The 57,671-nt window shown below is 48.5% G+C and carries 55 protein-coding genes (2 of these 55 cut by a window edge); 30 read left to right on the top strand and 25 right to left on the bottom strand.

The features are described 5' to 3' along the window. Positions 1-119, bottom strand: partial view of a transposase gene (locus RT52_RS17040; protein WP_260577615.1) — the start only. It extends 220 nt beyond the left edge of the window; 119 of the gene's 339 nt are visible here — the first part of the coding sequence; it begins with the start codon at positions 117-119; its stop codon lies beyond the left edge, outside the window. A 360-nt stretch (positions 120-479) separates the two neighbouring features. Here RT52_RS17040 and RT52_RS07770 point away from each other — a divergent pair, with 360 nt between their 5' ends. Together RT52_RS07770 and RT52_RS07765 are read left to right on the top strand one after the other, a co-directional pair. Next, entirely contained in the window at positions 480-2,390 is a 1,911-nt protein-coding gene (locus tag RT52_RS07770; RefSeq protein WP_051690305.1) for an LTA synthase family protein, read from the top strand. Between the two features lie 101 nt (positions 2,391-2,491). Further along, complete coding sequence (locus RT52_RS07765; protein WP_034816498.1) at positions 2,492-3,100, top strand: class I SAM-dependent methyltransferase; 609 nt, start codon at positions 2,492-2,494, stop codon at positions 3,098-3,100. A 25-nt stretch (positions 3,101-3,125) separates the two neighbouring features. Here the strand turns inward: RT52_RS07765 and RT52_RS07760 are convergent, their stop codons facing one another. The 4 genes from RT52_RS07760 to RT52_RS07745 form a co-directional block, all read right to left on the bottom strand. Continuing rightward, positions 3,126-3,320 carry a hypothetical protein gene (locus RT52_RS07760; protein ID WP_034816495.1) on the bottom strand — a complete coding sequence of 65 codons (195 nt, stop codon included), beginning with the start codon at positions 3,318-3,320 and terminating at the stop codon, positions 3,126-3,128. Positions 3,321-3,426: 106 nt separating this feature from the next. Beyond that, a complete protein-coding gene (locus RT52_RS07755) occupies positions 3,427-3,975 on the bottom strand; it encodes a cysteine hydrolase family protein (RefSeq protein WP_034816492.1) in 549 nt (182 codons plus the stop codon). A gap of 65 nt (positions 3,976-4,040) precedes the next feature. Beyond that, complete coding sequence (locus RT52_RS07750) at positions 4,041-4,769, bottom strand: ABC transporter permease (RefSeq protein ID WP_034816521.1); 729 nt, start codon at positions 4,767-4,769, stop codon at positions 4,041-4,043. Next, positions 4,747-5,685, bottom strand: a complete 939-nt coding sequence (locus tag RT52_RS07745) for an ABC transporter ATP-binding protein (RefSeq protein ID WP_034804367.1) — start codon at positions 5,683-5,685, stop codon at positions 4,747-4,749. The genes RT52_RS07750 and RT52_RS07745 overlap by 23 nt, the downstream gene beginning before the upstream one ends. Before the next feature lie 337 nt (positions 5,686-6,022). Here RT52_RS07745 and RT52_RS07740 point away from each other — a divergent pair, with 337 nt between their 5' ends. The 7 genes from RT52_RS07740 to RT52_RS07710 all read left to right on the top strand — a co-directional run bounded on the left by RT52_RS07740 (position 6,023) and on the right by RT52_RS07710 (position 13,853). Next, the gene (locus tag RT52_RS07740; protein WP_034816489.1) at positions 6,023-8,869 is read left to right on the top strand and encodes a 2-oxoglutarate dehydrogenase E1 component; all 2,847 of its coding nucleotides are present in this window, start codon (positions 6,023-6,025) and stop codon (positions 8,867-8,869) included. Between the two features lie 18 nt (positions 8,870-8,887). Then, on the top strand, positions 8,888-10,165 hold the full coding sequence (gene odhB, locus RT52_RS07735; protein WP_034816487.1) for a 2-oxoglutarate dehydrogenase complex dihydrolipoyllysine-residue succinyltransferase: 1,278 nt from the start codon (positions 8,888-8,890) through the stop codon (positions 10,163-10,165). A 142-nt stretch (positions 10,166-10,307) separates the two neighbouring features. Beyond that, complete coding sequence (locus tag RT52_RS07730) at positions 10,308-10,970, top strand: DsbA family protein (RefSeq protein WP_034816484.1); 663 nt, start codon at positions 10,308-10,310, stop codon at positions 10,968-10,970. Next, a complete protein-coding gene (locus tag RT52_RS07725) occupies positions 10,967-11,383 on the top strand; it encodes a disulfide oxidoreductase (RefSeq protein ID WP_034816481.1) in 417 nt (138 codons plus the stop codon). Before RT52_RS07730 ends, RT52_RS07725 begins: the two co-directional genes overlap by 4 nt. A 40-nt stretch (positions 11,384-11,423) precedes the next feature. Then, positions 11,424-11,975 carry an SCO family protein gene (locus RT52_RS07720; protein ID WP_156028799.1) on the top strand — a complete coding sequence of 184 codons (552 nt, stop codon included), beginning with the start codon at positions 11,424-11,426 and terminating at the stop codon, positions 11,973-11,975. Positions 11,976-12,099: 124 nt separating this feature from the next. Then, a complete protein-coding gene (locus tag RT52_RS07715; protein ID WP_034816475.1) occupies positions 12,100-12,660 on the top strand; it encodes a VanZ family protein in 561 nt (186 codons plus the stop codon). A 98-nt stretch (positions 12,661-12,758) separates the two neighbouring features. Continuing rightward, the gene (locus RT52_RS07710; protein WP_245175495.1) at positions 12,759-13,853 is read left to right on the top strand and encodes an MBL fold metallo-hydrolase; all 1,095 of its coding nucleotides are present in this window, start codon (positions 12,759-12,761) and stop codon (positions 13,851-13,853) included. 21 nt (positions 13,854-13,874) lie between these two features. Here the strand turns inward: RT52_RS07710 and RT52_RS07705 are convergent, their stop codons facing one another. The 3 genes from RT52_RS07705 to trhA form a co-directional block, all read right to left on the bottom strand. Further along, entirely contained in the window at positions 13,875-15,089 is a 1,215-nt protein-coding gene (locus RT52_RS07705; RefSeq protein WP_034816473.1) for an MFS transporter, read from the bottom strand. Between the two features lie 98 nt (positions 15,090-15,187). Further along, the gene (locus RT52_RS07700; protein WP_034816471.1) at positions 15,188-15,883 is read right to left on the bottom strand and encodes a DsbA family oxidoreductase; all 696 of its coding nucleotides are present in this window, start codon (positions 15,881-15,883) and stop codon (positions 15,188-15,190) included. 86 nt (positions 15,884-15,969) lie between these two features. After that, positions 15,970-16,614: a PAQR family membrane homeostasis protein TrhA gene (gene trhA, locus RT52_RS07695; RefSeq protein ID WP_034804348.1), complete on the bottom strand. Its 645-nt coding sequence runs from the start codon at positions 16,612-16,614 to the stop codon at positions 15,970-15,972. Between the two features lie 125 nt (positions 16,615-16,739). Here trhA and RT52_RS07690 point away from each other — a divergent pair, with 125 nt between their 5' ends. Then, the gene (locus tag RT52_RS07690) at positions 16,740-17,261 is read left to right on the top strand and encodes a DUF1836 domain-containing protein (RefSeq protein WP_034816469.1); all 522 of its coding nucleotides are present in this window, start codon (positions 16,740-16,742) and stop codon (positions 17,259-17,261) included. Positions 17,262-17,303: 42 nt separating this feature from the next. On the opposite strand, the gene RT52_RS07685 is transcribed toward RT52_RS07690, so the two are convergent. The 4 genes from RT52_RS07685 to RT52_RS07670 form a co-directional block, all read right to left on the bottom strand. Then, entirely contained in the window at positions 17,304-17,582 is a 279-nt protein-coding gene (locus tag RT52_RS07685; protein WP_034816467.1) for a hypothetical protein, read from the bottom strand. A 13-nt stretch (positions 17,583-17,595) separates the two neighbouring features. Continuing rightward, a complete protein-coding gene (locus RT52_RS07680; RefSeq protein WP_034816465.1) occupies positions 17,596-18,210 on the bottom strand; it encodes a PH domain-containing protein in 615 nt (204 codons plus the stop codon). 13 nt (positions 18,211-18,223) lie between these two features. Then, positions 18,224-19,057, bottom strand: coding sequence for an aldo/keto reductase (locus RT52_RS07675; RefSeq protein WP_034816463.1), 834 nt, complete (start codon positions 19,055-19,057; stop codon positions 18,224-18,226). A 61-nt stretch (positions 19,058-19,118) separates the two neighbouring features. Next, positions 19,119-20,030, bottom strand: a complete 912-nt coding sequence (locus RT52_RS07670; RefSeq protein ID WP_034816461.1) for an MBL fold metallo-hydrolase — start codon at positions 20,028-20,030, stop codon at positions 19,119-19,121. 358 nt (positions 20,031-20,388) lie between these two features. Between RT52_RS07670 and abc-f the strand changes: the two genes are divergently transcribed. From abc-f to RT52_RS07655, 3 genes are all read left to right on the top strand, one after another. After that, a complete protein-coding gene (abc-f, locus tag RT52_RS07665) occupies positions 20,389-22,080 on the top strand; it encodes a ribosomal protection-like ABC-F family protein (RefSeq protein WP_034816459.1) in 1,692 nt (563 codons plus the stop codon). A gap of 11 nt (positions 22,081-22,091) precedes the next feature. Further along, positions 22,092-22,856 carry a hypothetical protein gene (locus tag RT52_RS07660; RefSeq protein ID WP_245175494.1) on the top strand — a complete coding sequence of 255 codons (765 nt, stop codon included), beginning with the start codon at positions 22,092-22,094 and terminating at the stop codon, positions 22,854-22,856. A 111-nt stretch (positions 22,857-22,967) separates the two neighbouring features. Beyond that, on the top strand, positions 22,968-23,876 hold the full coding sequence (locus RT52_RS07655) for a cation diffusion facilitator family transporter (RefSeq protein ID WP_034816456.1): 909 nt from the start codon (positions 22,968-22,970) through the stop codon (positions 23,874-23,876). A 36-nt stretch (positions 23,877-23,912) separates the two neighbouring features. On the opposite strand, the gene RT52_RS07650 is transcribed toward RT52_RS07655, so the two are convergent. The 3 genes from RT52_RS07650 to RT52_RS07640 all read right to left on the bottom strand — a co-directional run bounded on the left by RT52_RS07650 (position 23,913) and on the right by RT52_RS07640 (position 26,563). Further along, a complete protein-coding gene (locus tag RT52_RS07650; RefSeq protein WP_034816454.1) occupies positions 23,913-25,052 on the bottom strand; it encodes a zinc-dependent alcohol dehydrogenase in 1,140 nt (379 codons plus the stop codon). Positions 25,053-25,157: 105 nt separating this feature from the next. After that, positions 25,158-26,015: a metallophosphoesterase gene (locus RT52_RS07645; RefSeq protein ID WP_034816451.1), complete on the bottom strand. Its 858-nt coding sequence runs from the start codon at positions 26,013-26,015 to the stop codon at positions 25,158-25,160. 131 nt (positions 26,016-26,146) lie between these two features. Beyond that, a complete protein-coding gene (locus RT52_RS07640; RefSeq protein ID WP_034816448.1) occupies positions 26,147-26,563 on the bottom strand; it encodes an organic hydroperoxide resistance protein in 417 nt (138 codons plus the stop codon). A 117-nt stretch (positions 26,564-26,680) separates the two neighbouring features. On the opposite strand from RT52_RS07640, the gene RT52_RS07635 reads away from it, so the two are divergent. Together RT52_RS07635 and RT52_RS07630 are read left to right on the top strand one after the other, a co-directional pair. Beyond that, positions 26,681-27,127 (top strand): MarR family winged helix-turn-helix transcriptional regulator, encoded by a 447-nt coding sequence (locus RT52_RS07635; RefSeq protein ID WP_034816446.1) that lies wholly within the window; start codon positions 26,681-26,683, stop codon positions 27,125-27,127. 22 nt (positions 27,128-27,149) lie between these two features. Then, on the top strand, positions 27,150-28,091 hold the full coding sequence (locus tag RT52_RS07630; RefSeq protein WP_034816445.1) for a CAP domain-containing protein: 942 nt from the start codon (positions 27,150-27,152) through the stop codon (positions 28,089-28,091). An 11-nt stretch (positions 28,092-28,102) separates the two neighbouring features. Here RT52_RS07630 and RT52_RS07625 read toward each other — a convergent pair whose 3' ends face one another. Continuing rightward, positions 28,103-28,555 carry a hypothetical protein gene (locus RT52_RS07625; protein WP_034816443.1) on the bottom strand — a complete coding sequence of 151 codons (453 nt, stop codon included), beginning with the start codon at positions 28,553-28,555 and terminating at the stop codon, positions 28,103-28,105. A gap of 53 nt (positions 28,556-28,608) precedes the next feature. Further along, complete coding sequence (locus tag RT52_RS07620; RefSeq protein WP_034816514.1) at positions 28,609-29,085, bottom strand: glutathione peroxidase; 477 nt, start codon at positions 29,083-29,085, stop codon at positions 28,609-28,611. 158 nt (positions 29,086-29,243) lie between these two features. Here RT52_RS07620 and RT52_RS07615 point away from each other — a divergent pair, with 158 nt between their 5' ends. Together RT52_RS07615 and RT52_RS07610 are read left to right on the top strand one after the other, a co-directional pair. Then, a complete protein-coding gene (locus RT52_RS07615; RefSeq protein WP_034809856.1) occupies positions 29,244-29,759 on the top strand; it encodes a VanZ family protein in 516 nt (171 codons plus the stop codon). A gap of 292 nt (positions 29,760-30,051) precedes the next feature. Then, complete coding sequence (locus RT52_RS07610; protein WP_034816442.1) at positions 30,052-31,362, top strand: murein hydrolase activator EnvC family protein; 1,311 nt, start codon at positions 30,052-30,054, stop codon at positions 31,360-31,362. A gap of 34 nt (positions 31,363-31,396) precedes the next feature. On the opposite strand, the gene RT52_RS07605 is transcribed toward RT52_RS07610, so the two are convergent. The 3 genes from RT52_RS07605 to RT52_RS07595 all read right to left on the bottom strand — a co-directional run bounded on the left by RT52_RS07605 (position 31,397) and on the right by RT52_RS07595 (position 33,759). Next, entirely contained in the window at positions 31,397-31,594 is a 198-nt protein-coding gene (locus RT52_RS07605; protein ID WP_245175493.1) for a hypothetical protein, read from the bottom strand. 42 nt (positions 31,595-31,636) lie between these two features. After that, positions 31,637-32,482, bottom strand: a complete 846-nt coding sequence (locus RT52_RS07600) for a GNAT family N-acetyltransferase (protein WP_034816438.1) — start codon at positions 32,480-32,482, stop codon at positions 31,637-31,639. Positions 32,483-32,544: 62 nt separating this feature from the next. Next, the gene (locus RT52_RS07595) at positions 32,545-33,759 is read right to left on the bottom strand and encodes a dicarboxylate/amino acid:cation symporter (RefSeq protein ID WP_034816437.1); all 1,215 of its coding nucleotides are present in this window, start codon (positions 33,757-33,759) and stop codon (positions 32,545-32,547) included. Positions 33,760-33,969: 210 nt separating this feature from the next. Between RT52_RS07595 and zapA the strand changes: the two genes are divergently transcribed. The 8 genes from zapA to RT52_RS07555 all read left to right on the top strand — a co-directional run bounded on the left by zapA (position 33,970) and on the right by RT52_RS07555 (position 40,512). Continuing rightward, positions 33,970-34,191, top strand: coding sequence for a cell division protein ZapA (zapA, locus tag RT52_RS07590; RefSeq protein WP_024369779.1), 222 nt, complete (start codon positions 33,970-33,972; stop codon positions 34,189-34,191). 8 nt (positions 34,192-34,199) lie between these two features. Then, positions 34,200-34,736 (top strand): CvpA family protein, encoded by a 537-nt coding sequence (locus RT52_RS07585; protein WP_024369780.1) that lies wholly within the window; start codon positions 34,200-34,202, stop codon positions 34,734-34,736. A gap of 69 nt (positions 34,737-34,805) precedes the next feature. Beyond that, positions 34,806-36,515 (top strand): DNA polymerase/3'-5' exonuclease PolX, encoded by a 1,710-nt coding sequence (gene polX / locus RT52_RS07580; RefSeq protein ID WP_034816434.1) that lies wholly within the window; start codon positions 34,806-34,808, stop codon positions 36,513-36,515. After that, the gene (locus RT52_RS07575; RefSeq protein WP_034816431.1) at positions 36,516-38,870 is read left to right on the top strand and encodes an endonuclease MutS2; all 2,355 of its coding nucleotides are present in this window, start codon (positions 36,516-36,518) and stop codon (positions 38,868-38,870) included. It begins immediately after the preceding gene. Between the two features lie 7 nt (positions 38,871-38,877). Continuing rightward, entirely contained in the window at positions 38,878-39,294 is a 417-nt protein-coding gene (locus RT52_RS07570; protein WP_034816429.1) for a DUF350 domain-containing protein, read from the top strand. A gap of 140 nt (positions 39,295-39,434) precedes the next feature. Beyond that, a complete protein-coding gene (locus RT52_RS07565; RefSeq protein WP_034816426.1) occupies positions 39,435-39,905 on the top strand; it encodes a hypothetical protein in 471 nt (156 codons plus the stop codon). A gap of 70 nt (positions 39,906-39,975) precedes the next feature. Next, positions 39,976-40,179 carry a hypothetical protein gene (locus RT52_RS07560; protein WP_024369785.1) on the top strand — a complete coding sequence of 68 codons (204 nt, stop codon included), beginning with the start codon at positions 39,976-39,978 and terminating at the stop codon, positions 40,177-40,179. Between the two features lie 12 nt (positions 40,180-40,191). Then, on the top strand, positions 40,192-40,512 hold the full coding sequence (locus tag RT52_RS07555) for a nucleoside triphosphate pyrophosphohydrolase (RefSeq protein WP_245175491.1): 321 nt from the start codon (positions 40,192-40,194) through the stop codon (positions 40,510-40,512). Between the two features lie 69 nt (positions 40,513-40,581). On the opposite strand, the gene RT52_RS07550 is transcribed toward RT52_RS07555, so the two are convergent. The 5 genes from RT52_RS07550 to RT52_RS07535 all read right to left on the bottom strand — a co-directional run bounded on the left by RT52_RS07550 (position 40,582) and on the right by RT52_RS07535 (position 46,504). Continuing rightward, the gene (locus RT52_RS07550) at positions 40,582-41,118 is read right to left on the bottom strand and encodes a hypothetical protein (RefSeq protein WP_034816421.1); all 537 of its coding nucleotides are present in this window, start codon (positions 41,116-41,118) and stop codon (positions 40,582-40,584) included. Then, positions 41,111-43,093 carry an AAA family ATPase gene (locus tag RT52_RS07545; RefSeq protein ID WP_034816418.1) on the bottom strand — a complete coding sequence of 661 codons (1,983 nt, stop codon included), beginning with the start codon at positions 43,091-43,093 and terminating at the stop codon, positions 41,111-41,113. Before RT52_RS07545 ends, RT52_RS07550 begins: the two co-directional genes overlap by 8 nt. A 2-nt stretch (positions 43,094-43,095) precedes the next feature. Beyond that, positions 43,096-43,272: a hypothetical protein gene (locus RT52_RS16360; protein ID WP_156028797.1), complete on the bottom strand. Its 177-nt coding sequence runs from the start codon at positions 43,270-43,272 to the stop codon at positions 43,096-43,098. Beyond that, entirely contained in the window at positions 43,253-45,433 is a 2,181-nt protein-coding gene (locus RT52_RS07540) for a DEAD/DEAH box helicase family protein (RefSeq protein ID WP_034816416.1), read from the bottom strand. The genes RT52_RS16360 and RT52_RS07540 overlap by 20 nt, the downstream gene beginning before the upstream one ends. A gap of 183 nt (positions 45,434-45,616) precedes the next feature. Then, positions 45,617-46,504 (bottom strand): phosphoadenosine phosphosulfate reductase domain-containing protein, encoded by an 888-nt coding sequence (locus tag RT52_RS07535; protein WP_024369787.1) that lies wholly within the window; start codon positions 46,502-46,504, stop codon positions 45,617-45,619. Between the two features lie 254 nt (positions 46,505-46,758). On the opposite strand from RT52_RS07535, the gene RT52_RS07530 reads away from it, so the two are divergent. The 5 genes from RT52_RS07530 to RT52_RS07510 form a co-directional block, all read left to right on the top strand. After that, positions 46,759-49,140 (top strand): hypothetical protein, encoded by a 2,382-nt coding sequence (locus tag RT52_RS07530; RefSeq protein ID WP_034816413.1) that lies wholly within the window; start codon positions 46,759-46,761, stop codon positions 49,138-49,140. A 32-nt stretch (positions 49,141-49,172) separates the two neighbouring features. Next, the gene (locus RT52_RS07525; protein WP_034816411.1) at positions 49,173-50,813 is read left to right on the top strand and encodes a hypothetical protein; all 1,641 of its coding nucleotides are present in this window, start codon (positions 49,173-49,175) and stop codon (positions 50,811-50,813) included. A 29-nt stretch (positions 50,814-50,842) separates the two neighbouring features. Beyond that, entirely contained in the window at positions 50,843-56,053 is a 5,211-nt protein-coding gene (locus tag RT52_RS07520; RefSeq protein WP_034816409.1) for an FtsK/SpoIIIE domain-containing protein, read from the top strand. A gap of 61 nt (positions 56,054-56,114) precedes the next feature. Then, a complete protein-coding gene (locus RT52_RS07515; protein ID WP_034816406.1) occupies positions 56,115-56,996 on the top strand; it encodes a DUF4007 family protein in 882 nt (293 codons plus the stop codon). Beyond that, positions 56,989-57,671, top strand: partial view of a hypothetical protein gene (locus RT52_RS07510; protein WP_034816403.1) — the beginning only. Its footprint extends 2,677 nt past the window's final position; only the first 683 of its 3,360 coding nucleotides appear in the window; its start codon is at positions 56,989-56,991; its stop codon lies beyond the right edge, outside the window. The genes RT52_RS07515 and RT52_RS07510 overlap by 8 nt, the downstream gene beginning before the upstream one ends.

The raw sequence follows: 57,671 nt of genomic DNA, 5'->3' as shown, positions 1-57,671 counted from the left end.
TCGGCGAACGAGCGCTCCACCGTTTGTCGCACGGAACGGATGTTGAACAGCGGGCCGAGGAGGATGATCTTGATGAGGATCTCGGGGTCGGTGCCGGGCTGTCCGGTGTTCCAGTACAGCGGCGCTCATCCGACGGCGCCGTAGACTCCTGAGGGATCAGCGAGCGGAGGGAGACCCAGCAGCGACAACGTCGCGATGCGGCTCCCTGCTCGCCCCTAGGAAAGCGGAGGCGCCAAGAGGATGAGCGAAAACATTCTTTTAGTCAACAATCTGAGGCTATCGAGCTTTGTTCGGTAGCCTTTTTACATACATGTGGAAGGTGTACAACGATTTCACACAGTCTGTTCAGTTGAATTAAGTTCAAGAGAACGTTAAAATACGATTCATACGTCCGTGCATTCAATCGTGAGTTCACGATTTGAACAATATAAATGCTTATGTGGATACATGTAAGAATCATGATGAAGGAGTGTTTTTCAATGAATCATATGAATCCACCGAAAGGGAGGATGGCGCGATTCCGTCAGGCGGCAGCGAACTCGTTCCGGACGCATCGTCTGTTCTGGCTATTCACGCTACTGTTGTGGACGAAATCGACGATCGCCTATCAGTTCTTCTTTAACATCCCAATCGATAACGCGATGCAGTCGTTCATCCTGCTCATCAACCCGCTCAGCTCGACGCTGTTCTTGTTCGCGTTCAGCTTCTTCTTCAGCGGGAACAAACGCAAGTGGGCCCTCTACATCTTATACGCGGCCTCGTCGCTCATCTTGTTCGCCGATACGACATATTACCGAGAGTTCACGGATTTCTTGACCGTGCCGGTCTTGTTCCAATCGTCGAACATGGAGACGTTGTCGTCTTCGTTCTTCTCACTGCTCCAGTGGAAGGACTTGCTCATCGTCGGTGACTTGATCGTCTTGCCGTTCTTGCTTTGGAAATTGAATGAGACGGGCAAGGCGTCGCGTAAACGCGTCATCGCCACGTTCGTCGCGGCAGCGGCCATGTTCGGTTTCAACTTGGCGCTCGCCGAGACGGAACGCCCGGAACTCTTGACGCGCTCGTTCGACCGCGAACTGCTCGTCAAAAATCTTGGGACGTTCAACTTCCACGTGTACGACGCGATGCTCCAGACGAAGACGTCGGCCCAAAAAGCGATGGCGGACGGGTCGGAGTTGGCGGAAGTCGAGCAATACACGCGACAAAACTACGCCGCGCCGGACCCGGAGCTGTTCGGGAAGTATAAAGGCAAGAACGTCATCGCCGTCTCGTTCGAATCGGCCCAAAACTTCACGAACCATATGAAAGCGCCGAACAGCGAATACATCACGCCGAACTTGAACAAACTGATTGAAGAGTCGCACTTCTGGCCGAACTTCTACCATACGACCGGCCAAGGGAAGACGTCGGACTCTGAGTTCGCCCTCGACAACTCGCTCTTCGGGTTGCCGCGCGGCGGGGTCTACTTCACGAACGCCGACAACGAGTACAACGCGTTGCCGGAGCGAATCAAGCAAGAAGGGTACCATTCGGCCGTGTTCCATGCGAACAACAAATCGTTCTGGAACCGTGACCAAATGTACGCCAACATCGGCGTCGATTCGTTTTATGACCAAGACTATTACGACTTAGGCGACCCGGCCGATATGACGGAATGGGGACTGCTCGACGATGAGTTTTTCTTACAGTCAGTGCCGATGATTGAAGAGCTCCCGGAGCCGTTCTTCGCGAAGCTCATCACGCTCACGAACCATTTCCCGTTCACGATGCCGAGTGAGGAGCATGAGCTCGTACCGAAGTTCGAGACGAACTCGACGACGCTCAACAACTTCCCGCAGGCGCTCGCCTATCAGGACTATGCGCTCGGATTGTTCATCGACGAGTTGAAGGCGAACGGCATGTGGGACGACACGATCTTCATCGTTTACGGCGACCATAACGGCATCTCGACGAACCATAACGCCGCGATGGCCGACCTGCTCGGGAAAGAAGAGATCACCCCTTATGACGTTGCGAAGTTACAGCAAGTACCGTTCGCGATTCACTTGCCGGGACAAGAAGAAGGGGTCGTCCATGACGGGATTGGTAGCCAAATCGACATGAACCCGACAATCCAGCATTTGCTCGGAATCGATACGTCGGACCAAATCGGCTTCGGGAACGACTTGTTCGCCCCAGAGCGGAACGATCGCGCCATCTTCCGAGACGGGACGATGATTACGAAAGAGCACGTCTTCACGCAGTCGATGTGCTATGAAGCGGAGACGGGCGAACTCGCAGCCGAACCGGAAGCATGTGAGCCACTCGAAGAAGAGGCGAATCGCGTCCTCGAGATGAATGATGCGATCATCTACTCCGATTTGCTCCGATTCAGAGAACAGAATGAATGAAAAAAAGAGAGAGTCCCATCTCTCTTTTTTTGTGGTCTTGAATCAAGATGCGAACGAACGTGGTAAGATGACAAGAGTCATAACAGGAGAGAGTGAAGCGAATGGAGTATACGGGAGAACGGGTCATTCCCGATCGGATGAGTCCGATGAACGGGATGTTGCTCGAACACATTGCCCGCTATCAGTTTTCATTATTGTATTTGAACGGGCGCGTGCTCGACTTCGCGACCGGGAGCGGCTACGGCGGTCAATTGATTGCGAAGACGTTGAAAGGGACCGTGCAGGAAGTCGTCGGCGTCGACGTATCCGAGACCTCGATTGCTTATGCGAGAGGGCGGTACCATCATCCGAACGTCACCTATCTCGTCGGGGACGTGCTCGACCGGACGCTACCGGAGCGGCTCGGTCAATTCGACTGCATCGTCAGTTTTGAGACGATTGAACATGTCGCGGACTTTGAGTGCTTCATGGAAAACGTCTGGACGATGTTGAAACCGGGTGGGACGCTCGTCTTGTCGACGCCGTTCGGACAAGGAATTGGGCAGCCGACGAATGAGCCGTTTCATGCCCATCAGTTCACAGAAGCGGAGTTTGAGGCGCTGTTCGAACCGTTCACATCGGTCGACTACTACTATCAACGAGGTGTCCTCGTGGAACCGAAACGCCCGAGCCGACATTATCCGTTTGGGATTGCGGTCGCGATAAAATGATGAAACAAAAAGCCCGATGAACAGGTCATCGGGTAATGAAATAGTAGAGTAGCCCGAGCCCGAGAAAGGCGAGCGGCAATAAAATGATATAAATCCAGGACACCATCGACCAACTCTTTTTCTGACTGTACTCGGACGTGTCTTTCCCGAGCCCGACCATGATCGTGAAGACGAGGGCAATCAGGCAGACGAGGAGCGCTAATCCAATTGTGAGGTACATGTTGTCACATCCTTCATAAATTCTTCATACGTTTAGCATAGCTGAAAACAAACCGGAAAAGCCTCTGAAATGTTGGGATTGTGTGTCCAACAGTCAGAGGCTTTTGTCACGATTTCGTCTGTTCGATATATGCCTCGGCCGCATCGATTGGAATGCCGAGCGTCTCATGGATGACGGTCAACGCGCTCTCATTCCGCTTGTCTGTTTCGGCGGCGACACAATCTTGCGGTACGTGGAGCTCATACTCGCGCATGTACCCGTCATTCGCCGAGAAGAGGATGCAGATGTCTGAGGCGACACCGGTCATGACAATCTTTTCGACATCGAGTTGCCGCAGCAAAATGTCAAGCTGCGTCCCGTAAAAGGCGGAATGGCGCGGCTTGATGATGAAATACTCTTTGTCTTCCGGCGCGATGCGTTTTGCGATGTCGCGTCCGTTCGATGATTCGACGTGACGGACGATGTCCTCCGTACTGTCTTTCCACTGTCCGAAGTTGTCGTTACAGTAGATGACCGGTAAGTCATTGTCTTTGAAGTGACGTTTCAACTGTAAAATCGGTTCGACAATCGGTTCAGTGTGGCGCAGCAGGTCGTCCCCGCCGACAAAGTCGAAGTCGTTGAACATGTCGATGATGAGCAGTGCCGTCTTTCGCATACGTCTCCCTCCTAACGAAGTTTCTTTATAGTAGGGGAGTACCACTCCATCCGACCGTTTAACCGTTATTCGGCGAACGTTTTACTACGGAACATGAACGCCGTGATGATGTAGAAGGCGACGACATGGATGAGAACGTAGAGGGCGGAGAACCAAATCGTCACGTCCATCGTTTCCATGAAGCCTGGACTTTGGTAATAGACGGACAAATCGGTGTGCAAGAAGACGATCCATTTGGCGATGGCCGGCTTCCACGTGATGAGGAGACCGCCGATCATCGTCGACAGGAAGTTCGCGAGCACGGTGAAGCCGATGACGACGCCGGTCGATTTGAAGACGACCGAGAACATGAGCGTCAGAAAGATGACGAACACGCCGCTTGACACGCTGAGCAACAAGTTACGGAACTGTTCAAACGTCAAGTTCCCATCGAGTGTGAGCGCGAATCCGTACGTCACGGCCAAGATGAAGACAAACTGGGCGAGCATGATGAGCAGGGCCGCCAACAGTTTTGACAAGAGGATCCGGTCCCGCGAATACGGGCTCATGAGCAAATGTTTCAACGTGTCGTACTTCAACTCATTCCCGATCATCTCGGCGGTGAAGACGATTGTGAAGATGCCGAGGAACGTCATCGCGGCCATCGCGGCGAAGTTGACGAACGTCTCGGCATCTCCGTCACCGCGGACGAGGACGTATGTCAAGATGATGATGGCCGTATACATACCGAGGGCGATGAACGGTTTAATCGTTCGGCGCCACTTCATAAATTCATTGGCTAGTAATGAACGCATTGTTCGTACCTCCTTCTTTTTTCGTCACTTTCAAGAATTGCTCCTCGAGCGTCTCGTGCTTCATGCCGATTTGATAGACGGACAAGCCACGGTCGACGAGCTGTTTCAATAGATGCGGAATGTCGCGCTCTGGGCGCGGAACGAGGAACGTCTCCGCCGACTGTTGGACAATCTTGACGTCGTCGAAGGCGAGCGCCGCCACGTCGAGCGCATCGTTCATGTGAGCCCGGTCCACTTTGCATAAAATGACACTTTCCGTCTGGAGTTCCCCGTCGCCACCTTGGACCGACTTGATTTGACCTTGGTCGATGATGGCGAAACGGTCCGTGATCATCTCCATCTCACTGAGCAAATGGCTCGAAATTAAAATGGCGATGCCACGGTGATCGGCGAGGTGCCGTAAGTATTGACGCAAGTCGGCGATTCCGGCCGGATCGAGCCCGTTCGTCGGCTCGTCCAAGATGAGCACTTTCGGGTTATGGAGGAGGGCGCGGGCAATCCCGAGTCGTTGCTTCATCCCGAGTGAGTATTGCTTCACTTTCATATCGAGTTTCGTCTCGAGCCCGACGAGTGCGCCGAGGGCGTTCAAATCGACTTTTTTAAGTCCCGGGATGAGATTCATCGCGTGAATCAAGTTTTCCCGACCCGTCAAATACGGATAGAAGGCCGGGTTCTCGACGATGGCTCCGATGCGACTGAGCGCTTGTTGACGATCGGTCGCGACGTCGAACCCGTCGACGGTCACCGTCCCATGTGTTGCGGGCATCAGACCCGTGATGATGCGAATCGTTGTCGTCTTTCCAGCTCCGTTTGGCCCAAGGAATCCGAAAATCTCACCCGGGACGACTTCAAAGCTGACGTTCGTCAATACGTTCGCTTTCCCCATTTTTTTGTGTACGTTTTGTACGGTTAACATGCTGTCACCTAGCTTTCGTTGAGAGTATTTACCAACTTGCTTACAACAGTATTACGGAGCAGCCTGAAACAAGGTTTCACCTTTTTTTGAAATCGATGAAACGGACGGGTCGGTTCACAATTTATTGATAAGGAAAACTTATTGAAATAGTATGGACGAATTGTGAATTTGAATGGGTCTTTCGAGTTGGAAAGGTGTAGTATGGAGGGGAGAGTAAGAGGCAAGATTTGGCTCTTTATCTAGTACGAATCAGAAGGATGAACTGCTTCGTGCTTAATGTTAAAATGAAAGCGTTCACACATAAGGGCGTTTAGGAACGGATAGGGGGATTTATTCAATGGGAGAGTCGTCGAACGGTCATGAGGCGTTACAATCATTTTACGGTCCAAACTTAGGCTATATCGTTGAATTGTACGAGCAATATTTGGAAGACCCAGAATCAGTCGATGCGGAGACGCGTCGCTATTTCGACGAGCATGGCGCACCGGAAACGGCGGTACCGGAAACGCCGGTCGCGTCGTTTGATTTAGAGAAAGTCGTGGCAGCGACACGGCTGGTCAATGACATCCGGGCACTCGGCCATAAGGCGGCTGACATTTACCCGCTCAAAGACCATCCGCGCGAGCACGGCTTGTTTGCGTTTGACCGCTACGGGTTAGAAGAAGCGGATCTCAAACAGATCCCGGCCCACTTGTTGTCAGAAGACGTGCCAAAACAAGGAGCGACCGCTCTCGAGCTCGTCCGCCACTTGCTCGACGTGTACACGGACACGGTCGCCATCGAACTTCGTCACTTAGACGATATGGAAGAGAAACGCTGGATTCGTCGCCGGATTGAACAAGGCGCGCTCAAAGCGAAACTATCCAAAAACGAGAAAATCGAATTGTTCGAGCGACTCGCGGAGACCGAGTTGTTCGAATCGTTCCTTCATAAGACGTACGTCGGTCAAAAACGGTTCTCGATCGAAGGACTTGACGCGATGGTCCCGCTCCTTGACGCGATGGTCGGAGGACTCATTTCAAGCGGTTCGGAACACATCAACATCGGTATGGCGCACCGCGGACGTTTGAACGTGCTCGCGCACGTGCTCGGGAAGCCGTACGAGATGATTTTCGCCGAGTTCCAACACGCGCCGAATAAAGAGCTGATCCCGTCGGAAGGTTCAATCGGAATCAACTTCGGTTGGTCGGGTGACGTGAAGTATCACCTCGGTCTCGACCGCAGAGTGCTCGAAGAGAAGAAAGAGGTACGATTGAACCTCGCGAACAACCCGAGTCACCTCGAGTTCGTCGGTGCCGTCGTCGAAGGGTACACACGTGCCGCACAAGACGACCGCTCGGAAAAAGGGATGGCCGTCCAACACGACGACAAAGCGGCATCGATTCTCATTCACGGGGATGCGGCCTTCCCGGGCCAAGGCATCGTCGCCGAGACGCTCAACATGACGAACTTGAACGGCTATCGCACGGCCGGCACAGTGCACGTCATCGCCAACAACACGATCGGCTTCACGACCGACCCGAGCGATTCGCGTTCGACGCGTTATGCGAGCGATATCGCCAAAGGATATGAAATCCCGGTCTTCCACGTGAACGCGGACGACCCGGAAGCGTGTATCGCCGTCGCCAAGCTATGCAGTGAATACCGTGCCAAGTTCCATAAAGACATCCTCGTCGACCTCGTCGGTTACCGCCGCTACGGTCATAACGAGATGGATGAGCCGATGAACACGAACCCGGTCCTCTATAAAGCGATCAAAGGCCACCAATCGGTCCGCCACGTCTACGCCGACGCACTCATCGCCGAGGGCGTCATGACGAAAGAGGACAAAGCGACGATTGAACAGTCGATTGAAGACCGACTCAAGTCGGCCCGTGACCTCGTCCCTTCAGAAGAAGAGGATTCGGACATCGTCATGCCGGAAGCCGTCTTCAAAGGGTTCCCGTCGGTCGAGACGGGTGTGAAACGAGACGTCTTGAAACAAATCAACGACGAGCTGCTCGAATGGCCGGAAGGGTTCGGCGTGTTCCACAAACTGCAAAAAGTGCTCGACCGTCGCCGTGAGGCGTTCGGGGAGAACGGAAAAGTCGATTGGGGCCATGCCGAGACACTCGCCTATGCGTCCATCATCTCGGACGGCACACCGGTCCGCTTGAGCGGTCAAGACTCGGAGCGTGGGACGTTCGCGCAGCGTAACATCATGTTGAACGATGCGGAGACCGGGAAGAAGTTCTCGCCACTGCATCATCTATCGACAGCGAACGCGTCGTTCTCGGTATTCAACAGCCCGCTCTCAGAAGGCTCGGTGCTCGGCTTCGAATACGGCTACAACGTCTTCGCCCAAGACACGCTCGTCTTGTGGGAAGCGCAATATGGCGACTTCGCCAACTCGGCGCAAGTCATGTTCGACCAGTTCATCTCGGCCGGACGGGCCAAATGGGGACAAAAGTCAGGGCTCGTCATGCTGTTGCCGCACGGGTACGAAGGTCAAGGGCCGGAGCACTCGAGCGCACGGATGGAGCGTTACTTGACGCTCGCCGGCGAGAAGAACTGGACGGTCGCGAACCTCTCGACCGCCGCGCAATACTTCCACATTTTACGCCGCCAAGCGTTGATGCTCGGCACCGAACAAGTTCGTCCGATGATTATCATGACGCCGAAGAGCCTGCTTCGTCATCCGCTTGCAGCCTCGTCGGTCGAAGAATTGTCAGACGGAACGTTCTGTCCGATCGTCGAACAGCCAGGGTTAGGTGAACAGACGGACAAAGTCGAACGGCTCGTCTTCTGTTCCGGGAAGATGGCGATTGACCTTCAAGAAGCGACGATGAAGTCCGAGGAGTCGCTCGATTTCCTTCATATCATCCGGGTCGAAGAGATTTACCCGTTCCCGGTCCGTGAAATCCGTGAAGTCGTCAGCCGCTATCCGAACGCGAAAGAAATCGTCTGGGTCCAGGAAGAGCCGAAGAACATGGGTGCCTGGACGTATATCGAGCCACGTCTCGAAGCGGTCACAACGAACCGGTTGAACGTCCGTTACATCGGCCGTCGCCGTCGTTCGAGTCCGGCCGAGGGGAATCCGATAGCCCATAAACAAGAACAAGCGCGCATCATCCGCGAAGCCATCTCGCGTGACGCCGTCTCGGCTGCTGCCGGCACGAGCACATACCAAAAAGATCGTAAATAAGTTAAGGGGGAACTCATTGTGATCGAAATCAAAGTACCGGAGTTAGCAGAGTCCATTACGGAAGGAACGGTCGCCTCATGGCTCAAACAGCCAGGCGACCATGTCGAAAAAGGGGAAGCCATCGTCGAGCTCGAGACAGACAAAGTCAACATCGAGGTACCGGCCGATGAATCGGGTGTGTTAGAAGAACAACTCGCCGGGGAAGGCGACACGGTCCAAGTCGGCCAAGTCATCGCCCGTCTCGGTTCGGGGTCAGGCGGCGGCACGGCTGTCGCGACGAAGACGAAGACGGAAGCACCGGCCGAAACGGCTCCAGCTCCGGCTGAGCCGAAAGTCGAAACGATCGGGGAAGCGAAAAAAGTCGAACGACGTGAAGAGCACGTCGCGAGCCCGGTCAAAGGGCCAATCGCGACGCCGGCAGCGCGTAAGCTCGCCCGTGAGAAAGGCATCGACCTCACGGCGATTCAAACGAATGATCCGATGGGTCGCATCAACGTCCATGACGTGACGAGCCACGAATCGAAACCTGCGCCTGCGCCGAAGCAAGAAGCACCGAAAGCACCAGCGGCGGCACCACAACCGGCAGCGAGTGGGAAGGAAGAAGAGCGCATCAAGATGACGCGCCGTCGCCAGACAATCGCGAACCGCCTCGTCGAAGTGCAACAGACGGCGGCAATGCTGACGACGTTCAACGAAATCGACATGTCAGCCGTCATGGCGCTCCGCAAACGCCGTCAAGAGAAGTTCGTCAAAGACAACGACGTCAAACTCGGTTTCATGTCATTCTTCACGAAAGCGGCCGTCGCGGCCCTCAAACGGATGCCGTACTTGAACGCCGAGATTCAAGGCAACGAGATCGTCTTGAAGAAGTACTATGACATCGGCATCGCCGTGTCGGCACCAGACGGCCTCGTCGTCCCGGTCGTCCGTGAAGCGGACCGTAAAAACTTCGGGGAGATTGAGAAGGATATCCTTCACCTCGCCGACAAGGCCCGTAACAATAAGCTTGGGCTTAGTGACCTCACAGGCGGCACGTTCACGATCACGAACGGTGGCGTGTTCGGCTCGCTCTTGTCGACACCAATCTTGAACGGCCCACAAGTCGCCATCCTTGGGATGCACTCGATTCAACTCCGTCCGATCGCCATCGACGCGGACACGATGGAGAACCGCCCGATGATGTACGTGGCGCTCTCGTATGACCACCGCATCGTCGATGGGCGTGAGGCCGTGACGTTCCTCAAACACATCAAAGACATGATTGAAGACCCAGAGCAGTTGTTGTTCGAAGCGTAAGGGAATAACGCCTAATGGAAGGATGCATCCAGAGCGATGCGTCCTTTTCTTATGCCATAGAAAAAGTGTGAGTCGATTTTTGTGGATTAGGATAGCGTTTTCGATATAATGGAGACGACATAAAGACATAGAGGTGAAGACAGTGAAACAAAATAAAGTATTGGTCCTCTTGACGCTCGTCGCCGTCGCATTGATTGCGGTCGTCGTCGTGCTGTTGAACCGGCCGGCTGACCAAGCCGAGACGGCCGTGAAGGGAGAGCACGTGGCGACGACCGGACAGCCAACGATTGGGGTAGCGGATGCGCCGGTATCGGTCGTCGAGTTCGGGGATTATAAGTGTCCGTCGTGTAAGCAGTGGGGCGAGACGGTCTATCCAAAGTTAAAAGAAGACTACATCGACACGGGCAAGGTGAGCTTCAGCTACATAAACGTCCTCTTCCACGGGCAAGAGTCGATTTTAGCAGCACTCGCCTCGGAATCGGTATACGTTCAGGACCCGGATGCGTTCTGGGACTTCCATAAGGCGGTATATGACGCCCAACCCGCGAGTCAGCACCATGATGAGGCGTGGGTGACGGTCGAGCGTTTGACCGAGATTGCCGAAGCGACGACGTCGGTCGACATCGAGCAGCTCAAGACGGACTTGAGTGAGAACTCGAGCGTGCTCGAAAAAGTGAGCCACGATGACGGGCTCGTCAAAGAGAACGACGTGCGCCTCACGCCGACGATTATGATTAACGGGGTCGTCCTCGATAACCCGTTCGATTATGAGGCGATCACGCGATTGATTGAGAATGACTTATGATGAGATTGTTCTTTAATCGGTATGGACTTTACGCAGCTTGGCTCGTCTCGCTGACAGCGACGCTTGGGAGCCTGTATTTCAGCGAGATTCGGGAGTTCGTCCCATGTGAACTTTGTTGGGTGCAACGCATCTTTATGTATCCGCTCACGTTCCTGCTCGGCATGGCCGTCTTCACGGACGACCGCGCCGTCAAAAAATATGTGTTGCCATTGGCGATTGTCGGCGGCTCGGTCTCGTTTTATCATTATCTGGTCCAAAAAGTACCGGGTTTTGCCGATATCAAACCGTGTGTCCAAGGGGTGCCGTGTAACGTGCAATACATCAACTGGTTCGGCTTCGTGACGATCCCGTTCCTCGCGTTGACAGCGTTCACGATCATCACGCTCCTGTTGCTTTTCGTAAAAAAACGTTAAGGAGTTGGCTAGATTGAAAAAAGGAATTCTCGTGGCATTCATGAGCCTGTTCGTCGTGCTCGCCGCCTGCAGTAACGAAATCGAAGACCCGCTCAACTGGGACATCGAATCGTTCGATTATATGAACCAAGAGGAAGAACAAGTGAGTCTTGCCGACTTGAATGGCAAAGTGTGGATGGCCGACTTCGTGTTCACGAGCTGTGAGACGGTCTGTCCGCCGATGACGTTCAATATGTCGAAGTTAAATGACGCACTCGTCGAGGAAGGGGTCGAGGACGTCCAATTCGTCTCGTTCAGCGTCGACCCGACCGTCGACACGCCGGAGAAAATCAAAGCGTTCATGGCGGACTATGACCTGGCAAACGCCGACTGGCAGTTCTTGACGGGCTATTCGCAAGAAGAGATTGAGACGTTCGCGCAAGAGAACTTCAAGGCGCTCGTCCGGAAACCGGAAGAAGGGACGCAAGTCGATCATGCGACGTGGTTCTATCTCGTCGACCAGGACGGGAAGATCGTAAAGGCGTATCCTGGATTCCAAGACGTGCCATATGAAGACATCATCAACGATATTAAAATTTTGCAGAAGTCCTGATGCATGAGCATCAGGATTTTTTTTGGATGTCCGATTGAATTGTAAGTTTAAAGCTATTATAGTAATAAAAGTAATTAATTTTTTCTTCTTATTACCAATTAAAATTTAGAATGGAGAACAAGCAATGTATATCGCCATACCCGTCTTCACGCTCATCGGTATCATCGGATGGGGAATCTACTTCCTCATCGATCTGTACAAACATCGATTCACAAACCTATGGCGTCGCGCATTCATTCATAGTTCAATCGTCTATATGATTGTAGTCGTTCACCTCACCATCGGTTATCTTCAATTTCCAGCACAAACGCTGATGATTGATCGCGTTCAACTCGTCCCGTTCCGGTTTGTCTACGATTGGTACATAGTAAGTACGCATGGGTCGTGGTTCTTTTGGAACTCGGTCAAGTTGACTACGTATAATTTCCTGTTACTGATCCCGCTTGGAATATATCTCACCTCACTTTATAAACTTCGACCTAGACGGGGACTCGTGCTTGTCATTCTGACAACGATCGTCATTGAACTGACTCAACTCGTCTTAACTGAGTTCGGCTTCCTATACCGAGGGTTCAATGTCGATGATCTACTGTTGAATTCCTTAGGTGGCTGGTTCGGACTGTGGATAGGCTCTTTGATCTTAAACTGGAGACGAGCGAATCAAGATAAACGAACGGCGGCATAAGCGAAGATTCGACAGGTTTAGGAAATGAAGAATCATGCGAATTCCCTTTCTTCGTCGTATAATGAGACAAACGAATTCATATGGAGAAGAGGATCAGTGTGAAAAAGACGCTATTGTTTTCATTGATTGGCATGGCCGCCGTGACCGGTACCGTGCTCACGCAGTATAAACCGCTCGGACGTAAGCCGAAGGCGCTCGAGTCGCCGCATCTGGTGAACGGCAAGTTCCGTAACTTGCTCGATACGCCGATGCGATTCTCATCAGATGACATGATTTCGATGACACGAGACTATGTGAACGTGAACTCGCGGCGGAAACCGAGCGAGCCGCTCCCGGTCGTGCCGATCGATTTCACGGAGAAACTCGGTTCGAGCTTCACGCGCGTCTACTGGCTCGGCCATTCGGCGCTGCTCGTTCAAATGGACGGGAAGACGATGCTCGTCGACCCGATGTTCGGCCGTAGCCCGTCGCCGCTCCCATTTGCGAAGAACGAGCGATTCAGTGAAGATTTGCCGTTCGAACTCGATGACTTACCGGACATCGATGTCGTCTTACTCACGCACGACCATTACGACCATTTGGATTACGCATCGATACAAGCGATTGAAGACCGGGTCGCGACGTTCATCGTCCCACTCGGCGTCGGCAGTCACTTGAAACGGTGGGGCATCGGGGCCGAACGCATCGTCGAACGCGACTGGGGCGATTCGTATACGTTCGGGTCATGGACGTTCGTCTGTACACCGGCCCGTCACTTCTCAGGACGCTCGCTCACGGACCGGAATGCGACGCTTTGGGCGTCATGGGTCGTGATCGGTGAGACGGACCGTCTGTTCTTCAGCGGGGACGGCGGCTATGGCCCGCACTTCAAAGAGATTGGTGACGCGTACGGCCCGTTCGATTTCGCCGCGCTCGAGTGTGGCCAATACGATGAACGCTGGCCGGACGTGCACATGCAGCCGCATGAGACGGCGCAGGCGTTTCATGACGTGCGAGCCGATAAAGTGCTCCCGATTCACTGGGGTGCGTTCACCTTATCGTTCCATGATTGGTTCGACCCAGCCGAGCAGATGGTCACGCTCTTACCGAAAGACGACGTCTTGACGCCGGTGATCGGTGAGCGCATCACGCTCGACGGACGGAACGACACGAAAACGTGGTGGCGGGAAATCGAAGACACGAACAAGCGGTGACCGACTCGGTCACCGCTTTTCTTACGAAGAGAGGCGTTTGGCCTCCTCTTTCTCGATGTGCAGTTCGTGTTTCCGTGTATAGACGAGGAACGCCCCCGTCATGAGGATCGAGCTAATCCCGAACAAGACGACCATGAGCTGTAGGCCAATCAAGTCGAGGAAGAAACCGGTGACGAGCAAGACGATTTGGAAGACGATTCGGTCGAGCATGTTCCGGAACGAGAAGAAGCGGCCGTGATAGTCTTTCGGCATCCGTGTCTGGAAAATTGTCACCGCCGTCGGGAAGAAACAGCCGACCGAGAAGCCGAACAAGACGAACGCCGCGATCGAGACGGCCGGGATGTCGGCGAAGTAGAGCATGAGTTGTGCGACCCCAATCAAGAACGAGAACGTGAACAAAATCGAGAACACCGAGAACTTTTCGCCGATTCGTTTAATGAGGAACGCCCCGGCCATGAAGGCGATCCCTTCCGCCGTGTAAATCCAGCCTTTAATCGCCGTCGAATCTTGCAGTTCACTGATGTTGATGACGAGCAAGTTGAACCCGCCGATGAAGAGGAGCGGGATGAGCGTCATGACGAGCGTCATGAAGATGACCGGGATTGACTTGATGATTGGGAAGACGTCCTTGAAGCCGCCGGACGACTTGTCGACTTTCTTCGCGGACGGGACGGCCGTCTCGTCAATCTTCAGGAACCATGTCGCCACAGCGAGGAGCAGATAGGCGACGAGCGAGAGTGCATACACGTCCCGGAGCGAGATGAGCGTGAGCAAAATCCCGGCGATGGCCGTTCCGATGACGCGCGACAGCGTCGACACGTTCATATGGATGCCGTTCAATGCGAGCAGTTCTCGTTCTTTGACGATGAGTGGGATGGCCGCCTGAAGCGCCGGGAAGTAGAACGCGGCCGACCCTTGCAGGAAGACGAGGAAGACGACCATCCAGAGGACGCTGCCCGTCTCGATGGCGACGAACATGAACAGGACGCTCAGCGCCCGGACGACGCTTGAGATGAGCATGATTTTCTTTTTCGAGCCTTGATCGGTGAGTCGACCCGCGAGCGGCCCGATGGCGACCCCGGCGAGCAATCCACCGGCTAAGATGAGCGCCTTGACGAAATCAGACGGCACTTTCTCCTGCATGAACTCCAAGTTGCCGATGATGCCGAGCCAAAGCCCGAGACCGGCGACGAACTCGCCGGTCAAGATGATCCAGACGTTGCGATTTTTCCACATATGGTTAAGTCCTCGATTCTTATTAGCTAATAATAATTATCCTTCAGAACGATTTAGAAAGCTACAAAAAAGAAGCCGAGGATTCGGCTTCTTTCGTATCAAATCTCGCAGTTATCATCCGTGCACGTCGCACCGCCCGAGAGCACTTGAAGCGTCGGTGCCGATTCGGCCCACGTCTTCTCGAGCACTTGCGTGAACGCCTCGGTCGGTTGCGCGCCAGAGACGCCGTATTTATTGTCGAAGACGAAGAACGGGACACCGGTGATGCCGAGGTCGCTCGCGCGCTTCTCTTCAGCGCGGACGTCATCCGTGTAAATGTCAGAGGCGAGCACATCTCTCACGGCATCCGCATCGAGTCCGACACTCGTCGCGATCTCGACGAGGACGTCGTGGTCGCCGATATGTTTCGCGTCGACGAAGTACGCCTTGAGGAGTGCTTCCGACAATGCCTTCTCTTTGCCGACCGTCTTCGCATAGTGCGTCAGCCGGTGCGAGTCGAGCGTGCCCGTGACGACCATGTTGTCAAAGTCGTAGTCGAGACCGACCGTGCGAGCCTGGGCGGCGACTTGTGCCGTCGTCGTTTTCGCCTGCTCGAGCGGCATGCTGTATTTCTTGGCGAGTACTTCATAAATCGAGCGTGAATCGGTCGTCGGGGCGTTCGGGTCGAGCTCAAAGCTCTTGAACTCCACCTCGACGTGGTCCGCGTGCGGGAACTGTTCGAGTGCTTCTTCTAAACGGCGCTTGCCGATATAACAGAACGGGCAGACATAATCTGACCAAACTTCAATTTTCATATTCAATCCCTCCTACAGTCAGTGTAGGATGTCTTGAATTCGAAGTAAATGAAACTGCTCAGCAAAAAAACCCTCGCAAGGAGGGCTTAGAAGACGTACCAGAACACGCAGACGAAGTGGGCGAAGCTGCCGAACAAGATGAACAAATGGAACACCTCGTGGAAGCCCCAACCGCGCCAGTTGACGAACTTTGGTTTGAATCCGTAGATGAGGCCACCGACCGTGTACATGACGCCACCGAGGACGAGCCAGAAAATGCCGGCGTTACCGATGACGCTATGGAGCGGGCCGATGAAGAACACCGATAGCCAGCCCATCCCGATATAAAGTGCCGTCGAGAGGAAGCGCGGCGCGTGGAACCAGACGAGCTTGAAGACGATGCCGAACAAGGCGAGGGCGTGTACGGTGCCAAACAATACCCAACGCGTCGGGCCTTCGAGTGCGAGCAACGTGAGTGGGGCATACGTCCCGGCAATCAACGCATAAATCATCGCATGATCGATTCTTCGGAAGAAGGCGATGACGTTCGGCGAGGCGATGATGCTGTGGTAAAGACCGGACGATAAGTATAAAAAGACGAGACTGATGCCGAATAAAATCGCCGCCATGATCGCAAGCGGCTCCCCGAGCATCGATGCTTTCACCGTCATCGCAATCAACGCGACGAATGCGAGCACGGCCCCGGCCAAATGGGTCAGTGCGTTAATCGGTTCCCGAAAAATCGAATTCATGTAAAACACTCCTTATTACATCATGTAGTATCCATAACTACATGATAAGCTGAACACATGAAAACAACAAGGTTTTTGTTTCGACAAACCGGGTTTATTCGTATACTGAAGGAGAGGTGATGTAGATGAAGCCGACCGATATCGTCCAGACGGAAGGGACGCTCCCGAAGCAGGTGCTCCCGACGATCGACTTGTATATGGACCAAGTCATCCAACTGTTCGAGCAACATTATGAGAAGATGAAGCGCGACGAGACCGAGACGATTTTAACGAAGACGATGATCAACAACTATGCCAAAGGCAAGCTGTTTCATCCCGTCAAAAATAAGAAGTACACGAACGAGCACTTGATGCTACTCAGCCTGATTTATGAGATGAAGGGCTTACTTTCAATCAACGACATCAAAGAGACGCTCCGTCCGCTAAATGAATCGGACGAAGGTTTCTCGCTCGAGGACTTCTATGATGCGTATCAAGTTCAGAAGGTGGAGAACATGCAGGCGTTCGAGACGCAGGCCGAGACGATGCTCGATAACGTCCTTTCAAAGGACAGTGACATCCAGCGCGCGCTCGCCATCGCCTCGGCCGTTCACATGAGCCACTTGTATCAAAGACTCGCCGAGCGATTGATTGACGAAGGTAAATGAAAACGTCCGCTAGAACCCAGGTCGGGAGTCTAGCGGACGTTTTCACGTCTGGCGCTCGCGTTCGACGCGTACACCTTTGTTGTAAAGCGTTACGACGAGTAGTGGCGCTACGTAACTGATGGCGACGACGAAGACCACTGGCCAAACGGTATGTTGGTCATAAAAAAGGTTCGAGAACACATAACTGAGTGCTGCGACGATGACGACGTGGACGAGCGGATGAAGCTGTCTAACCAGCGCATTGAGCACACTGCTGATGAATACGGTCAAAATCGAAAGCATGAACAAGCCGAACAGAATCAACAGCCACATGAGGTCCATACGTCACCGCCTATTAGTTGTTAATATACTTCTCGAACACGTCACCGAAATCTTTTCGGTTCCACTCATGATAGTGACCTTGGAGCCAGTCGAAGCTCTGTTCGTTCAACTGTTTGAACGTCGACGCGACGTTCATGTCGCCTTGGCGCAGCCCGCTCAAAATCGACACCGAGTGGGTGAGCGACGTGTTGGCGAACTCCATCATCTTTCGGCCTTCGCGCTGTTTCTCGGCGATGGCGAGGAGTGATTTGTACAAGTCTTTCACATGCTCAATCTGTTTCTTGTTCACGTCGATGGAGTACGGTTTGTCGCCAATCGTGAACTTGATCTCGACGTCTAAGTCGACCGTGCCGGCCGTCTCGAACATGACGTCGTGGAGCGGGAATTGGACGTACGGATAGCGATATAAGACACGCTTCGAACTCATCGCGCTCGTCCCGTCGAGGTGAATCATCGCCAGGTTCGTGAAACAGTATTCGTCTGATTTCGATTTGATTAAGAAGTAAATCTCCTCATTGTCCTCATGCAACACATAATCATCCGAGTCCGCCTTGTCGAAGTCTTGCGGATCGATCACTTCACCGATATCGCTGAAACCGGTCAAATCAGAGGCTAATTTTTTGAACATGTGGAGTCGCTCCTCAGTAATGGATTTTGTGCATCTCGTTCGGGTCGGAGCCGGTCCGTTCGTTCCGGTTCAGCCCGTCGATGGCGGCCATCTCTTCTTTCGTCAACGTGAAGTCAAACACCTGGATGTTCTCTTGAATCCGGCTCGGTGTGACCGATTTCGGGATGACGGCGACGCCGTTTTGCAAGTGCCAGCGCAAGATGACTTGGGCCGGTGACTTGCCGTGTCTCGCCGCGATGTCCGTAATGACCGGGTCTGTGAGCGCCTCGCGGCCTTTCATGAGCGGGCTCCACGCTTGAATTTGAATGTCATAGCGTTGACAGAATGCAATCAATTCTTTTTGGGACAAGTATGGGTGAATCTCGACTTGGTTCACGGCCGGGACGATGGAGCACGACTGGATGATTTGCTCGAGGTGGCTGACCTCGAAGTTCGAGACGCCGATGGCCCGGACCTTGCCTTCCTCATACAGTTGCTCGAGCGCCTTATACGTCTCGACGAACTTGCCGAAGCGTGGCATCGGCCAATGAATCAGGAACAAGTCGACATAGTCGAGCCCGAGCCGGTCGAGGCTGTCCTCGAACGCTTGGAGCGCCTCGTCGAAGCCGTGGAACTCGTTCCACAGTTTTGTCGTCACGAATATCTCTTCGCGCGGGACGTTCGATTCCCGAATCGCGCGTCCGACGCTTTCTTCGTTCTGATAGATGGCGGCCGTGTCGATCAATCGGTAACCGGCGTCAAGCGCCGCTTTCACCGTATCGAACGTCACCGAGCCGTCTTCGACTTTGTACACGCCGAGCCCGAGCATCGGCATGTTGACATCATTGTTGAGCGTTGTCCATTCCATTTTGATTCCCTCCCTATCACCTCTAACGTTACCGAAATTTGTTCGAAAGTGGAAGTGAAAGCTACAGCGTAATGCTTTCGCCGTGCGCTTTAATCACGATTTGGTCACGTTCGAGTTTCGCGGCGGCGACGAGTCGCGCGTAAGGCTCTTCGACCGGCTCGTACGACAAGACGAACGTGTCCCAATGCATCGGGAAGAATCGTTTCGCGCCACTCTGTTTGAACATCGTCCACGCCTGTTCCGGCGTGCAGTGCGCTTCTTGGAACGAGTCCGGCTGATAGGCGCCGATCGGGAAGAAGGCGAGGTCGATCGGCTCTTTGCTGGCGAGTCCGTTGAACGACTCGGTGTAAGCCGTATCGCCGGCGAACAGCATGCGGACGCCTTTATATTTCAGGACGTAACCGTTATAGCCCATATGTTTGTCCCACGGGAAACGGTTGCCCCAGTGGGCGACCGGAATCGCTTGGACGTGAAGCCCGTTCGCGAGCGTCAACTTATCGTGCGGATGCATCTCGAGCGTCTGTAGGCTCGGGTACTTGCGGAGCAGCTTGCTCGTCCCCGGTGCCGAGACGACGACCGTGTCGCGCGTGATGAGCCGCTTCAAACTTTTATGGTCGAAATGGTCCATGTGGGCGTGGCTGAGCAGGATGACGTCGACAGGACCGACCTCATCGATTGAAAGGGCGGGCGCGGTATGTCGCTTCATCCCGATCGTGACGGGGCCAAGATGGACGCCAATTCGCTTCGAGAACACCGGGTCGGTCAAAATCTTCAACCCATACCAATGGATGAGGACGGTCGAATGGCCGACCCACGTGGCGCTCACCGTCGTCTCGTCGAACGTGGCGAGATCCGGCTTAGCCGTTGGGACTTTGTAGGTCGGTCGAGGCAGTCGTCGCTTTAATCGTGTATAGAAGAACGTGCCGACGCTCGCGAGGACGGCGCTCGGGACGAGTAGGTTTCGTAGTCTCATATCAGTCACCTCATCAATCTAAGATGACTTCATCATACCGCTCAGCTGACGTACCCGCATCAGCCCAAAGCCGTAGAAACGATGGGAGATTGTGGACGGGGTTGCGAATCCGCTTCCAATTTGATACGGTGGATATAACTTAGGAAAGGAAGGTACCAGGTGCCATGAAAAAGTCACACGCCCCAAACTGATGAAACGAATCAGCACTGTTCGCACGAACAGTCACGGGTGAAGTGTGTCCAATTTCAGGCGAAGGGAACCCTTTTTTCCGCTTGACCGGAGATCTTCACACCACCGCTTATTGCGGATGGTGTTTTTTGTTTCATCGCGTAACGGAACAATTCGCGAGGTGAGACTTATGTTATCCATCAAACAAGTCCGGTTCGATTACGACCGGCAACCATTATTTCAAGACGTCTCGTTCGATGTGGCAACGGGGGAGCACGCCGTCTTGTTCGGACAGAACGGGTCGGGGAAGACGACGTTATTCAACTTGATTGTCGGGACGCTGACGCCCGAAGCAGGCATAATTGAGCGTCATGGTAAGGTCGGAATCGTCGAACAGGCACTTGAAACCTCAGACGAGACGCTCCTCTCGTACGTCATGAGTGGAGATCAACGGCGTTTACAATTATATGAGGACGTCACCTCTGGTGAGACGGACCGCGTCATGCGAGCGTATGACGCGGCGATAGAGCGAGGGGCGTATGAGCTCGAGGCAGAAGCGAAACGCGCATTGAAACGGCTCGGCCTCTCCCATGGAGCGAGGCGACTGTCCGAGTTGAGCGGCGGTGAACAGACGCGGGCCCAACTGGCACGGTTGACGTTACAACAAGTCGACATCGTCTTGCTCGATGAACCGACGAACCATCTCGATGTCGCGTCCATCGAATGGTTGACCGATTGGGTCCGACGATTTCCCGGGACGGTGCTCGCCATCTCGCATGACCGGCAGTTCATCGACGACGTGGCCGACGTTATCCTCGAGCTCGAGGATGGACGGGTCACGCGTTACCTGGGAAATTATACGGCGTATACGACGCAGAAATGGGACGAAGCACGACGCGACGAACGGGCCCACGCCCGCTATTTGGCTCGGAAGTCGGAGCTCCTTGACATGATTCATCAATACAAAGGCTGGCATCAAAAAGCGAAGGCGACGGCGAGCGTCCGAAGTCCAGGTGCCCAAAAAGGCGCGGCCAACCTTGCGATCAAGATGAAGGCGCGCGAACGAAAGCTCGAACAGCTCGAGGCATCGCGTCCGAACCGGCCGAAAGAAACGGCGCACGTCCACGTTCGCTTCCATGCCGAGCCGCTCGAAGCGAAGACATGGGTGACGTGTGAATCGGTCTCGTTCGGTTATGAGGATCCGTTGTTTACGGACGTTTCGTTTTCGATTGAGCGAAACGACCGCATCTCGATTGTCGGAGCGAACGGTTCGGGCAAGACGACGCTGTTAAAGCTCATCCTTGGCGAGCTCGAACCGGCGTCTGGAATGGTCAAACGACATCCGCGCCTGAAGATTGGCTATTTCTCGCAGACGCTTGAACGGCTCCCACAGGACGGGACGCTCCTCGAGGCGCTCCTCGCGGAGAGCGACTTGTCGGAGACCGAGGCGCGGACGTTGCTCGCGCACTTCTTGTTCCGACGCGACGAGGTGTATAAGCCGATGCGCGACGCAAGCATGGGGGAGAAATGCCGGATCGCCTTTCTTATCCTTTACTTCTCGGACGCGAACCTGCTCGCCCTCGATGAACCGACGAACTATTTAGATATCGCCACGCGGGAACAGATCGAGGCCGCACTCGAGCTGTATCCGGGCGGGCTCATCTTGATTTCACACGACCGGACGTTCCATCGGTTGACGAACCGGGTCATCGAGCTCGGGACTGGCGTATTGATTCGGGACCGCGACCCGCGCCCGGCAGCGGACGTCGAGGCGACGCTTCGGACGATGAAAACGCTTCGGGATACCGAACATTTTTTTGTCGACGAGGCAGGAAACCTTTTACCGTTTGACGAATCCGAACAAAGGAAACGAAACGAGTAGGAGTGGAGTAGATGGTGAAGGAAGAAGTTCGGACGTCGCGGGCCGCGTCCCGGAAACGGAAGCGGTTATTGCGGACGCTGATGGCGCTTGTGTTGATTGCATCGCTCGTCGGCGTCATCGCCTTGGCGGCATTGATGGATTCAAAAGATACGAAGACTGCGTTACCGGAAACCGACGAGATCGCGACGGAGATGGTCGGTTCGGACTCGGAAGAGGAGCCGCTCGTCGAGGAAGCGAAGGATGTCGTCTACATCGGGGCGCCGTACACGAAAGTGTATGCCGACGACCGGGTGACCGTTGTCTATGAGGCCGACCTTGGGGACCGTTATGAGCGGCTCGAGACGGTGAGCGGTTTCGTCAAACTACAACTGAACGAGCGGTTGACGGGCTGGGTGACCGAGGAACGAGTGACGACGGAGACGTCGGCGGCGACGGACGAGGAGATTACCTCGGCGTGGCAAGCCGTCTTACCGGCCGTATCAGACGATGCCTTACAACTCCTCGGGATGGACCGGGAGTCTGTCCGGACGGAGCTCGGGGCCCCGAAGGCCGTCCAGCGCGACCAAGTCAACGAGTATCACTTCTATGACGGATTCTTCCTCATGATGCGGGACGGGAAAGTGAAAGCGATCGACTGGGACAAGCAACCGGTCGCATCGCCCGAGTTGACAGCGTCGAGTGACCAAGCTTCCGGAAGCTGGTACGAAGGGGAGACGATGCAGTTGAAACTGTTCCCGTACAGCGGGATCATGCGCGTCCGACTCGAACAGAAATAAGCGAGAGAGTGGAAAGGGATGCCTTTCCGCTCTCTTTTTGGTCATACATTCAAATGAGCGTTTGATTGTATGGGGCAGGTGGAATATAATCAAGGAAGAGGAGGGGATATTATGGCTGGGCATGACCATCACGGGCACGATCATCATCACCATCATACGACGAATCAACGGGCGCTGTTTCTTGCGTTTCTGTTGATTGCGACGTTCATGGTCGTCGAGGTCGTCGGTGGGCTGTGGACGAACAGTCTCGCCTTGCTGTCGGACGCCGGGCATATGCTCGGTGACGCCGCGGCGCTCGGACTCAGTTTCCTCGCCGTCCGTTTCGGAGCGAGACGGGCGACGCCGGACCGGACGTTCGGCTATCGGCGTTTCGAGATTTTAGCGGCGTTCGTGAACGGCTTGACGTTACTCGTCATCTCCATCTACATCATGATCGAGGCATACAAGCGCCTCTTCTCCCCACCGGAAATCATGAGCGGCGGCATGCTCGTTATCGCCATCGTCGGCTTGGTCGTGAACGTCCTTGCCGCGTGGATTTTGATGCGGGGGGAGCGAGACAACTTGAACGTGCGGAGTGCGCTGCTACACGTGTTCGGGGACCTGCTCGGTTCGGTCGGAGCCATCACGGCGGCACTGCTCATCCTCTTATTCGGTTGGACGCTCGCCGACTCCATCGCGAGCCTGTTTGTCGCCGTGCTCATCTTGATTAGCGGCTATCGCGTCACGCGGGACGCTGTCCACATCTTGATGGAAGGGGCGCCGCATGAAGTCGATGTCGTCGCGATGCAAAACGAGTTGTTGCGCGTCGATGGTGTGAACGAGATTCACGACTTGCACGTCTGGTCGATCACGTCGAACGAATACGCAGTGACGTGCCATGTCTTGATTGATGAGACGACGGACGATCAGGCCGTGCTCCATGACGTGACGAATCGAATCAACCGGTTCGGTGCATTCGAACGCTCGACCGTCCAAATCGAGCGGGCACCCGCCTGCTGTAAGGAACGAACCATATGGTAAAAAAGCGGTCCCCAGTAAAATCGGGGACCGCTTTCGTCATGGCTTCAAGACGACTTTGACGCAGTCGTCGAGGTGGTCGTTGAAGATTTTATACGCATCGGCGGCCTGGTCGAGCGGCATCCGGTGCGTGATGATATCGGTCGGGTCGAACTTGTTGTCGACAATCATCTGGAACAGCTCCGGCATGTAGTGGATGACCGGCGCTTGTCCCGTCTTGATGCTGACGTTGCGTGTGAAAAAGTCGCCGAGCGGGAATTGATTATAGTTCATTGCGTAAATTCCCGTCAGTTGGACTGTCCCGAATTTCCGGACCGCTTCTTTCGCGACTTTGATGGCGCTGAGCGTTCCGCCCTGGACCATCAGTTTCTGTTCGACTTTCTCGATTGGTGACATTTTGCCGTCGAATCCGACGCAGTCGATGACGACGTCGGCGCCGCCGTTTGTGATCTCGTAAATGTATTTACCTGTATCGATTGGGTCTTTCATGAGCACCGTCTCGACGTTGTTCGATAGTTTCGCCCGGTTTAACCGATAGAGCTCGGGGTCGACGGCGATGACGCGCTTCGCACCGCGGACCCAGGCGAGTTTTTGTGTCATGAGGCCGACCGGTCCGGAACCGAGGACGACGACGGTGTCGCCTGCTTTCATGCCGGCGCTCTCGAGGCTCCACCAGGCGGTCGGGATGACGTCTGATAGGAAGAGGAGCGCCTCATCCTCGAGCTCACATGATTCTGGAATGACGAGCGGCATGAAGTTGCCGTACGGGACTTTCAAATACTCGGCCTGACCACCGGGATGGTTCCCGAACTGTTCGGTGAAGCCGAAGTAACCGCCCGCATCCGTGTGCGGCGCATGGTTCGAGTTGTCGCATTGGCTCTCCATCTCGTGCTCACAATAATAACAGTGTCCGCATGAGACGTTAAACGGCAAGACGACCCGGTCGCCTTTTTTCACTTTCGTCACGTCCGGCCCGACTTCTTCGACGATGCCCATCGGCTCGTGCCCGATGACGTAGCCGTGGCGGGTCGGCATGTTGCCTAAGTAGATGTGTAAGTCCGAGCCGCAAATCGCCGTCGAGGTGATTTTGACGATGATCTCTTCCCGGTTCTCGATCTCCGGGTCTTTCACGTCTTTCACTTCGATGTTCTTTGCACCTTGATACGTCACTGCGCGCATGCGTTCATTCCTCCTTTTTTCAAAAACAGGTAAGTCACAACAACTGTACTCTACCCGTTTCGATCCGGGGCGAACCTGAAAATTGGAGGAATTAGGAAAAGGGACTCACTCGGGAGTCCCGGTCCCGGCCACGTCGATGACGACGATTTCCGGGGGGTTAAAGACGCGCGGCACACTGATGCTGTAGTTGAATCCACGCCCGATGACGTGATCGAACGTCTCGTGTTCATACAGGCCGCCGGCATATTTCGGGAAGAACCCTTGATCGGGCGCGTACAGCCCGTTCATGAGGTAAGGGATACGGATTTGTCCGCCGTGGGCGTGACCCGACAAGACGAGGTCGAACGGGAGGGCGGCATACGTCTCGACCCGCTCGGCCCGGTGCGACAACAAGATGCTGAACGTCTCGTCCGTTTCCGTATCCTCGAGCGCGACGAGGGCGTCTTCTTCCCATATCCCGTGTAAGTTTTCCACGTACGTCCGGAGCGGGTCTTCGAGTCCGCCGATGACGAGGTCGATCCCGTTGATTGTCAGCGCTTCGGCCTCATTCTCGAGGACGATCACCCCGTGCGAGCGGAACACGTCTTTCACGTCGTGCCGGACATAATCGTCCGAGTCGTCAATCTCGTGGTTGCCGGTCACGAAGTACATCGGGGCAACCCCTTCGAGCCCTTTGATTAAGTCGAAGGCGGCGTTCGGTGAACGGTACCGGTCGAGCATGTCACCTGGCAAGGCGATGAGGTCAGGTTCCTGCTCTTTCACCTTTTCAACCAAGGCGCTCTGTTCCTTCCCGTACGAGTAGCCGTGCAAGTCGGACAAGAGGACGATACGGAGAGATTGGCCCGCCTCAAGTTTATCGGTCGACACGTCGTACGTTCGGACGACGAGCCCGTTATAGAGGGCGACGAGTAAAAACGTGACGATGGCGCCGAACGTGAGATAAGTCCGTCTCTTCTTGAACATGCCGTCCCTCCTTGTGTCTTCGGTTCTTTCATTCTACTCGGACTGGCGTAAGGAAGCAAAGAATGACGAGGCAAAGAGTGATCATCGTTTCGTTACAAAAAAATCCCGCTCGGTGAGGAGCGGGAGAGGAATTATGCTGCTTTTGCTGTCAATTTGACGTCGACATTGCCGCGTGTCGCTTTCGAATACGGACACACTTGGTGTGCCGCTTCGACGAGGCGCTCGGCTGTCTCTTGGTCGACGCCTTTGATTTCGACTTCGAGTTCAACGGAAATGAAGAAGCCGCCTTCGTCATCCTGGTTGAGCGTGACGTGACCCGTGACGCTTGAACCTTCCGTCTTGACGCGCTCTTTGCTGATGACGAGGTTCAATGCGCTACCGAAGCAAGCCGCATAGCCGGCTGCGAACAACTGTTCAGGGTTCGTCGCTTCGTCCGCATGTTTTGAGCCAGGCATCGAGACGTTTAAGTCGATGATACCGTCCGTTGATGTGACGCGTCCTTCGCGGCCACCGATTGCTGTTGCAGAAGCTGTGAATAATGGTTTCATGATTCAATTCCTCCGTTTCATTTTCAACAATTGTATTGTGCACAATTTAATTATAAGGCAGTCAAATGAATGTGCAAATGATATGCTTGTCCTAAGACTACAGCCGGAGGACAACCAATGAAAAGTTCGCTAACATTAGAACATCAAATCTGTTTTCAGCTCTATACCGCCTCAAAAGAGCTGACACGTTTATATCGCCCGATTTTAGCACCGTTAAACCTGACGTACAGCCAGTACTTGGTCATGCTCGTCTTGTGGGAAGAGGAAGGAATCGATTTGAAACAAGTCGGAGAACGGCTGACGCTCGACTCGGGTACGCTATCGCCACTCGTCAAACGCTTGATGCAAATCGGCTATGTTGAAAAAGTACGGGCACAAGATGACGAGCGCCGCATTGTACTGACGCTCACCGATTCAGGTCGCGCACTGCGTGAGCAGGCGGAGGACGTTCCGCGTCAAGTGAGTGGTATGCTGAAAATAGATGAAGCGACATATGTCGCCTATATGGAGATGCTCATCGACATCAAAGCGCGTTTAAAGGCGTTCGGTGAGCAACAAGGGTAAGCGTTTTGCGAAAGGAGTCGACATGATTCGCAAATTAATCATCATTTTGATGGCGATTGGTGGCTATGCCGCTTGGAAATATGAAGTGCCGAACGTTTCGGCGCCGACGAGTGTTCAAGTAAAATCGGACGTGGCGGAGGAAGTGGAAGGGACCGATGAGGAGACAACTGAAGTCACCGATGCCCCGCGCTTTGCTAGCCAATATGCCGGGAATGATTGGTACTTGCTCGAACGAAACGGCGATCGGACGCTCGAATTGATCGATGCGGACGGCGCGAAGAAAGGGTTCTATCAATTCGAGACGGGGAGCACGTATGAAGGTCTGATTGTGGATGAGACGACGCGGCAAGACGTCGAGCAAATCGGTTTCGACGCCGTCCGTTCGTACGATAAAGGGATGCGCCGCTACTTGATTCCCGACGACCCGTCGTTTTCGGTGTATGCGATTAACGGCAATTACGTCACGTTCTTCTTCGATCAACACGACGATGACAAGCTGAAAGCCGTGCTTTCCGTCGACCGTCGCGTCGAAGAGGCGAGTGACGGGTATTACGGCGACATCTCAGCCGAAAGTACGGTCGGGAACGAGACGCTCATGCGGTTACTCATGAATTGGGACCGCCAAAAGTTTAACCTGTCAGCGCTCGCCGACTATGAGCCGCTCCTTCCCGTCGTTCGGGCACATAGCGAGAATATGGCGGAGAACAATTTCTTCAGCCATACGGACCCAGAAGGACGGGACCCGTTCGAGCGGATGAACGAGTACGGGCTCACATATTCGGTCGCCGGAGAGAACTTGGCGATGGGCCAGATGAGTGTCTTTCACGCCCACTGGGGGCTCATGAACTCGCTCGGTCACCGCGAGAACATCTTGAAGCCTGAGTTCACACATGCGTCGGTCGGACTTGTGCATAACGACGACAATAGCCCGTTCTATACAATTAATTTCATCACGCCACGCTAAAAACAGGAAGGTCACCGTTCATTCGGCACACCTTCCTGTTTTTCTGGTTGAAGCGGTTTTAAAAACTTGTCCGTCAAGCCGAACGACATCATAATCCCGAATGAGACGAGAAACGTGAACGGCCAACGTGGCTCAACATAGACGGCCGTCAAGTAGGCGGACGTGGCGACGAGCGCGCCGAAGAACTGCAACGCGATGAAACGACGGACGTAGGTAGGTGAACTATGCTTTCGATAAACGATACTTGACACGACAAGGTCGATGAATAAAATCAATAGCACACCGAGATACAAGGTAAGCAGCGGGTTTGCCGTCCACGCCTCAGGCAACCAGCTCGGATTCGTCTCGGCATAGCCCACCGTCTGGTCCGCCCCTTGAAAGGTGAGTTCGTGGCCGAGAAACAAGACAGTAAGAAACGCAGTCGTGCGCACGACGTTCCGTTGCCGTGTATATGTATGAAACATGAATCCCATCCTCCTTTATGTATCGTACGAACGGAGGATGGGACAAGTTTCATTTAAATCAACTTTTTGATGGCGGATTCGATTTCGGCCGGCGTCGTCTGCGGGGAGAACCGTTCGATGACGTTTCCTTGGCGGTCGACGAGGAATTTCGTGAAGTTCCACTTGATCGCCTTCGAGCCGAGCAGTCCCGGTGCTTCCTTCGCTAAGTATTGGAAGAGTGGATGCGCGTCTTTGCCGTTGACGTCGACTTTGGCGAACATCGGGAACGACACACCATAGTTCAACTGACAAAACTCGTTAATCTCTTCGTTCGTCCCTGGGTCTTGATGGCCGAACTGATTACACGGGAAGCCGAGCACTTGGAGTCCTTGGTCTTTATATTGCGCGTACAACGTCTCGAGGCCGTCGAGTTGCGGCGTGAAGCCGCACTTGCTTGCCGTGTTGACGATTAATAGTACGTCTCCCTCATATTTCGATAATGGTTGGAGCTTACCGCTCATGTCTGTCGCTTCGTATTGATAGATCATTATGTTTCCCCCTTTGCCTCTAGTATAGCAAGCGCGTTTCCCATGTACGACTTTAAATCGGTTGTCCGCAATCAAATTGTCACGAAACGATGATGCCCTTGTTACAATGTAATGGGAAGAAACTCGTATAATGAAGCTCGCAGACAGAAAGGATCGATGTTATGTACATATTGAAAAATGAATTTATTTGGATCACTCTCATTCTCGTCGGCTTATTCTTCTCGAGCGCGACACCTTATTCGGAGCAGAGCATCGTTTCACCGCTCGAACGGTTCGAATGGGGATGGGCCGAGCCGATGCTCGGAAACGTGGATTTCGATTACGCGGGTGACCCGGTCTCACTCGAGTCGAAAGGAACGGTCGGCTTGATTGAATTTTTGATTCGAAAAGCCGCGCACTTCACGGTCTTCTTCGTCCTCGGCGCGCTTTTCGTCAAAGCCGTCTCGCGTACTCGTATTCATGCCGGGCTTACGCTCTTGTTCGCTTGGGCGCTTGCGACCACGGTCGGCGTATATGACGAGTTCCATCAGAGCTTGACGCCGGAGCGGACGCCGCTCATCCAAGACGTCGTCTTAGACAGCTTCGGTGCGCTATGTGGGGTCGTGCTCCTCGGTGGCCTCTATTTAGTGAAACGGCGAAAGCGTAAGTCGCGATCAGGCTACATGATGACAAGGTAAAACAAAAATGTATAAGGTTGTTATGTGAAAAGCGCATCTAGAAGCGCTTTTCTTTTTTTATACGGAGAACTTGTGACAGAAAAATGAGCAAATCTGCCTATATACCCACGTTTTTTAAGCGATAAAACCTAAATCAGGTCAATGTAATGCGAATGAAATATAAGTGTAAAATAACTTTAGGTTTAGATTGCTATAATGAGTCACAGAGCGAGAACGAAATCTCGTCAATAATCGACAAACTTACGAATCTATTATAGATAGAAATTCACACGACTCAGCGGAGGGAAGCACATTGGTTAACTTGAAGAAACTTGCGGCAACCGTCACTCTAGGGACTCTTCTTATCAGCGGCACGACTCCTGGTTTTGCGGCGTCACTCACAGACAAGCAAAAGAAAGTCCAGCAGCAGCAACAACAGAATAGTTCTGAACAGTCAAAAGCGAACGCCTCGATTCAATCGCGTGAGCAAGCGATCAGCAAAGAGCAGCAAGAGATCAACAAGTTAGACGCTGAGCTTCAAGACGTCATCAACGACGTCGCGCAAAAGAAGGCTGAGATTCGTGCGACACAAGAAAAGATTAAAGAGCTTGAAGCACAAATTAAGAAGTACGAAGCAAAAATGAAAGCCCAAGAAGAGCTCATGAAAGAGCGGATGGCGACGATGCAAAAGAACGGCGGCACGTCGATTAACTGGGCGGAGTTCATCTTCGGTTCGAAAGACTTCGGCGACTTGATCACACGCATGATCACGGCCGGCACGATCCAAGAGAACGACAAGCAAATCTTCGAAGAGTATCAAGCGACGAAAGAGAAGCTCGCTGCAGCGCAAGCGGATCTTAAAGCGGAGCGCGATACGCTCGTGAAACAAAAAGAACAACTTGAAGAGCGCAAAGCGGCACTCGATAAGAAAATGAAAGAGCGCGCAGCGAAAATCAAGAAGTTGAACGCAGAAAAAATCAAATTCGAGTCGAAATTGATGAGCTTGAAAGAGATGGAGTCAACGCTCCAAGCACAAGAAGCGTCAATCAAGGCTGAAATCGAAGCACAACGTCGTGCAGCTGAAGAAGCGAAACGTAAAGCCGAAGCTGAAGCGGCAGCGGCGGCAGCAGCGAAGAAACAACAAGCATCAAACGCGTCATCGTCATCGAGCGCGGCGGCAGCGACACCGGCAGCATCAGCACCGGCGAGCGGCGGCATGTTCCAACGCCCTGCAAGCGGCCGTCTTTCACAAGGATGGGGCGCGGCAAGCGGTGCGAACGGCTATACGTTCCATAACGGAATTGATATCGCTGGACCAGTCGGTACGCCAATCCACGCGGCACAGACAGGGACGGTCACGACTGCAGGATGGGGTGGCGCTTACGGGAACCACGTCATCATCACACATGTCATCAACGGACAAGTGTGGACGACAGTATACGCTCACTTGAGCTCGGTGTCGGTCTCAGCGGGACAACGTGTCTCACAAGGTCAAAACATCGGTGGGATGGGCAGCACAGGGAACTCGACAGGGTCACACCTTCACTTCGAGATTCACCGTGGCGGTTACTCGTACTCGTCTTCGAGCGCGGGCAACACGGTCAACCCAGCTTCATTCTTCTAAGCGATATACAAAAAGTGATCGACGAACGCGTCGATCACTTTTTTGTTGCCCGGTAACTGATGAACGTCAACAGCGCGGCCCCGAAGACGCTCAACCAGAGCGTATCCCAATTCGGGTCGTCAAGGACGCTCATGCCGCCGACAATCATCATATAAGCGACGACCGAGCCGATGAGGACGGTCGCTACGACGTGACGGACCCGTTTCGGGATTTGATTCCACCAATGCCTCATAAAAATCGCCTCCACCTATCAGTATAGGGGAGGCGGGAGGATTCATCTAGCGAGTCGGATCCATGAAGATTCCATGATCGGTTCGTACCCGACCTCTTGATAAATCTTATTTGACGTCGGATTAGTCAAATCGGTGTAGAGCGTACAGAAGCGTTTCGTCTTCAACAGCTCACGGCTGAGCGCGGCGACGATGGAGCGTCCATAGCCGTTCCCCCGTTGCTCAGGTACGGTATAAACGAACGAGACGGTGACGCCGTTCTCCGTCGGCCTTGAACGTTTCGCGCATGAGACGGGCATACCGTCGACTTCCCAAATGACGGCGTCATCGTTCTCGATCATCATGGTGACGGTACGGACCACTTTTTCTGCCTCGGACGGGTCGAGTCCCGAATCTCGTTCGAAGGCGCGAAACCAGCCCTCTAGGAGCCCTTGATCGCGTGTCGTTGCATGACGCATCGACCCGTCCGCCATCTCGATGTCGTTCACGCGGTCGAGCCGATATAGGCCTTGTGCCATGAAAGGCGAGACGTTTTGTCCGGTATATTCGCGCCAGAGCGTGGCGAACGTCTCGGCGTGGACGCGTTCCGACACGATTTCGGTGAAGGGGATATCCCGTTCCAGTAATGCCGGGATAGCCGTCTCGTGTACGTCTTGTGCCCGTGAAGCGTCCACGATGACATAGTTGAGCGGATGCGGGGGCGTGACTTGCATGATGGCGAGCAGCTGCCCGTCGTCCTCGACCGTCAATTGGTGGTACGCGGAATAGACGCCGCGCTGGATGTTCCCGAGGATGCCAATCATCAGACTGTGCTCAGCTTCTCGCTTCATCAATTCCGGCAAGACGCGTTCTGAGAACGCACCGGGATCGTCCCAAACCTTGAATTCCATTTCGTTTCCCCCTTTATATGTATGAAAAACGGGCAAACCGTGAGGCTTGCCCGTTGAGCACGTTATGCGATTTCTTCGCGTGCTTTTGGATCGTCGAGTAGTTTCGTATGACGTTTGAAGTAGTGGACGATTTTAGCGATGGCACCGTCACCTGTGACGTTCGTCGCTGTCCCGAAGCTATCTTGCGCCAAGTAGAGCGCGATGACCAAGCTCTGCATCGTCGCGTCGAAGCCGAGAATCGAACCGAACAGTCCGAGTGAGGCCATGACGGCTCCACCAGGGACACCTGGTGCCGCGATCATCGTGACGCCGAGGGCGAGGATGAACGGGAGGACGATGGCGTATGACATCGGCATGCCGTTCAAGTACATGAGGGCGACACCGACCGATGTGAGTGTGATCGTTGAACCAGACAAGTGAATCGTCGCACAGAGAGGAACGACGAAGTTGGCAACGCCTTCGTCGACGTTGTTCGCTTTCGCTTGGCGAAGCGTGACCGGGATCGTTGCAGCTGATGATTGCGTCCCGATGGCTGTGAAGTAAGCCGGCATCATCGTTTTGAGCAACTTGAACGGGTTCTCTTTGTTGAGACCGCCTGCGATCGAATACTGAATCATGAGCATCGTCGCATGGAGGACGATGATTGTGACGAAGACGAGCGAGAATACAGAAAGAATCTGCGCGACTTGACCTGCGAACGTCATGTTCATGAAAATTCCGGCGATGTGAATCGGTAAGAGTGGAATGATGACTTTGCTGATGACGAGTTCAATAATATCGCGGAAATCCATGGCAAGGTCGAGTGAACGTTTGCTTTCAATCGCGGCAATCCCGATGCCGATGACGAAGGCAAGGACGAGCGCGGTCATGACACCAAATACAGGTGGAATCTCAAAGTTCAAGAATCCGCTGAGCAATGCTTCTTCTGGGTTTTCAGCTGATGCCGTATCGCGTGCCAAGATTTGTGGGAACAAGTTGCTCGTCGCAAAGTAAGCGAGCGTACCGGCGACGATTGTCGACAAGTAAGCGATGACGGCCGTCAAGCCGACAAGTTTGCCAGCACCTTTTCCGAGCTCCCCGATGCCCGGGATGATGAAGGCGAGAATGATGAGTGGGATAGCGAAGCCTAAGAACTGCCCAAAAATCGTGTTGAACGTGACGAACGTCCGTACAATCCAGCTCTGGCTTTCTGGTACGAGGCTACCGATTAAAATACCAAACGCGATAGCGATGATGATGCGACCTAGAAGGCCAATTCGTAATTTCAAATAAATCATCCTTTCTAAATGTTTGAATTGTTGCTATTTTCGCACATTTCCAGCGCGGTTGCCACCCTATCTTTTCATTTTCAACAAAGATTGACGTTTGACAACTTTGAAATAGGGTAACATAAATTGTTGTCGCATAAAAGGAAGGGGCTTCTTCTTTTCCTAATATACAATCGATGTTATGATTAATTTTGAATAGACGTAAAGGAGGGGTGACGCGTGCAGGTACAACGAACAACGATCCACATCGCGGGTCAAGATTATACGATTGTGAGCGAGGAGCCAGCCGATCATGTGAGGGAAGTGGGCTTTCTCGTCGATAGTAAAATCCGTGAGATTCGTGAACAGTCCCCTCATTTAGACGCTCGTCAGGCGGCGGTTCTCGCGGCCATTCAAATCGCGAGCGATCACGTCAAATCTAAACGAAATACGGGAGAATAAATTACTATATGGTTACTCTACTTATACTGTTTTTCTTGTTTATCGGAATCGTCAACGGTTTCCGCCGTGGGGCGATTCTACAGCTCGGCCACTGGGTCGCGCTCATCATCAGTTTTATCGTCGCCAACGCCTATTACCGGGACCTCGCCGAAGCGTTCAAACTATGGATCCCATATCCATCTCAACTTGACGGGACGCTCCCTGGCGGTGTGCTCGACTTGAACTCGCTCTCAGGGATCGAGATGACGTTTTATAACGTCTTCTGGTTCGTCGTCTTGTTCGTCATCACGAAACTCGTCTTGCATCTCATCTTGTCGATGCTCGACTTCTTGACGGACTTGCCGATCTTGCGTCAATTGAAAGGGATTATCGGTGCCGTCCTCGGATTTTTCGAGTCGTACGTCATCACGTTCTTCATCCTTTGGGTGATCGCGTTCGTCCCGATGGCCGGTGTGCAAAACGCCGTCGACAACTCGTCGCTTGCGACGTTCATCATTCAAGATACACCGTATCTTTCGGAATGGTTCTCGAATAAGATGCTGTGACACGACAGGCCGGAATGCAAGCAAGTGCTTGTGTCTCGGCCTTTTCTGTATGGATAAGGGGGAAAAGTTATGAATAAAGTTGAAGCGATGATGCTGCTCGAAAAAATCGCACAATACATGGAAATAAAGGGTGAGAACCCGTTCAAAATCAACGCCTTCCGGAAAGCCGCGACGGCGCTTGAGAACTCAGAACTTGAACTCGATGAGATCGAGGATTTGACGACGATCCCAGGCATCGGTAAAGGCACGGCGGCCGTGCTCGAAGAATGGCGTGACACGGGGCGGAGCGAAGTGCTCGAGTCGCTCCAAGAAGAGATCCCGTTCGGTCTGATGAAATTACTCAAGATTCAAGGGCTCGGTGGCAAGAAGCTCGCGCAACTCCGTGAGATCGGGGTCGTCGACTTGGAGTCGCTCATCCGCGTCCTCGAAGACGGGACGGCTTCCGAGCTCCCACGCTTCGGCGCGAAGAGCGTCGAGAAACTGCTCGCCGCGGCGAAAAACCTCGAATCGCGCCCGGAACGCCTATCGTACGCGATGATGCGTCCGGTCGTCGAAGAGATCGAGACCGTGCTCGAAAACGAATCACTCGTCCTCCGTCATTCGGTCGGGGGTAGCTTCCGCCGGGCCGAAGAGACGTGTAAAGACTTGGACTTCATCATCGCGACCGAAGAACCGGTCGCCCTCCGGGACAAGCTGCTCGAGCTCCCGTTCATCAATGAAGTCATCGCGGCCGGGGAAACGAAAGTATCGCTCGTCCTCGAACGCGAAGAGATGGTGTCGGTCGACTTCCGGATGGTCGAGCCGGGCGCATTCGCTGCGACGCTCCACCACTTCACCGGTTCGAAAGACCATAACGTCCGAATGCGCCAGCTCGCGAAAGCAAAAGGCGAGTCGATCTCCGAGTACGGCGTCGAGACGGCGGACGGCCTCTGGCAACCGGAGACGGAAGCGGAGCTGTTCGAGCGTTACGGCCTGCCGTTCATCCCGCCCGAGCTGCGGGCAGGAAACCTCGAGTTCGAGCACGACTTGTCGAAACTCGTCACACTCGACGACATCAAGGCCGACGCCCACATGCACACGGTCTGGTCGGACGGGAAGTTGACGGTCGACGAGCTAGTAGCGGCGATGAAAGCGCGCGGCTACGAGTGGATCGCCATCACCGATCACGGCAAGTACATGACGTTCGTCAACGGCTTGACCGAGGAACGTCTCGAAGCGCAAGGGGAAGAGATCCTCGAAGCCGCGAAGAAGCACGACATGCACGTGTTGCGCGGCGTCGAGATGGATATCCGGCCTGACGGCACGCTCGACTATGAGCCGGAGTTTTTAGCGACGCTCGACTACGTCGTCGCCTCAATCCACTCAAAGATGGACCAATCGGTCGACGAAATCATGTCCCGGCTCGAGAACGCCTGTCGTTCGCCTTACGTCAACGTCATCGCTCATCCGACGGGCCGACTCATCGGACGCCGTGACGGCTATCCGATCGACGAGGAGCGCTTGATCGCCCTCGCGAAAGAGACGGGCACGGCGCTCGAGTTGAACGCCAACCCGAACCGGCTCGATTTGACGGCCTCGACGTTGAAGAAAGCGAAAGCGGCCGGCGTCAAAATGATGATCAACACCGACACGCATCACCCGGACATGATGGAAGATATGGCGCTCGGCGTCTTGCACGCCCGTAAAGCCTATCTCGAACCGTCCGATATCATCAACTGCCTCTCGTTTAAGGACGCCAAGGCGTTCTTCGACGCGAAGCGACAGAAAGGAACATGCTAGATGGACCACGCGTTACGCGTTTTAGAATATGAAAAATTACGCCAACAGCTCGCCGCCCACGCCGCGAGCTCGCTCGGGAAAGACCGGGCGCTCACGATGCAACCCGATTACTCATACGACCGGGTGCTCGCCAATTTGAACGTCACGAAGGAGGCGACCGAGGTCGTCCGTCTCCGTGACCGACTCCCACTCGGTGGCTTGACCGACGTCCGCGCCGAAGTGAAACGGGCCGCCATCGGCTCGGTGCTCTCGACGAGTGAACTGCTCGCCGTCGCCGCCGTCATGTACAGCGGCCGCCAAGTGAAGAACTTCTTTGAAAAGCTTCACGAAGACAACGAAGACCTCCGTATCCCGCGTCTCGACGAGTATGCGGAGCGCTTGACGAAACTGATTGAAGTCGAGCAGTCGATTCGCCACGCCATCGACGACCAAGGCACGGTCCAAGACTCGGCGAGCTCACAACTGCGCGGTCTCCGGACGCAGCTCCGTAGCTATGAAGGAAGCGTCCGTTCCCGCATCGACAACATTCTCCGCAACAACGCCAAGATGTTGTCGGACGCCATCGTCACGATCCGAAACGACCGTTACGTCGTCCCGGTGAAACAAGAGTACCGCCAAGCGTTCGGCGGGATCGTCCACGACCAGTCGGCTTCCGGTCAGACGCTCTTCATCGAGCCGCAGGCAATCGTCTCGATCAACAACGAGATTCAAGAAGTGCGTTTGAAAGAACGCGCCGAGATCGACCGCATCTTGAGCGAGCTGTCGAACCTTGTCGGCGGTGTTGCCGATTCGGTCGTGACGAACCTCGACGTGCTCGCCACGCTCGACTTCGTGTTCGCGAAAGTCGCGTACGGTCATGAGTTGAAGGCGACCGAGCCGAAGCTGAACGACGCCCGGGAAATCAAGTTGAAACAGGCGCGTCATCCGTTCATCCCTCGCGACGAGGTCGTCCCGATCACGGTCGAGCTCGGTGAGGATTACACGTCGCTCGTCATCACCGGCCCGAACACCGGCGGGAAGACAGTCACGCTCAAGACGATCGGTCTGCTTCAGCTCATGGTACAGTCCGGTCTTTACGTGCCGGCTGAGTTTGGGACGGAGCTATCCGTCTTTGACGCCGTCTACGCCGATATCGGGGACGAGCAGTCAATCGAGCAGAGTCTCTCGACGTTCAGTTCGCACATGACGAACATCGTCAGCATGCTCGACAAGATCGACTTCATGTCACTCGTCTTGTTCGATGAGCTCGGTGCCGGGACCGACCCACAAGAAGGGGCCGCCCTCGCCATCGCCATCCTCGACGAAGTGAAGCGCCGTGGCGCCCGTGTGGCCGCGACGACGCACTACTCGGAACTGAAGGCGTACGCCTATAACCGGGAAGGCGTCATGAACGCCTCGATGGAGTTTGATATCGAGTCGCTCAGCCCGACGTACCGTCTGTTGATCGGTGTGCCGGGACGCTCGAACGCGTTCGAGATTAGCCGTCGCCTCGGGTTGTCCGAGGACGTCATCGACAAGGCGCGGAGCCACGTCGGCACCGACGCCGAGTCGGTCGAATCGATGATCAACGAGCTCGAGTCGGCGAAACAACGCGCCGAGCAACTCGAACAAGAGTTGATCGTCAAGCGCCACGACCTCGAAGAAGAGCAGGCGGCGTTCGAGGCGAAGATGACGGAGTTCGAGAAAGAACGCGATACGATGTTTAGCGAGGCCGAGGCGAAAGCCGATAAGGCGGTCGAGCAGGCGAAGCGCCAAGCGAACGAAGTCATCGACCGATTGAAGAAGCTGCGTGAGCAGGGCATCGTCAAAGAGCATGAGATCATCGCCGCGAAGAAAGAGCTCGAATCGGCGAAACCGACGCTCCAAGATAAAAAGATCCAAAAAGTGAAACAAAAAGCGCAACAGAAACGTACGTTCAGTAAAGGCGAAGAAGTGAAAGTGACGACGTTCAATCAAAAAGGCTATATCGTGAACCAGATCAACGACAACGAGTACAACGTCCAGGTCGGGATCATGAAAGTGAACGTCAAAGCGGACGACCTTCAGAAGATCGGACCGTCGAAAGAGCAGCCGCTTAAAGCGAAAGGCAGCTCGTTGAAGCGCCAGAGCACGACGAAGTCGGAGCTCGATTTGCGAGGGGTCCGCGTCGAGGAAGGACTCTCACGCCTAGACAAATATATCGACGAGGCGCTCGTGTCGGGTTACGACAACGTCCGCATCATCCATGGGCTCGGTACGGGAGCGATGCGACAAGCGACGCAAGAGTTCTTGAAAGGACATCGCCACGTGAAGAGTCAGCGCCCGGGCGGCATGGGCGAAGGTGGACTCGGGGTCACGGTCGTCGAGTTGAAGTGAGGACGAGATGCTATTGGGTAACGTAACGTTTAACGTCATGCTCGAGTCGTTCGGTCTTTATACGATCGCCGGGCTTATGATTGTCGTCGGGCTCGCCATCTTCGAGGTGACGACGCCGTACAGCAATTGGCGCGAGATTCAAAAAGGGAACATCGCCGTGGCGCTCGCGACGGGCGGGAAGGTCGTCGGTCTCGCCAACATCTTCCGTGTCGTCGAGAGCCACCACGATCGGATGGTCGACATTTTGGTCGGCGGGGGCTTCGGGTTCTTCTTGCTCCTCGTCACGTATTGGTTGTTTGAATTTTTGACCCCGTCCTTGAAGGTGAACGAAGAGATCGGGAGAGGGAACATCGCCGTCGGACTTTTGGCGTTCCTCCTCTCAATCGGTGTCTCGCTCATCGTCGGTGCGGCGTTAGTGAGGTGAAGACATGGTATATGAACGATTAGCGAAGATTCTCTTCATCGGGGCCGGCCTGTTTTTAGTGGCCGCGGCACTGTGGTTTATCTTTTATTGAGGGAAAGCGACGTTTTCGAACGTCGCTTTTTTTGAAAGGGGGAAACGGTTTGGCCATCGATTTGAAATTTTTGATGACGACGGAGGGCTACGTGCTAGACGTCGAGTCGTTTCAGATGAAAGGCGAGATGTACTATCCGCTCGAGTGGACGTGTTTCGGAGCGGAGGATGCGACGATGTTATTGACGTGGGACGCGGAGCGCGACCGGATCCTCATCCGCTTTGAGCAATATGCCGTATTTCTCGGGACGATCGAAGACCACGCCATGGATGAAACAGGGCTTCAAAATGCTTATCCGATCGTGAAGTTGAAGGCGTCTCAATTCACGCAATTCGCCGCAGACACGATGTCGACAGAACGCGTCAACACGTACCGGGGGTCGTTGTCGCATTACGTGATCCGCACGGTCGAGCAAGAATTTCACGTCTTGGCGTACGAAGACCCGACCGTACTCGACTTGGGGAAAGTCGGGGATACGGGTGTCGTTGTGACCGAAGTCAACGAGGTGGACGAATGTTGAGACGAGACGGCGAAGAGCGGGTAAAGGATAGCAGACAGGCTCGCTATCCACACGAAACGGAGGAGACAGCATGAAATCGTACGAGATTGAGTTTCATTTGATCAACGAAGAGATTTTGACGTATACGGTCGAGGCGGAGAGCCGCTATGCGGCGCTCGAGTCGATTTATCAATCGTTCCGACACGCGTCGGACGGGTTCGTTCAATTCGATGAGGAGATGATTTTGTTCCTTGATCACGTGGCGTATGTGAAGGCGTTTGAGATTGTGGAGTGAGGAGGGGCTATCGTGAAGCATAATAAGCTAGTCCGTGACCGGGTGCCCGAAATCATAAAAGCTTCAGGGAAGCAGGTCATCGTCAAACAGTTGAATCAAGCCGAGCACTTTGAGCAGGCACGTTTAAAGCTGTATGAAGAATTGAAAGAGTATGAGGACACGAATATCGATGAGGAGTGTCTCGAGGAGTTGGCGGATATTTTGGAGCTGGCCTATGAACTGGGCAGAATGCACGGGGCTTCATTTGACGAGATGAACACGATTCGGGAAGAAAAGCGGGAGCGGAAAGGCGGATTTGAGAAAGGGTTGTTTTTGGAAGAGGTTTTGGAGTGAAAATGAAACAGCCTGCAAACTTTTGATGAGTTTGCAGGCTGTTTCATCTGTAGAGGGTATAGTGAAGGATTATAAGTCTTTTAATAACTCATCTGCTGACTTAGGATTCATAGACAAATGATACTCTTTCATAAAGTCAAATGAGTTCTTAATGTAATCTAATTCTGTAGCACCTTGGACAATTATTTTTTCGTAAAGGATTTCAATACCGCCAAGAACATAGGAGTTAAATAAGTCCATATTATTTTCGTGTCGTTTACCAACGTCATTTAGAGTATCATCATCTCCATAGGATAGAGCATCATCTCTAAAAGCCCTTGTTATTCTTTCTTCAATTGGCATATTCTCAGAGTCATCTAAAAGCATGATAAGCCTAAATATAAACTCTAAATTATTTGCTTCACTCATCACTTGCTCTAAAAATATATTGATATCTTTATTAGCATATTCTGACGTCTTGTCGTGTGAAGAGCTACGCCCATATTGGAACCCTATAAGAGGTGCATGAACATAGACATCAATATATCGGTTGAAGAAATTTTGGTTTTTGAGTTCTTCCACATAATAAGAATGTACACCAGAAATTTTAATATTTTTATCAAACATTTGAATCAACTCCAATGATTTCTGTAAAGATTTCTGATTGTTTATTTAAATAATATTCTGTCCCGACTTTATCAACTAATGAATCTTTTGCATAATTCCAGTCTTTGGCCATAACAATAAGTATTAATTGATTGGCGACATTTGGAAGTACTTCAGAAATATTCTTAACATGCTTTTCGTCAGCATTTGAAAAAGGTGCATCTAATATTAAAGGATAAGCCTCTGCATTTTTTTCGTAATCGTCAGCTAGTTTCTGTTTAGCTAAATGTACTAGACCGGAAATAAACGCAAAGTTTTTAACGGTTTCTAAACCTTGAGATTCATCGGTTTGAATATCATTTGATAAGTCTGTTGTGATTAAATTCACTCTGAATTTATCGTCAATCTCTACTTTTCGTTTACCGTGATACATTTTTTCAAAATAATAGTTCACTTGTTTTTCAAGCTGAGATTTAATTTCATGCTCCTTAGTATCACGGCGGTTTACTACCCAATCTAAAATATTTTTTGCATATTCTAAATAGAGTAAGATTTCATCATTTTTAGCAGATGATTGAATACTTTGATCATACTTCTCTTCTTCATCTTTAATTGTTTTTTTTAATTCACCTAAGGTTTGATTCAATTGTTCTATATCCTCTGTTATTGATTTTGCTTTTTGTTCGGCACCAAGCAAATCTGCTTGGTGCATAGAAACATTATCCTCACCAGAAATTTCCTCATTTATAGAATGTATTTCATCTTCTAATTCTCCAATATTCATGTTATGAAAAATAATTTGTTTGTAGTGTGTCTCTAGAGATAAGAAATAACTTTCCGCAAAGTTTAAATGAGTTTCTGCTTGTTGCTTAAAATTGTTCATCAATGTTCCTATAGATTGAGGAGGTAAATACCGAATTTCTTCTAAAAGATGCTCATAATGAATATCACCTTTACTAATTGCAGTACCGCAGACACAACTACCTCGTTCGATAATATCTCTAATTGCAGTAGCGTTCATACCTTGAATAGACTTTTTATCTAGTTTTGCAGTCGATAATTCATTTATTGCTCTTTTGCACAAGTTGTAACTTATAAATGAAATTGGTGAGGATTTAAAAAAATCTTTATAGGATCTCAGAGAATTTTGCAAAGCTTTTTTTCCGGATTCGATTTGAACTACTTTTCTTTCTTTTTCTTTTTGCAATTGTGACACTTTTTCTAGCTCATACAAAATATTTCTTTTCTTAGTTATAATATCGTTGAAATATTCAAGTTCAGATTTTTTTTCAGTTTTTCGGTTCTCTGTATGTGTATGGAGAGTCTCTAATTCTTTTAACTTATCAAAAATATTTTGTCTGTTTTTATCGCCTTCATCTTTTACACTTGAACTAAACTGGTTCAAAACAGTGCCTGATCTAGTAGTACTTCCTAGATGTTTTATCATATTGTCTAAGACAGTAAGACCTAAAATTGCTTTAACTGACTTAGTTACGTCGGCTCTAGACGTAATATTGCCAAATCGTTCAGTATCATATAAAAAGTAGATAGATAAATCTTTAGGTAGGATTTCTTCAAGTTTGTTTTCTACTTGATACTGTTTGAAAGATTTAATTTGACCATTTTCTTTCGTGGTTAGTGATGGGGTAGAGTAGGTATCACTAACAACACTTCCGTTTTTATAGTAATACTTTTGTTGTCGAATTAAATGATAATAAGTGCCCTCATGATCTAGCTCGATAGCTACGGAAACTTTTGAACTTTCAAAACTTTTTGATAGTTCCTGACTAATTTCTGCGTTTAAAAGAGAATCTTTTGATTTAAAATTTGCCACTCCATAGAAAGCCCATAGAAAAGCTTGTAGTAAAGTCGTTTTTCCGCTAGTGTTGTCTCCTAAAATCAATGTAATATTTTTATCGGGATTTTGTGAAAAATTGATTGTTTGCTCACCCTTAAACTGTCTAAAGTTTGTTACTGTAAGTTTCTTGATAATCATAGTTAATTATTCTCCTGATATGTTTTTTTAGCTTCTTCCATTATGATTTTTCTAATACAATCTACTAAATCAGATTCAGTTTTAGATCTAATTCTTAAGTTTTCTTTTTCGGCTTCGATTATTCTAATTTTCATCATTTCTAAATTAGTAGCTCTTAATTCAATATTCTTTGAATTCATCTGTCGGTATCTCCCCTTTATATAGTGAAAATGAATTTTCAATCATTTTAATCAATTTGTCTGATACAGAAGAATTTTCAGCAGAATTTGTGAAATCTCTCATTCTTTCAATTTCTCTAAATAAAAGAGACTTTATAGAATTAATTTCTCGTTCTGAATAATTACCTATTTCTTCAAACCGCATTGGTAAAGTGATGAAATCATAGATTTCAGCGTACTGTTTACCAGGACTATTCCTAAGCACACGTCCTCTTCTTTGAATGTATTCTTTAGGATTTGTACTACTAGCTAAGATGAAAGCTCTTTGAATACTTGGTATGTCTACACCTTCGTCTAAACAACGTATTGCAACTAGTGCTTGTAGGTGATTACTGTTAACAAAGTTATTCTTTATCGTTTCACGCTCGAGAGCACTTTCTTCTGAAGTAAACTTCGAGACTTTCATGTTCAGTTTATTACCTAATAAATTTACTACCACATCGATTTGTCTTTTTTCATCAGCATCTGGAGAAAATTCGTTGTATTCAATATCATTTATTGTTGTAGCTCCGCAATAAATTAGAGTATGAGATGCATCCTTGTACGGATAAATGGTTTTTTCTAATTCGTGTATCTTGTTTGTTGCACCTGCTATTAATTTAGCTCTTTTAAGCAAGAGCATTTTAACTGAGTCTGAAAACGTATGAGTTCCGTTTTTGTTAATGTGTGTTAGTTTACCTATTTTTGAGGTTAATATTTGATACTCACTTAATTCTTCTGTAGTCAAGTAAACTGGAATTGGATAATAATAATACGGAGTCAACATGCCGTTTTTAATAGCCATTTCTAGTGTGTAATTAATACAGGTCTCTCCGAAATAATTCATTAACGATTCGGTGCCCTCTATATCATTGTGTCGCTGTATTGTCGCTGAAAGTGCTATTCGAAATTTCGCATTAGTAGGTAATTTTGAAGACAGGTTATTTGCTCCAAAATTATGGGCCTCATCGACAATCAATAAATAATTTCTGTCTATTTTTTTTATTTGGTCTTGAACATATTTTGTTGCTAATGAGGCGTTAGTGGTTACAAAACAGAAATTTTCTTTTATGCCTAAATTATATGCTTCGACGTGCGTTTTTAATCTCTCTTTCCAAGCTTTTTGTTTTGAGGAAGAATAGCCGACGATAGGTTTAAGATTAAAATCTTTAATGCTTTTCACCCATTGTTCAACGAGGTGTTGATAAGGACAGACAACTACTATGGCTAAATTATAGTTTTGCAATTGAGACAGGCGTGTTGCAGCTGCAAGACTAGTAAAAGTTTTACCTGTACCAGTAGCCATGTTGAAAATCCCTTGGAAATTATTTTTTTCCCATTGTTCAATTGCTTTTTTTTGATAATCTCTTAATTTAAATTCCAGAGGGAAGGAAGGTTCTTTTATTTCTTCTGTTCCTACCGCCATTTTTTTAAGGTAGTAGTATTCATTTTCATCTAAATCTAATTCTAAATCATTAGATTTATATTCAAGCAATTTTTCGCGTACAGCATGAGGGAAATCAATAGTAGAAATTCCGTTCACGTTATTATTCCAAATGGATTCAAAAACACTTTGTTTAGATTTAACTCGTTCCCAATCTGCTGTCCAAGATTTAAAAACATCAATTGCTTCATAGTTATGTGAAAATGCATTACTCGTTTCGTTTAAAGATCCAGAAAACGCAATTACGTTCCCTTCAATATCTTCAATGATACCGAGCTTTTCATGAAACATTCCGAAACTATTGCTTTGCTGAATTAAGGCAATTTTAATTTCTAAATAATGATTACTAATTAAGTACGCCAATAAATTTAGTCTTTTTGTCTCAAAAAAATTAAATTCTCTATTGAAATCTTTTAATAAGCAATTTTGTAGTACATCTTCTCTATTCATGTATCCGATTCTGATTGATTCTATATCTTCCGCTGAAAGTTTAGGTGAAACTACTAAACGGATTTTTCCATTGTTTTTAATTAGAGTTCCTATTCCTTTAGTAATATCTATTAATGCAGTAGAAGAAAAATAACCGACAGCGCGATCATACTTTACTGCATACTGAAGAGATGGAATATAAAAATCGAGTACTATATTATCTTGAAAAGAACGGTACTCGTTCTTAATACTCAAGTCTTTAAAACTCAATAGAATCACCTACCTACATGTTGTTCTTTATTAAATAGATTATCACATTTAGTAGAAGAGTTTATTAGATTTTTAGTGGGAATTTTGATTATATTTACTATATATGTTTATTAGTATATGTATAAATACAAAAAACTGATTTCTATTTGAACAATAGAAATCAGTTTTTTGTATTTATCAATTTTAAGAAAATGCGCAAACGCAAGGAACAGTATCGTCTTTCTCAGCTAAGTAAGCTTCTACACCATCCCGCTCCATCATTTCACGATATTCACGTAAAGTGAACGGTCCACCATTACGTTTCAAGATAGAGACGTCTTTTTGGAATTTTTCTCGGAAGCGTTCTTCCATAGCTTCCTGCTCAGCATACTGATCTGGCCAGACTTTGTATAGAAGCGCGTAATGGCCTAATCCACCACGTACACAGCGACCTCCGCAGTTTGCGTGGGAGAATCCCAAGTCATACATACGTGGAAGTTTAATACCCCATTCATTTTGGATGACTGTTTTAGCGTCCATGTCTTCTTTGAAAATCTCAATCATCGGAAAACGTGTTTCAATCGGTTCGATTGGATTATGTTCATAAAAGTTTTGGAGATTAATCGCTCGGTGTTGCTCATGAGGTCCGATTCCAAAATGCAAAATCGGTTCAAGGTTGTGAATATCGCGTAATTCCTCAAGGAATATCATGGTTTGTCTTACTTTTAGTTCTTCTGAACATTTAGCCATACGTGAGTTTCCTAGGAAACGCATGTCGAAAAATACTTCTTCAGGCGTTCTTCCATCAATGCTCGTCGTAATTTCTAAACCGATATAATCTGCGACTTCTTCCATGAAACGATAGTTATCCATGTCTTCCCAAAGCGTGTCTGTAAAGAAGAGAATCGAATTTTCTTTGCCATACTTTTGTACGATGTGGTATGCCACGTATGCCGAAGATGCGCCTCCGCTAAACATAGCCACATGGACTGGTTTACGACCGTGATTGAGCGCTGTGTAATCTTTGTTGTTTAGCTCACCTAGTGCAAGGCGACTCGTTGTTTTTTGTGTTTTCACACTATTCATGTTCATTAATTACACCTCATTTATCTTTCGCTTCTAACTATATATTACAGTAACGGAAAGGTATTAAGTAAATAAAATAAAATGCTTATCACGTTGATTCAATAAAGACTAAGAGAACAACCATACAAAAAAATGTATCAACCTGACCACATTCCTTTATAACCCCTTTTATTTAACATACATTAATATTACAATAATAGGAAGAAGTGAAAAAGGGAATCTTTTTTATATTTTTTGGCGAATGAAGGGATGATCAAAAAATGAAATCAGAAGAAATTTGGGAACGTTTAACTTATCTTTCAAGTGAGGATATTTCCTTTTCTTATGAAGACGTGAATCGGATGCTAGTGTTTAACCCTACAGAACAGGTTTTATATTTTCAGTCTTTATTCCTTCCACTTTCATACGAATGGATGAAAGATCTTAGTAACTTTTATAATTATACGTCTGTTCCTAAATCATACTATGAGGCACACTCTATTCAATACGGATGGAAAGCACTGAAAACTAAGTTCAACCTTTCAATGAAAAATTATCGTGAAGGTGTGAGGTTTTTAGAAATTTGCGACATTGTGACGAAACGGGACGTTACAAAAAAAGAGGCAACAGAAGCGTTGAATATATTGATGCAATTAGGACAGTCTTGGATTTTAGATTTTGGAAAGACTTCAGAAAAAGAGAGCCAAGAAACCTATGCAATCACTGAATTACACTCATCGGTATCAGAAGAAATCGATAAGGAAATAAAAGATAATAAGAATTTAGACGACAATAATATGGTCGCCATTGAAGAAGATGAAGCGATTGAACTGAATAGTTTGATATTAGAGACTGCAGAGAAAGAAAAGGAGAAGGTTGATTATATGACTCAAGACCTAATTACAGACCAAGAGTGGGATTTAACAACAACTCTACAAGAACAAATAAATCCTTTCGTAGATTTCATGCACCAGTATGATTTGACTACGGCTGATTATTCAAAGATTTTTGATGAGCACACGAAAAAAATTGAATATAGCATTGAAACGAATATTAATCAAAAAATCATCGATGAATTATCGACGTCTCCACGTTCAATCATTATTACAGGAAACGCGGGGGACGGGAAAACTCGTATTTGTCGTAATGTTTATGACCAGTTAGTAGATGACGAATTTAAGGGATGGCCAGAATCAGGTATCGAAGAAATTACATACAAGGATTACACTATTCGAATTATCAAAGACTTGTCCGAACTGCGTGATGAGGTCATTGTTTCCGAGTTGAAAAAAATGCAGGAAACCCTTCAAGAAGAAGATTCGAAACTTTATTTCTTAATTGCAGCTAATGAAGGGAAGCTTACCCATACTTTAGTGAAGTACTCAGAGCTCAAATCCCTAAAGGACGCAATCATTCCACAGTTTATGTCTCCGAATAAAAATCTAAAAGAGGCAGAACAAATTAAAGTTTATAATCTTCTATACGCTTCATCATCAGTTTATGCGGAAAAGATAATCGAGGGTTGGAACGAAGAAAAGAATTGGGACATCTGTGGTGATTGTTCAAGCCGACATAAATGCATTATTAAGGACAACCACGTCGCAATGAGTAATAAAACTACTCGCAATCGTATGATGCGTATGTACAAATCTCTTGATATGAATGGAAAACATATGACGATGCGTGAGTTACTCATTCATCTCGCCTACACCCAAACAGGCGGGATGACATGTAGAAATGTTCATGAGGCTTCCCAGAGTGAAGCAATTGAAGACTTAGCTAAGAAATCATATTACGAGAATTTCTTTGGAAATAACTTAAGACCGGAAGTGTTTGAAGAAATCAGTGGCATACAAGAGTTCAAATCGCTAGATCCTGGATATATTTCTGATTCATTAATTGATGATTTCCTTTTGAATGGGGATTTAAGCAGCCAGGACAAAACAAGAGATGCTCACGCCCTTTTGTTTAAAGAAGGAATCGATGTTGAGAACGGATCTTATTATGAAGAGGTCAAAATGTATCGTTCCAACATTAACGGAGATAATGTTAATGGTGAAGAATTGATGAAGAAATGGTTCCCTCGATTAAGACGAAAATATTATTTTGAATCAAAAGAAAACAAAAAAGTTGAGCAATTGATTCCGTATCGCCACCGTTTCGAATTCATCGGCATCCTTCACAAAGGAAAAATTGAACATAGTACAAAAACGCAGCTGATTGACGGATTGAATACATTCTTCGCAAAACGTATGGTTTATTCTCCTTCACATCAACTATATGTGTCATCCGATAGTTTGTTAGTGCATCAAATCGTTGGGCTAGATCAAATTGAATTTATTGTTCAAGGTAAGAATGAGGAAATTGACCAAGTTAGCACAACATTGACGTTAAAAATTAATGATGTAGAACTAGAAGTCAACTTAGTGACCTTTGAATACTTAATGCGTTTAAGTAATGGTGGGATGTTGAACGTACTTAGAGAGCACGTAGAGATTCTACTAAATAGCTTCCGTAATAGATTAATTTCATTTAAAAAACAAGATGAAGATATTCTACAGATTCTAAAATTCGATTATTCACAAGGTGCGTTTGTGTTAGAAACTATTGAAATCAAGTCACCTGATCCAGTAGAAGATGAAGAAGTAGAAGAGGATTACTAAAATTAATTATTTTATGAATAGGAGAATACTCCATGGAACAAGAAAAAATTAGTTTCTCAAGTAAAATTGGTGCTGAAATATGGGGGCATCGTTTCAAAGATGGTCAAAGAGGACCTGAATATACATTAGAGTTTTTAAACGTAATGGCAGGTACTGGGTTTAGTTTGCAGAGAAAATATTATAATCGTCGTAAAATGATTGAATTCCGTCAATTCGTCTACGAAGGAGAAAAGGAAGGGTCGAAGGGTCACATTGCTGTTTTTGACAATGAGAAGAAAGATTTAATTCGAGAACGGCTTGGAATTAATGAAAAACAATTAGAAGATTTACAAACATTCTTTAAAAATCTCACGATTCCATTGACAACACCAATGGGAAAACCAGTTGATCGATCATGGTATGCTCAAATGATGTACCCATTACATGAGTCATTGCTATATACAGAAATACGCGTCAACAGAGATAAAGGAAAGTTAAAGAGTCCAACATATAATTATGAGCGAAACTTTTTTGCTAGGGGAGGCGAGCTTTATTATCTTATGTTGCATTACGGAACAGTAGATAATAAAGAACTTCGTGAGAATATCGAGAGAAATATGAAGGGCCTACTATCCAATTCGAGCGGATTGATTACGGTCGTTAATCAGATTAACGAGGCGTTCGAAGAGTATGCTTTCACAGAGTCAGCTATCATAACTAAAGATCAACCAGCACCTTTAATCAAAGATAGTGAGTTAAAAGACTTTATCAGCGGATGGGAAAAATCAGAATATCCACTTCTTCCAGCAACGGATTTAAAACTTTATCAAGAGTTTGCTGAGGAATTGAATGCTCTTTTAACATTGAAAATTGATGTGTATGAAATGTTTGATATTTTGACGTCACTTATTACGTTCCAGCTTCATCGATACATGATTCATCAAGCAGAACAAATTGTTCAAGAGAAAACGAACTACTTTATTGATTGTTTTGAAGGACAAAATAAATCGATAAAATTCTTAGCGCAAGATTCCTACCGTATCCATGAGGCTGTTGTAAGTGAAGCGTATAAGAAGTTTGTTGAAGAACGTGTGGCGGAAGTATTTCCGAAAGATCGGGCCGAGGAAAAGATTGATGGCTGGAAACGAAGCTTCAATGATGCACAAAAAACAAAAGTTGCAGGATATACTTCATTTTTTGAAGAGCTTAACCTGAACAGTCTTCATACACCTAAGAAGAAAAAGCTGATTGAAGCTCTTGAGACACCTAATCTTGAGAAAGCTGAAAAAATGTTGAGATTACGAATTATCGAGCTATACATGGAGGATTTATCCAAGTCACAATTACCAATTATGAAAACGTTAGCACGCGACGGTCAATTCATTATCTCAGGTAAAGGTGCTAAAGCTCGTTATGTGCTACATGACAATATTTTGAGTGCTTTAGTATTTGCAACATTAGACGGAGAAATCACGCTCCCATACGATGATTTTTTGCGAAAACTTTATGATAAATATCAAATTATCATTGGTGAAGACGCAGCCAAAGTCTCTGGCCTTTATTCAAAAGAAGGAATTAATCTATCCCACTTTAGAAGTAATGAGAAAAAAATGAGACAAAAATTAAAACAGAACGGGTTATTGCAAGAATATTCAGATGCAACTGCTCTAATTCGAAATCCTTATTTTGCATAATCCAAGATTAACTAAAGGAGATTATGAATATGCCAGTAAGCACTTCATATAAAGAGACAATCATAGGTCATTGGATTGCTCAGTATCTGTTAAATTATTTAAAAGATCACAAAAAGAAAAATGCAGAGAAAGTCTTAATTAAAATTGAGGGAATTAATGAGGATTACTTTCCAGCCATATTAAATGCACTTTTAGAAGATGAAAGTCAGTTTAAGAATTTCTATAACCCGTTAATTCGAACAATTAAACAAATAGATGGATTTGATTCGTTCGTTTTAAGTGAAAATGAGAATGGCGTTTGGTTAAGGAATAATGTTAAGTCAAAAGAGGCTCTAATCTTATTGATGAACGAGAGAACCCCGGAAGCACAAAGTCTCAAAGATATCGTTTCGATTGACGAGACTCAATTATTGTCATCCGAGGGATTAAAGAGTCTTGATCAAGCTCTTCACGAGAATTCTTATTTGGAACCACATCAGATTAGAGATTTAATGAGGTTGATTGGAGCATATCAGTATAAGGGTGAATTAGATTTACAACTGTCTATGCTGATTGCTTATTTGGAAGACGTCATTAATACAAAGAATGACTCAGAGGAACCGTTTAAAACAATTCTTGGAAAACAACTACCTCATTTCCGATTGTTCAAGGATGAGTTTTTAAAGTTTGAGTCATTGGAGGCGCTTCGAAAGCAGCTGAGAAAAAATTTCTTGCTTAGTCACTTGAGAAAGACAATGGTTTCTTATCTTGATCCTGAAAGGTTGGCTAAAAACTTAGAGAATTTCATGTCGAATGAGGAAAAAACGAATTACTCTACTGAGATATGGAGAAGCTTTAGTGATGAAGTCCATTTTCTTGAGAAGGCTACGGAGTTTATTGAGCGTAAAAATAACGATTTATTGTCGCTAGTGTCTTACAATGACGCCGAGCGTATATTTGGATTTAAAGTATCAAACTCTCTAAGGGACAAATTGAATAACGCTAGAGATATCTTAATTGATAAATACGTTACAGCAATCGACCTTGCGGAGACAGTTGAAGAAGAGAACCAGTTAAAACAACAAAAAATCGATGCGGAAAATCGATTTGATAAAGGTGTAGAAGCAGTCAACTCAAAAAATGACTTAGATGCAATACGAGAATTTAGAGAAGAGTTTGAAGAAGAACTAGAAAAAGAAGTGATCCTTAAGAAGATTGTCAATATTGAAAATAAGTTAGAGAATCCTTCCGAATACATTGATATTTTTGAGGCTGTGCTTTCCGAGAGTTTAGTAATGCTTGAAGATATTGATCATGAACATTTTGAAGGTAATTTCTCATTTGAGCTCTCAATCGATGAGAATCTTGAACTTTCTGAGAAGCAAGCTGCCTTCTTTAACTTTCACTTGAAATCGTTGTCTATGCTCTCATCTAATATTATTGTTTTGTCTCACTTGAAAGGCACAGAAGATGTATCTAAAGAAGTAGAAGTGCTGAAAGTCACACTAAGACTTCTTCGAAATGAAGAACCACTGGCTAAGACAGAATTTAAAGTTGATGCTGGCGAAACGATTAGCGAAAATAGCTTCTCGCAGTTTATTAACCAAATTCAAAGTGGTTATCTTCAGTATATTGATGTTAAACGTGGGACTCCAAGTGAAAAGGACTTCCGAGATTATCTTTCGGAACAAACGAAATATACATCCCTTACTGATAAACGGTTACTAAAACCTATTCAACAGTTTGATGAGTTCAACAAGAAATACACTGCGCTTTTGCAAACTATTTTTGTTGAAGAGCGTGGGGTGACGATTGATGACTTGAAAAAAGTGGCAGATCTCACACAAGAGTTCTTAAATTGTACTGAGGAAGATATTGATGGAGTCCGTAAAATTTATTCGCTTCTGAATGATATGGCCACGATAAATATTGTCGAAGCAAGAAATAACAGACAGTCTGAAGTAGAGCGGAAAATCGTCTCCATCTTTAATCCGATTCGATTTATCACGTATGGCTACAAACTCGTTCATTTCGGTAAATTGATAGCAGATCTCTCTGACACGTCTCATGGCCGAAATAAGATTCAAGACGTTGAAGACTTAAAACAATATAAAGAATACTTAAGAGGGTCTTTCGCTAACTTAGCCCCTTCATACTATGTATCGCGAGAAGGTCATCATCTTTTCGTTCAAGATGAATTCTACGGACAAGGGACATATCTTGAAGGTGGAGAAATTGAAAGTGTAGCTTCTCAAGCTACCTCATTCGCAAAAGAGATTGAAAAAGTCGCCCATGATTATGTACGAGTCTATCCTTACACAGCAGATTGCTTAGATATTTTATTCTTGTATGTCACGAATTTAGAGTTCGTTAAAAAGAGTATTGAACAGATTTTAAAGAAAGACAGCGTAAGAAAATTAAATGTCACAATCCACAGTCCGGCTCGGGCGGCCATGCTCTATGACGAAATTAATCAATGGATACAATCTCAAGAAGATTATATGAATGCAGTAGATGTATTTGGAGAATTTCCACGGCTAGAAATTAATGTTTTACCTTTTAGTGATTCTAAGACTCTCGAGGAAAAACTAGATACATTGATGCTCGATTTTGACTTAGCTGTTTTCATCGATTATTTTGGACAACAGGATAATCTTAAAGTTCCCCATCAGTTTTATCCGGAAGCATACAAAGAATGTGAGCTCACCGATAAGCAATGGGCATTTTATGAAAACCGTGAGTTTAAATCGATTAAAGAAGGAACACGTCTTATCAATTATGTGTCACCTACACAGCCGAAACTCATGCAACAATTCTATAATATGCAAGCTATTTTAAAAGACGGACTAGTTATTGAATCAGAAAAGATTGGTCTATTAAAAGGAAGGCTCTCTGTAACACGTACTGAAACGAATACATTATATAAATTGGCGCATGAAAAGTTTAATTGGGTCATCACTTACGATAAATTTATGGATCCACTTCTTATGAAACAGGTAGCAGAGGGTTCGAATATTATTCGATATCACGTAAACCGCTCTGGAAAAGAAGAAATTAAGGTTCTCGTTTCTTCTTCGGATTCAATAAGAAGATCTTCTGAAAAAGATGTCGAGACGAATTATTACCGGACGAGACTCCATAGTCGTCTAAAAGACCAGTTAAAAGTTACAACTTTAGACGAGCGGAAAGTAGATGAGTCTTTGAAGATTGTCAAAGATCTTTCTGGTGGACTTGTACTCCGCGCATTAGGTCCTGGCAAATTTGTAAACGAGTTTTTATCTGTGTATTTGACTGTTGCTCAAAACCAGGATCATCAAGATACTGTCGTCTTATGGGATATGTGTGATGAACTTGAGTGGTTTAGAACGCGACAAAAGCGGCCGGATTTGCTGAAAACAACGATTCAATATTCAGCAGATACAGAAACATATGATATTAACTTTGATTTAGTTGAACTAAAACTCATCCAACAAGAGAGTTATGTTAGCGAAGTGACGGACGCGAAAGTTCAACTGTTGTCTGGAGAAAGAGCGTTACAGAAATTCTTTAGAAGGTTCGAATCAACACTTGAAAGAGAATTGTATCTTAATTCGTTCTTACTCCATCTTGAAGATAAACGAGCTTATGAAGAATATGAGCTAGCTCTCCTACACGAACTCAAGCATAATCCGAATGTGAAAATTAACTTCTCTTTCACTAAATCGATTTATGCATATATTCATAACAAGAACACTGTATTTGAAGGTAGAGTAGAGCTTGCTCCAGGTCATTACTTTGAACGTGAAGACGAAGACGGTATTTCCGTTCATACGTTCACACGATCATACATCCTCTCAGAAATGAACGTTTCTAGCGATGAAGTGAAGTTGGAAATTGGAGATGATGTGAGCGTTGTTCAGCCGAATCCTATTGCTGTTGTTGAGCCAGATCCAATTAATAAGATGCTACCGAAAGTTCCAGAGGGAGAACAAGGAGATATTCCTTCTTCTATAACACCAATTCAACCGCCTGTGAATTCAGACGGAGAAGACGAATCGGATGATTTAGTTGAACCAGTTGAACCAGTTGAACCAGTTCAACCAAAGGATCCGTCAGTTGCTGAGCATGAGTATCCGGAAGAAATTGCACTATTAAACGTTCAAGTACCGAACGAAGAATCGTTTGACGCGGCCCTTCAAGAACTCGGTAATCGTTACGCAGACACTTTGCAGACGAAACTAAGAATCAACGGAGTTCAGTTTACGGTAGAGCGCACGATTGTTGGGGCCAGTGTTATTCGAATTATTGGCAGAATTCCACCGAATCAAAGCATTACAGCCGTAGAGAAAAAGGCGAAAGATATGCCGCTTTGGCTTCACATTGATTCTCCTCCGACCATCTTTAGTGATCGTAACGGAATCAATATTGATATCAATCGTAACGACCCTGATACAATCTACTTCTCACAGTTTATGAAGTATGTACGTAACGATGTGACAAATCAAGAGCTGGAGAAAGGATTCATTGTTCCTATCGGGTTGAGTCCACTAAATGAAGTTATGACGGTTGATTTTAATGGAACAGAGCCACACATGTTAGTTGCTGGATCGACTGGGAGTGGGAAGAGTGTAAGTTTGAACTCAATTGTTATGTCGATGATGTGTCTTTATGATCCAACTGAACTTCAATTCGTATTTATCGATCCTAAACAAGTTGAATTCTCAATGTTTGACGGGGTTAAGCATACGGAAAAAGTTTTGTTAGATTTGATTGAATCAGCTGATTATTTAGATGTTATGATTGCAGAGATGGAACATCGTTATACTAAGTTCCGTGACTCATATGCAAAGAATTTAATGGAATATAACGAGTTATTAGCACAAGAAAACCGACATGAAGAAATCTTGCCAAGAATGGTGATTGTATTTGACGAGTTTGCAGACTTCATGATGCAGGATAAAGAATTCGCTCAGCGAATCGAAACTGCTATCAAGCGTCTAGGGCAAAAAGGACGGGCGGCAGGCATCCATATGATTGTCTGTACGCAGTCTCCAAAGGCTGAGATTATCAGTACAACCATCAAGAACAACTTGGCAGCACGGTTATGTCTTCGCGTCACAGACAGCGTAGCTTCGAACGTAGTAATGGATACGTCAGGCGGGGAGAATTTGGCTGGAAAAGGTGATTATCTATTCAAGACAAACAAAGAACCGGCACGAGGCAAGAGTCCATACTTACAACCGCTCGCTTTACGTGCATTGATGCAACACTTTAAGAAATAAACCCGTGAAGTAGCTGCATAAGCAGCTACTTTACTTCTTTTGGAAGATAGGTGGGAAAATTATGGGATTTGGACAACATCAGAGTTTTTATTTTCGACCTTCGTGGATAAATAAAGGATTGACACACGTTAATCAGAACTCTAGATTTTTTTATGAAAAAAATCATTTTGAGGTACTAGGATTAGGAAAAAACATGGCGAAATCTTTGCGACATTGGTTGATTGCTACAAATGTTATCGAGGAGCAGAAGGGGAAACAAACAGTTCATGCCTTCACTGACTTTGGAAATGTCGTGTTCCGTTATGATCGACATCTGCAACATGGACTGACGTTAGGAATGTTGCATTATAATTTGGTCACGAACAAAGACATCGCTACTACTTGGTATTGGTTCTTTAATGAATATCGAGAATCCGTGTTTGATCGTGAACGTTTAATGAGATCTTTAGAAAAATGGGTAGAAGTGAATGGGTTGAAGAGTGTCTCTGAAAATACATTGAAGCGAGATATAGATTGTCTTCTCAACATGTATTCGTTGAAAGATTATAAACAACTTACTCCTGAAGATGTCATTTCATGTCCGCTCGAAAATCTAGAGATGATTTCTAAGAGCGTAAACAATTATTACACTAAGTCGTTTGCGGATGTAGAAGAAATCCGGGATATTTTATTCATGTCACTTTTGATCTATTCAGAAAAGTACGGACAGACTGAATTTGCAGTCGAAGAATTAGCTGAGGCTCCAGAACTTTGGGGGAAGGTGTTTAATCTTTCGAGAAGCGCGATTGTGGAATACGTGACTCAGATGACAGAAGACTATCCATTACGCTTCATTCGCACAAACAAGCTTGATACGGTACTGCTAACTAGAGAAGTATCGTCTATCTCAGCACTTGAAGAAAGATATAAACAATATAGTAAAGAGGTAAGTAGCTATGCATAAGTTTCAACCAAGCGTTAATATTTCGTACGACTTTCATAAAGACAATTTACTTACGCAATTTGTACCAAATGATAAGCAGCTGAACATCATTCAAACAGTGCTAGAGACGGTCACAAATCCTAATGAGATATCGAATGCCCATCTATTAATAGGTCCGTATGGTGCGGGGAAATCAATGGTAGGTGCTATTATCTCAAACTTGATGATGAGTCGACGTAATGGGAAAGCGTTAAAAGGTTTCTATTCGAACGTCGCGCAGATCAACCAAGAGCAAAGCTCGTATTTGGAAAGCGTAATCCGGTCTAAAGACAAGCGATGGATTCCTGTAGCAATTGTCGGTCACTCTGGGAAACTAGCAGAAGTTATTCTTCAAAATACGATTCAATCGTTAAAAGACGAAGATATTTCTTTTAGCCTAAAAGGTGAAGAAGAGCAAATTGTTCAAACGATTAAGAATTGGCGCAAGAATTATCAAAACACGTACTCAAATTTGAAAGACTTGTGTGCAAAAGATGACCACGGTATTGATACACTAGTAGCGCAGATAAAGGCAGGAAATAAAGAAGCATCAGAGACGTTTAAAAGGTACTATACGATTTTGACTTCAGGCGCTACTTTGACTGTTACTTCTTCGACGAACGAATTAGAACAGCTTGAGTATATTTTGAAGCAGTT

The sequence above is a fragment of the Exiguobacterium alkaliphilum 12/1 genome (assembly GCF_000714435.1).
Lineage (GTDB): Bacteria > Bacillota > Bacilli > Exiguobacteriales > Exiguobacteriaceae > Exiguobacterium > Exiguobacterium alkaliphilum.
Note: the sequence above shows the minus strand (reverse complement) of the source record. Positions and strands in the feature narration are given on the sequence as shown.

Excerpts from the sequence above, each read along its gene's own strand:
- RT52_RS07770 (WP_051690305.1), top strand. The coding sequence starts at position 480 with ATGAATCATATGAATCCACCGAAAGGGAGGATGGCGCGATTCCGTCAG.
- RT52_RS07765 (WP_034816498.1), top strand. The coding sequence starts at position 2,492 with ATGGAGTATACGGGAGAACGGGTCATTCCCGATCGGATGAGTCCGATG.
- RT52_RS07760 (WP_034816495.1), bottom strand. The coding sequence starts at position 3,320 with ATGTACCTCACAATTGGATTAGCGCTCCTCGTCTGCCTGATTGCCCTC.
- RT52_RS07755 (WP_034816492.1), bottom strand. The coding sequence starts at position 3,975 with ATGCGAAAGACGGCACTGCTCATCATCGACATGTTCAACGACTTCGAC.
- RT52_RS07750 (WP_034816521.1), bottom strand. The coding sequence starts at position 4,769 with ATGCGTTCATTACTAGCCAATGAATTTATGAAGTGGCGCCGAACGATT.
- RT52_RS07745 (WP_034804367.1), bottom strand. The coding sequence starts at position 5,685 with ATGTTAACCGTACAAAACGTACACAAAAAAATGGGGAAAGCGAACGTA.
- RT52_RS07740 (WP_034816489.1), top strand. The coding sequence starts at position 6,023 with ATGGGAGAGTCGTCGAACGGTCATGAGGCGTTACAATCATTTTACGGT.
- RT52_RS07725 (WP_034816481.1), top strand. The coding sequence starts at position 10,967 with ATGATGAGATTGTTCTTTAATCGGTATGGACTTTACGCAGCTTGGCTC.
- RT52_RS07720 (WP_156028799.1), top strand. The coding sequence starts at position 11,424 with ATGAGCCTGTTCGTCGTGCTCGCCGCCTGCAGTAACGAAATCGAAGAC.
- RT52_RS07715 (WP_034816475.1), top strand. The coding sequence starts at position 12,100 with ATGTATATCGCCATACCCGTCTTCACGCTCATCGGTATCATCGGATGG.
- RT52_RS07705 (WP_034816473.1), bottom strand. The coding sequence starts at position 15,089 with ATGTGGAAAAATCGCAACGTCTGGATCATCTTGACCGGCGAGTTCGTC.
- RT52_RS07700 (WP_034816471.1), bottom strand. The coding sequence starts at position 15,883 with ATGAAAATTGAAGTTTGGTCAGATTATGTCTGCCCGTTCTGTTATATC.
- trhA (WP_034804348.1), bottom strand. The coding sequence starts at position 16,614 with ATGAATTCGATTTTTCGGGAACCGATTAACGCACTGACCCATTTGGCC.
- RT52_RS07690 (WP_034816469.1), top strand. The coding sequence starts at position 16,740 with ATGAAGCCGACCGATATCGTCCAGACGGAAGGGACGCTCCCGAAGCAG.
- RT52_RS07685 (WP_034816467.1), bottom strand. The coding sequence starts at position 17,582 with ATGGACCTCATGTGGCTGTTGATTCTGTTCGGCTTGTTCATGCTTTCG.
- RT52_RS07680 (WP_034816465.1), bottom strand. The coding sequence starts at position 18,210 with ATGTTCAAAAAATTAGCCTCTGATTTGACCGGTTTCAGCGATATCGGT.
- RT52_RS07675 (WP_034816463.1), bottom strand. The coding sequence starts at position 19,057 with ATGGAATGGACAACGCTCAACAATGATGTCAACATGCCGATGCTCGGG.
- RT52_RS07670 (WP_034816461.1), bottom strand. The coding sequence starts at position 20,030 with ATGAGACTACGAAACCTACTCGTCCCGAGCGCCGTCCTCGCGAGCGTC.
- abc-f (WP_034816459.1), top strand. The coding sequence starts at position 20,389 with ATGTTATCCATCAAACAAGTCCGGTTCGATTACGACCGGCAACCATTA.
- RT52_RS07660 (WP_245175494.1), top strand. The coding sequence starts at position 22,092 with ATGGTGAAGGAAGAAGTTCGGACGTCGCGGGCCGCGTCCCGGAAACGG.
- RT52_RS07655 (WP_034816456.1), top strand. The coding sequence starts at position 22,968 with ATGGCTGGGCATGACCATCACGGGCACGATCATCATCACCATCATACG.
- RT52_RS07650 (WP_034816454.1), bottom strand. The coding sequence starts at position 25,052 with ATGCGCGCAGTGACGTATCAAGGTGCAAAGAACATCGAAGTGAAAGAC.
- RT52_RS07645 (WP_034816451.1), bottom strand. The coding sequence starts at position 26,015 with ATGTTCAAGAAGAGACGGACTTATCTCACGTTCGGCGCCATCGTCACG.
- RT52_RS07640 (WP_034816448.1), bottom strand. The coding sequence starts at position 26,563 with ATGAAACCATTATTCACAGCTTCTGCAACAGCAATCGGTGGCCGCGAA.
- RT52_RS07635 (WP_034816446.1), top strand. The coding sequence starts at position 26,681 with ATGAAAAGTTCGCTAACATTAGAACATCAAATCTGTTTTCAGCTCTAT.
- RT52_RS07630 (WP_034816445.1), top strand. The coding sequence starts at position 27,150 with ATGATTCGCAAATTAATCATCATTTTGATGGCGATTGGTGGCTATGCC.
- RT52_RS07625 (WP_034816443.1), bottom strand. The coding sequence starts at position 28,555 with ATGTTTCATACATATACACGGCAACGGAACGTCGTGCGCACGACTGCG.
- RT52_RS07615 (WP_034809856.1), top strand. The coding sequence starts at position 29,244 with ATGTACATATTGAAAAATGAATTTATTTGGATCACTCTCATTCTCGTC.
- RT52_RS07605 (WP_245175493.1), bottom strand. The coding sequence starts at position 31,594 with ATGAGGCATTGGTGGAATCAAATCCCGAAACGGGTCCGTCACGTCGTA.
- RT52_RS07600 (WP_034816438.1), bottom strand. The coding sequence starts at position 32,482 with ATGGAATTCAAGGTTTGGGACGATCCCGGTGCGTTCTCAGAACGCGTC.
- RT52_RS07595 (WP_034816437.1), bottom strand. The coding sequence starts at position 33,759 with ATGATTTATTTGAAATTACGAATTGGCCTTCTAGGTCGCATCATCATC.
- RT52_RS07585 (WP_024369780.1), top strand. The coding sequence starts at position 34,200 with ATGGTTACTCTACTTATACTGTTTTTCTTGTTTATCGGAATCGTCAAC.
- polX (WP_034816434.1), top strand. The coding sequence starts at position 34,806 with ATGAATAAAGTTGAAGCGATGATGCTGCTCGAAAAAATCGCACAATAC.
- RT52_RS07575 (WP_034816431.1), top strand. The coding sequence starts at position 36,516 with ATGGACCACGCGTTACGCGTTTTAGAATATGAAAAATTACGCCAACAG.
- RT52_RS07570 (WP_034816429.1), top strand. The coding sequence starts at position 38,878 with ATGCTATTGGGTAACGTAACGTTTAACGTCATGCTCGAGTCGTTCGGT.
- RT52_RS07560 (WP_024369785.1), top strand. The coding sequence starts at position 39,976 with ATGAAATCGTACGAGATTGAGTTTCATTTGATCAACGAAGAGATTTTG.
- RT52_RS07550 (WP_034816421.1), bottom strand. The coding sequence starts at position 41,118 with ATGTTTGATAAAAATATTAAAATTTCTGGTGTACATTCTTATTATGTG.
- RT52_RS07545 (WP_034816418.1), bottom strand. The coding sequence starts at position 43,093 with ATGATTATCAAGAAACTTACAGTAACAAACTTTAGACAGTTTAAGGGT.
- RT52_RS16360 (WP_156028797.1), bottom strand. The coding sequence starts at position 43,272 with ATGAATTCAAAGAATATTGAATTAAGAGCTACTAATTTAGAAATGATG.
- RT52_RS07535 (WP_024369787.1), bottom strand. The coding sequence starts at position 46,504 with ATGAACATGAATAGTGTGAAAACACAAAAAACAACGAGTCGCCTTGCA.
- RT52_RS07530 (WP_034816413.1), top strand. The coding sequence starts at position 46,759 with ATGAAATCAGAAGAAATTTGGGAACGTTTAACTTATCTTTCAAGTGAG.
- RT52_RS07525 (WP_034816411.1), top strand. The coding sequence starts at position 49,173 with ATGGAACAAGAAAAAATTAGTTTCTCAAGTAAAATTGGTGCTGAAATA.
- RT52_RS07520 (WP_034816409.1), top strand. The coding sequence starts at position 50,843 with ATGCCAGTAAGCACTTCATATAAAGAGACAATCATAGGTCATTGGATT.
- RT52_RS07515 (WP_034816406.1), top strand. The coding sequence starts at position 56,115 with ATGGGATTTGGACAACATCAGAGTTTTTATTTTCGACCTTCGTGGATA.